Genomic DNA, 41,832 nt, shown 5'->3' with positions numbered 1-41,832 from the left:
GCCACCGCCGAGCCCTTCCACCGGGCACTCCCCCACGCCGACTACGTCGTCATCGACGGCGCCCCCCACGGCCTGCTGTGGACCCACGCCCAGGAGGTCACCGACGCCCTGCTCACCTTCCTCGCCAAGTGAGCAACGGCGGGCCGGACGTTCACCGCCGGTGACGGTTGCTGCGGGCCCGCCGCAACCGTCCGGCCACCGCGACCGCGGCACCGGACGACCGGCCTTCCGGCCGTGCCGGTCACCCGGCACGGCCGCCTTCGCGGATCCGGCCCGCGCCCTAGGCCCTCGCCGGAGTGCGGTCGCGCGCGGGAGCATCGCCCGGCGGCGCCGGGACGCGCCGGCCGCCCTCGGCACTCTCCGGCGTGACGGCCGTGCGGTCTGCTTCGGCGTCCAGGGCGCTGAGTCGCTCCCGGACCTCCTGGGCGCTGTGGGACAGCGCCTGCTGTTCGGCGTCGGCGAGGGCGCGGCCCCAGTCCGTCCGGGCGGCCTCCCGGTCGCCCATGGCCAGACGCGTGTCGCCCAGTCGCATCAGGGCGCCGACGGCGTTCCTCCGGTCGCCCAGCTCCTCGAACGCCGCCAGCGCCCGCCGGTAGGTGGCCACCGATTCCTCATAGCGGCCGAGCTGACGGAGCATGTGGCCCTGGACGTCCCAGCTCTGGGCCAGCTGCCAGGGGGCGTCCAGGCGCTGGTACAGGGCGAGGGCCTCCTCGCTGAGCGCGAGGGCCCTCTCGGCCTGCCCCAGGTTGGAGTGGAACCAGGCGAGTTCGACGAGGCATTCGGCCGTCCACAGCTCGTCCCCCGTCGCCCGGGACAGCGCGAGTCCTCGTTCGGAGGACGCCACGGCCTCCGGGGTGCGGCCGAACAGGTGCAGCGCGCACGCCGTGGCGTAGTGGGCGCGGGCCTGTTCGGCCGGCGCGCCGACCTCCTCGAGGATCGCGATGGCCTGCTCCAGATGGCGCAGGGACTCCTCCCGGTGGCCGAGGTAGCCGTGGATGCCGCCGATGTGGCGCAGACAGCGGCCTTCCTCGAGGCGGTCGCCCCGGCGCCGGGCCACTTCCAGGGCGGGGATCAGCGCGGTGATGGCTTCCGGCCAGTACTCCTGGCGGTTCAGGTACTCCTTCAGCGACCAGGCCAGCCCGGTGGTGTGGTGGTCCAGTCCCTGGCCGACGGCGGTGTGCAGGAGGGCGGCCAGTACCCGGTGCTCGGCGCTGAACCACCGGTTCGCCTGCTCCACGGTGGTGATGTCTTCCGGGCCGACGCCCGCGCTCGGGGAGCCGAGGTCGAGTTCGGGCAGCGAGTCCTGCTGGAACAGCCGGTTGGCTTCGTAGGCCGTGAACATGTAGTGGTCCAGGACCCGGAGGGTGGCGCGGTGACGTTCGCCGGCGTCGTCGTGGGCGTGGGTGAGTTCGGCGGCGTAGCCGCGCAGCAGGTCGTGCAGGGCGTACCGGCCGGGCAGGGGCTGTTCGACGAGGCAGGAGCGGGTCAGTACGGCGAGCAGACGACGGGTCGCGGGCAGGGGGAGCCCGGCGAGGCCGGCGGCGGCCGGGGCGGTGATGTCGGGGCCTGGGTGCAGGGCCAGGAGCCGGAAGAGCCGCGCGGCGGACCGGTCCAGGGACCGGTAGGACCAGGAGAACACGCTGCGGACGTCGGTGCCGGTGTCGAAGCCGGCGAACGCCTCCAGACCGCCGTGGGCGTCCCGCAGGTCGTCGGCGACGGCGCGCAGGGGGAAGGCCGGGTCGAGTTCCGCTCGGGCGGCCACCACGGCCAGGGCCAGCGGAAGCCGTCCGCACAGCCGGACGATGTCGGCCGCGGCGTCGGGCTCGGCGGCCAGGCGTTCCGGGCCCAGCCGCCGTGCCAGCGTCTCGTGGGCCTCGGCCCGCGAGGGCAGCGCGAGGGTCAAGGGCTTGGCCCCGTCGGCCGCGATCAGACCCGGGAGCCGGTTGCGGCTGGTGACCAGGGTCAGGCAGCCGTCGCCCGCGGGCAGCAGGGGACGGACCTGCTCCTCGTCGCGGGCGTTGTCCAGGACGAGCAGGACCCGCCGGCCGGCCAGGAGACTGCGGAACAGCGTGCTGCGCCCGTCGGTGTCCTCGGGGATGCGCTGGGCGGGGACCCCGAGAGCGGTGAGGAAACCGTGCAGGGCGTCGCCGGGCTCCACTGCGGGGGCGTGCGGATGGAACCCGCACAGATTGACGAAGAGCTGCCCGTCGGGGAACGAGGACGCGATCCGGTGGGCGTGGTGGACGGCGAAGGTGGTCTTGCCGACACCGGGAGCACCGCCGATGACCATGACGGGGGCGCCGGCGGGCCCCGGCCGGCCGGGCGCACCGCTCGCGGCGGACAGCCACGCGCTCTCCGCCGCGCGTCCCGCGAACACCGGCAGGTCACCGGGCAGTTGCGCCGGATGCGCCAAGGGCGGCGGCTCGCTTCCGCCGCCGTCCCCCGTCCGGTGGCCGTCGGCATGCGACGGGCCCGTCGGACCGGCGGACGCCCCGGTGTCCGGGCCGGACGGCGTCGCATCGGCGGCCGGCCCACAGGCCGTGGCGCCGTGGGCCGCGGCCTGGCCGGACGGGGCGTCCGGGGCCGCGGTCCCGGGACGGACCCCGCCCGGAGGCGTCCCGCCCCGGTCCACGGGAACCTCGGGCCGGTCTGCCGGTGCCGCGGCTGGTCGGCCCGGACCACGACCGCCCGCGGTGCCGGCCGTGGAACCCTCCGCGTCGGCCGCCCCGGGCAGGGACAGGGGCGGCAGGTCGTGGCGGAGGATGCCGTCGTGCAGGGCGCGCAGTCCGGGGCCGGGTTCGAGGCCGAGTTCGTCGGCGAGGTGCCGGCGCAGGTCCGCGTACCGCCGCAGTGCCTCGGGGTGCCGGCCGGCCAGGTACAGGGCACGCAGCAGCAGGGCCCAGCCGGTCTCCCGCAGCGGGTGCGTCCGGGTCAGCTCCTGTGCCGCCTCCACGGCCTCGGGGATCCGCCCGCTCAGCAGCAGAGCGGTGGTACGGATCTCCCGCACCGTCTGCCGCAGTTCCTCCAGACGCGCGCTCTCGTGGGCGGCGAACAGGTGGTGCGCGGCGTCGGCGAGCGCGGCACCGCGCCACATGCCCAGGGCCCGCCCGGCCTCCCGCAGGACGTCGTCCGGCCGCCTCTGGTCCAGCAGCCTGCGCGCCTGGTCGGCGGCCCGCTCGAAACGCACGGTGTCCCGGCTCTCGGGCGGGACGCGCAGGGCGTAGCCGGCGGGCTCGGTGACCAGTACCTCGAACGTCCCCCGTCCGCGCAGGTGCTGGGGTTCCAGGACCGCGCGGACCTTGCTGACGTGGGCGTGCAGGGAGGCCGTCGCCCCGCCCGGTGCCCGTCCCGGCCGCTCCGACCACAGCTCCTCGCACAGCGTCTCGGGAGCGACCGCGCAGCCGTCCGCGAGCAGCAGCCGCACCAGCAGCAGCCGCTGCTTGCGCCGCCCCGGATCGAGCACCGTGCCCGCACGCCGCACCACCAGCGGGCCCAGCAGCCCGAAGTCGAATTCCTGCCCCACGGTCGTCATCGTTTCCCCTCAGGCACCCCGCTCGACGGTGTCACCACTTGCGCACGCACGTCCTGCCGGTACGTGAGCGGCCTCTTCCGGCCGCCGGCCCGCCCGGGAGGGACCGGTCGCGTCATGGGTGCGACGGCGAGCGTCACGGGTGCCGCGCCGGGGGCGTCCGCGTGATCCTGGAGGATCCCTGTCGCGATGGTCCGAGCGCCCGGGCGGGGAGAGTGGTGCACAGGGACGGAAGTGGTGAGGACCTCGTCGTCCGCCTACCGCATATGGGGACATTAGCAGGGAACCGCCCGGCGCGAGCTTCGGCGTGTGGTGCTCCACTGCCCGCTGAAGGGACGCCCGGACGGCGTGGAACAACCCTGTGAACTGCCACGACGGTGAACCGGGGCGCCGATCGCCGCGTTGAGGAGGCGAGCGAACGCCGTCCACAGTGAGGAAAACCATGGTCACCGTCGAAGGAACGAGTACCGCCCGGTTCGAACCGGTCCGGGCAGCACTGGCAGCGCATCTCGAATCGGGCGAGGAGCTGGGGGCGTCGATCGCCGTCGACGTCGACGGCGTCATGGAGGTCGACCTGTGGGGCGGGCACGCCGACGCGGCACGAACCGTCCCGTGGCGACGGGACACGGTGGTCGGCCTGTGGTCGACCACCAAGACCCTCACCAGCCTGGCGGCTCTCGTCCTCGTCGACCGGGGAGCGCTGGACCTGCACCGGCCGGTCGCGCACTACTGGCCCGAGTTCGCCGCCCGGGGCAAGCAGGACATCGAGGTGCGGCACGTCCTGGGCCACACCTCGGGGCTCTCCGGCTGGGAGCAGCCCTTCACCATGGACGACCTGTACGACCGGCCGACGGCGAGCGCCCGGCTGGCGGCACAGGCGCCCTGGTGGGAGCCGGGGACCGCCTCGGGCTACCACATGCAGACCCAGGGACAGCTCGTGGGAGAGCTGGTCCGACGGGTCGACGGCTGCACCCTGACCGAGTTCGTGGAGACCGAGATAGCCGGGCCGCTGGCAGCCGACGTCCAGATCGGCGCGCGGGAGGCCGACTGGCCGCGGATCTCCGCGCTGGTGCCGTCGTCGCAGACCCCCGCGGTGCCGGAGGGCCTCGATCCCGAAGCGGTCCTCACCAGGACGATGCTCGGCAGCCCCGCCCGGGACGAGCACGTCGACACCCCGCGCTGGCGCCGGGCCGAACTCGGGGCCGTCAACGGACACGGCAACGCACGGGGCCTGGCGCGTGCCCTCTCCGTGATCTCCCGGCACGGCGAGGCGAACGGCCTGCGGCTGCTCTCACCGGAGACCGTGGACAGGATCTTCGACGTACAGGCCGACGGGACCGACCTGTTCCTGGGCATTCCCGTGCGCTGGGGCATCGGCTACGCGCTCGCCGGCCCCAGGACGATCCCGGGCATGCCCACCGGAACGGTCTGCTTCTGGGCCGGCTGGGGCGGTTCGATCGTCGTGATGGACCTCGACCGGCGCGTCACGTTCGCGTACGCGATGAACCGGCTGGGTACCGGGATCCTCGGCTCGGAGCGCACGCACGACTACCTCGGGCGCGTCTACGAAGCTCTCGGCGCAGCGGACTGAGACCCGGAGGCCCGCCCCCGGGAGGGGCGGGCGGTGAGAACCCGCGCGGACCTCGTCCGTCCGCGGGTCAGGGACGTCCCCGCTGGCCGCGCAGGTGCTCGGCGACGGGCCTGAGCGCCTTGTCGAGCTCCGCCAGGGCCTCGGGGGACAGCAGGTCGATGAAGTGCCTGCGCACGGACGCCACGTGGTGCGGCGCGACCTTCCGCATCGTCTCCAGGCCGTGCTCGGTGAGGACGGCGTAGAGCCCGCGGCGGTCGGACTCGCAGTTCTCCCGCCGGACCAGGTTCGCGTTCTCCATGCGGGTGATCTGGTGGGAGAGGCGGCTCTTGGACTGCATCGTGGCGGAGGCGAGATCACTCATCCGCATCCTGTCGTCCTCGGACTCGGAGAGGTTCACCAGGATCTCGTAGTCGTTCATCGTCAGGCCGAACGGCTGCAGGTCCTTCTCGAGCTGGTGCGTCAACAGCCTGTTGACCTCCAGGTGGGTGCGCCAAGCACACTGCTCCGTTTCGGTCAGCCAGCGGGTGGCCGTCTCGGTCTCCATGAATGAAGTCTACCTAAGAAGTTGAAAGGCGAACTAGTGAGGGGTTCCGTGTGACGGTGACGGGTGCGCACGCGTTCGACGTCACACTCCGCAGATTACCGTTCACAGCCCGAAGCGGCGCTGGAGGTCTCCCAGCTGTCCGGGAAGCCCCGGTACCCCCGACCGGCCTCCCGGCGCGCCCTGGGCGCCGCCGCCGGGCACGCCCGCCTGCTGCGGAGCGACCCCCGTGTCCTGCTCCGCCATCAACACCTCGCTCGACTGCAGCAGCACCGTCCCCGCCCCCACGAACTCGAACTGGTGCTCCTCCCCGGAAGCGCCGCCCAGGCCCGTCATCGCACGTAGACCGCCCAATAGGCCGGTCATGTACCCGTGGTCGTAGTGATGGCAGGGCGAGGGGCAGTCGGCCCAGCCGACCAGGGCCTGCGGGTCCACCCGGATCGGGGGTTCCATGAACACCACCGGACCGTTCGACGCGGCCACGAACTTCCCGGTTCCGATCAGGGTCAGGAAACCCGGCACGATCGACTGCTTGAGAGCGAGACTTGGCTGAAAAGCGAGCAAGTTGCCCGAGCGAATGGTCAGATTGCCGTCCTCCAGGTCGTACGAGTTCACGTCGAAGGCCCGGTCGGCGAGGAGCATCTTGCCCGAGCCCTCGGCGACGACCCAGTCGCTCGCGTGCAGAGGTGAATGGAAGGACGTGCGCACCAGCCGGTCCAGCCGGCCGTGCCCGATCCCGTTGAACTCGATCGTCCCGTAGTAGGCGATCATCTTCCCCTTCTGCAGGAACCACCGGCTCCCCTTCAGCTCCACGCAGAAGGTGTACGCGTTGACGTTGTCGTCGGCCGGCAGCGTCGCCGGGTCGTGGTGGACGGTGCTCAAAGCTTCTCCTCGGACGCCTGGACGTACACCGTGCCGTTGCCGCTCAGCTCCAGCTGGAACGCCTCGCCGGAGCCACGGCCCACCATGTCCCGCCAGCCCAGCGCCGTGGACAGCCGGTTGCGGAGGTCACCGTGGTGGGCGACGTAGGCCTGCGGGTCGACGTGCACCGTCCGGTGCGGGGTGACGGGCACCTCGAAGACGCCCCCGTGGGCCATCACCGCCACCGCGCCGTGCCCTCTGAGGGAGGTCGTGAACAGCCCCTGACCGCTGACCTGCCCGCGCACCATGCCCATGACCCCGCCCTGCGCGCCCAGGAACACCGTGCCCTGCTCCAGGGTGCCCTCGAAGGCGAGGAGGCGGTCCGCCTCGACGTACAGCGTGTCGCCGGAGAGGTGGATGACCTGCACGTGGTGGCCGCCGTGCCCGAAGAACACCGTGCCGCTGCCCTCGACGGTCATCAGCGGGGTGTCCTCGTTCGCCACCCGGCGGCCGATCATCGACATGACCCCGCCCTGGCCGCCGCGCAGGTTCGGGGTGAAGGACACCTCGCCCTGGTAGGCGAGCATCGCGCCGCGCTGACTGAACAGCCGCTGTCCCGGGGCGACGGTCGCCCGGATCATCTTCGCGTTGATCTCCTGGAAGGCCATGTCAGACATCCCCCGCGATCGTGTTCCGCTCGCTCGGCTGCACGTACACCAGCCCGTCGCCCTCGAAGCGGATCTGGAAGGCCTCCCCGCCGCCCTCGCCGAGCACTGTGCGGAAGGTCACGCCCGACTGGAAGGACTGCCGCAGGTTCCCCTGGTGCGCGACGTACGCCCCCGGGTCGACGGTCAGCGGGTACTGGGCGCTGACCCGCAGCGCCACCGCCGGACCGTCCGACATGATCGCGGCCTGCCCGTGCCCCTCGACGGTCGTGGTGAACAGCCCGTTGCCCTGCGAGGCGCCGCGGACCCCCGTGAAGCTGGTGCCCGTGCGCAGCCCGGCGTCGGCCGCCAGGAAGTTGCCGGCCTCGACGTACAGCTTGTCACCCTGCAGGGTCACCAGGTTGATCTCCGAGGCCCGGTCCGCGAACCAGCAGGTCCCCCGCCCCCTCACCTCCATCACCGTCATCTGCTCGCCGGTGAGCCGCCGGGTCACCATGCCCCGGATGCCCTCACCGCCGCCGCTCAGCTTCTTGAAGGCCATCTCCCCGTCGTACGCGACCATCGAGCCGTTCTTCGCCTTCACAGCGTCCCCGGTCATGTCGACGGCGAGCACCTTGCTGCCCTGGAGTCGGAACATCGCCACAAATGGGAAGGTAGCGGCCGGACGGGCCCGCCGACAGGGCCCACGGGCGGAGACGCTCCCCGATTCCGTCCCCAGGGGCCCCGGCCCCGACCCCCTCACCCGGGCGCGCCGGGGGTTTGTCACAATGGACGAGCGCTTGTGAGTGTGTTCACAAACCGCCAGCTCACCCATCGATCCCTCAGCCATCCCCTCTCCCACCGAAGGTGACCCGTGGATCTCAAGACCGCCACCGCTCTCCGCCGCCTCCGCCTGGTCTCGGGCCCCGAGGCGATCTCGTTCCTCCTGCTGCTCGTCTGCTCCATCCTGAAGCGGACCACGGACTTCAACGCGGTGCCGGTGATGGGCATGATCCACGGCGTCCTCTTCGTCCTCTACGTGGTCTTCTGGGCGGACGCCTGGAACCGCACCAAGTGGCCACTGAAGACCGCCGCCCTCTACTTCGTCCTCTCGGTCCTGCCGACCGGCGGCTTCTTCGCCGAGCGCAAGCTCAAGCGTGAGGCCGAGAACGCGGTCATCGCCTCGCGCGCCCGTCAGGAAGGGATCGTCAACGCATGATCGTCGCCTTTTCCGTGACGCCGCTGGGCGTCGGCGAGGACGTCGGGGAGTACGTGGCCGACGCGGTCCGGGTGGTCCGCGAGTCGGGGCTGCCGAACCGCACCGACGCGATGTTCACGTCCGTCGAGGGTGAGTGGGACGAGGTCATGGACGTCGTCCGGCGGGCCGTCGCCGCCGTCGAGGCGCGGGCGCCGCGGGTGTCCCTGGTCCTCAAGGCGGACATCCGCCCCGGCGTGACGGACGGCCTCACGTCCAAGGTCGAGACGGTGGAACGGCACCTCGCCGAGTAGCCGTACGCGGCAGACGGCACCCACCGAAGGCCCGGCGCCCCCGAAACGACCAGGGGCGCCGGGCCTCTTCGCATGCACGCCGCCCGCCTGCCCGGGCAGGCGTCAGAGGTCCTGCCCGTTCGGCGGCTCCGAGCTGTCCAGCCCCAGCCGCTCGCCACGCAGGGTCGCGACCAGGGCCGCGTCGTCGAGGGAGTGCGCGACGAAGCGCAGGGCGGTCCTCAGTTCCGGCATTGTCGCCCTCGTGTCGTCGGCCAGGCTCCGCGCACGGATGGCGTCGGCCTGTGCTGTCTCGATCAGCTCCGCCTCCAGAACGTCGGCCAGCCGGTTGACGATCCCGTCGCCCGGCGGGACGAACGCGGGTCGGCCATCCTCTTGCCAGGGCAGTCGTCGAAGCTGAGTAGTGTCGTGCATGTCGTCGCTCCTTCATAGCGTCGGCCACTCCCCGGGGCCGTTCGCGCGGTCGCCGGGGTCCTTGCGACACAGACCTTACGCGGTTACGCGGTTACGCGGTAGCACACGTCCGCATTCCCGCGGACGCTAGGAGCATGGACCTTGATCGCGCTGTTCCCGTCTGGCCCCAGGTGGCCGCCGACCTTCGTCGACGCCTGGACGCCGGCGAGTGGAAGCCGGGTGAGCGCTTCCCCGGCACGGTCACCCTGGCAGGGGAGTACGGCGTGACTCAGTCGACGGTCCAGAAGGCTGTCGTCGCCCTGCGCGAGGAGGGCCGCCTTCGCACGGTCCTGGGGGCCGGAAGCTACGTCCTGCGCTGACGTCCATGCCCTCCGTGAGGAAACGGCACGAGCCGCTCGGGCGGTACGCATTCACCTCGCCACCGACGCCGGCCTACGGCACCTGAGCGAGCCCGATGCAGCAGGTGGACGGCCTTGCCCGTGTGGCCACGACGCGGTTCTCCCGAGGAGAGTCAAGGCCGACAGCGGATGGATGTGTCGAGGGCGCTGCTCATCCTTTCTGCGCGGCGTCGGTCTCGTGCCGTCGGTCGTTCGAGCCCGGCTCAGCGGGACTGCGCCGATGCCGAGCGCGAGCCGTGACCACCAGCAGCAGGGCCGTTGACAGGCCGAGCGTGCCTGCCGTGAGGAGCTGCACCCGGTAGTCGAAAGCGGCGACCATGGCTGTACCCGCGAGGAGCGCGAGACCGGTCGGGGCGAAGACCAGGGTGTTCGCGGTGGCCGCGACCCGGCCGAGGAGCTCGTCCGGCGTTTCCCTCTGGACCGCGGTCAGCGCGCTGATGAGAGGCCAGGGCAGTCCCAGGCCGATGAGCAGGCTGCCGCCTACGACGACGGGGACGAATCCGGTGAGCCGGGCCAGGGCTCCGAGGGCGAAGAGGGCGAGCCCGATGGCTGACAGAGCGTGTGTCGGAGTCCGGCGCAGGAGCGCGCCGACTGCCAGGCCGCTGACGACCGACCCGAGTCCCTGAGTGGAGGTGAGGACGCCGGCGAATGCTGCGGGCTGATGGAGTCCGATGTCGAGGAGCGCGTACGTGGCAGTGCTGCTGAGGCTCGACGCCGCCATGGCGCAGCCGCCCGCTACGACCAGGGATCGCAGCATCGGATGTCTCCACAGATAGCGGATTCCTTCCGCGGTTTCGGCGCTCCAGCTCTTCCGTGGCCGGTGCGCGGGTATCGGTTCGCGCACGCGGATCATGCTGAACGCGGCTGCGCCCAGGAGGAAGGACAGTGCGTTCAGCAGAGCGACGGTGGGGCCACCGAGGACGGTGAAAAGGGCCGCACCGACCAGGGGGCCGATCAGTTTGTTGCTTTCGATCGCGGTCCGGACCAGGCCGTTGAAGTCCCCGCGAAGTCCGCTCGGAATAGCTGAAGCGATCAACGCGGTTTCGGCGGCGTCCATGAGCACGGTGCCCACTCCGACCATGGTCAGCACGGCGAAGAGCAGCCAGACGTCCTGCGAAGAACGCACAGCGACCGGTGTTGCCATGATCACGGCCAGGACCAGGCTGGTGGTGATCAAGAGTGTGCGGCGGCGCATTCGGTCGGCCAGGGTGCCGATGAACGGTCCGGCCAAGGCGGGTGCCCAGGAACAGAATCCCACCAAGGCGGCGAGGCTATTGGAACCGGTGAGTTCCTTCACCCAGATCCCGGCGGCCAGGAGCATGGCCGAGTCCCCGAAGCCTGAGACGGTCACTCCCGCCATGTAGAGACGGGCGTTGCGATCCCGTAACACCGCGAACAGGCCCATGGTCATGCCCAGCCCCCATCAGCGCACCGTTTCAGGCTTCGGTACCCTACCCCCAACCATTCCGTTGGGGGTAGTCCCTCGGTCATGGCTCCATGCGCTTTACTTGCTGCGTGACCGAGGTGGATCCCGTTCTGAGAGCACTTGCACATCCCGTGCGGCTGCGGATGCTCACGCTCATGTGGCCCGGACCCATGTCGGCCGCTGAGCTCTCCCGTGAGCTGGACATTTCCCATGCCTTGGCCAGCCGGCACCTCCGGAACCTGGATGCCGCAGGCCTGGTCGAACTGGCCGAGGAGCGCATCCGCCGCGGCGGCCGGGAACGCCGCTATCGCACCGTCCACGGATCACCGCTGTCCGACCGGAACGACGGGTCTCCGCTGCTGGGAGCCACGTTGGCTCATATGCTCAAGGAGCGCGCCGTACACCGACACCCGGAAGGCGGGGGGGTGACGGTCGATGCGGAACTGTGGGTGGACCCGGGCGTGTGGGAAGGGGTCCGGCAGAAGCTCGCCGACGTCGCGGCGGAACTCCACGACGCCGCCCGCCCGCCGCGCTCACCCGGGACGATTCCCGTGGGTATGACCCTGATGGCCTTCCCCATGCGGGAGACACCGCACGCCGGCACCCAGGGGGAGTCGTCACGGCCACCGATCCCCACCGCGCGTCCCGTTCATGAACCGACCGACTCCTGAACGGGGCCGGAGAGCGGCGGCTCACGTCCTGCCTGCGCCCCACCGCCACCGTGGCAGGAGCCGGCCGTGACTCACCGAGTCCGCCGCGTCGGGCGACTCGCGAAGGCGCGACACCTTCACCTGCGAGCCCGCCGGTCCCAAGGGGCCGATGACGCGGCCGGCGGCGGGCGGAGGTATCGAAAGGCGAGACGGTGCTGATCGGCATATGACCGGCCGGTAAGGTCTGATGCCGTGCCGAAGCCCCTCAGCCTCTCCTTCGATCCCATCGCCCGCGCCGACGAACTCTGGAAGCAGCGCTGGGGCGGCGTCCCCTCCATGGCCGCGATCACGTCGATCATGCGCGCGCACCAGATCCTGCTGGCCGAGGTCGACGCGGTGGTCAAGCCGTACGGGCTGACGTTCGCGCGCTACGAGGCGCTGGTGCTGCTCACCTTCTCCAAGTCGGGCGAGCTGCCGATGTCCAAGATCGGCGAACGGCTCATGGTGCACCCCACCTCCGTGACCAACACCGTCGACCGCCTGGTCCGCTCCGGCCTGGTCGACAAGCGCCCCAACCCCAACGACGGCCGCGGCACGCTCGCCAGCATCACCGACAAGGGCCGCGAGGTCGTCGAGTCGGCCACCCGCGACCTCATGGCCATGGACTTCGGCCTGGGCGTGTACGACGCGGAGGAGTGCGCCGAGATCTTCGCGATGCTCAGGCCCCTGCGGGTGGCGGCGGGGGACTTCGAGGGGGAGTGAGCGTGTCGGCGGGCCCGCTGGAAGATCACCCGAAACGGGTGGTTACGCTCGTAGGCATGAAAAAGAGCGTGCTGACCCGCTACCGCGTCATGGCGTACGTCACCGGTGTCCTGCTGATCGCCCTGTGCCTGGGCATGATCGCCAAGTACGCCCTGGAGCTGGACGGCGCCGCCGACTTCACCCGGGTCGTCAGCATCGCCCACGGCTGGCTGTACGTGATCTACCTCGTCTTCGCCTTCGACCTGGGCTCCAAGGCGAAGTGGCCGGTCAAGAAGCAGCTCTGGGTGCTGCTCGCGGGGACCGTCCCGACGGCGGCCTTCTTCGTGGAGCGGAAGATCAGCCGGGAGCTGGACGCCAAGGTCGCCGAGGCCGCGCCGGCGGCCGTCAAGGTCTGACCCCACCGCCGTACGGACGCCCGTTCGGCGGTACCCCATCGACATTTACTTGGACGTCCTAGTAAATTCGAGGGTATGGACGCTGACGCCATGGAGGAAGGCCGCCGTCGGTGGCAGGCCCGGTACGACGCCGCGCGCAAGCGTGAGGCGGACTTCACCACGCTCTCCGGGGATCCCGTGGAGCCGGTGTACGGGCCCCGGGACGGGGACAGGTACGAGGGGTTCGAGCGGATCGGGTGGCCGGGGGAGTTCCCCTTCACCCGGGGGCTGTATCCCACCGGCTACCGGGGGCGGACGTGGACCATCCGGCAGTTCGCCGGGTTCGGGAACGCCGAGCAGACCAACGAGCGGTACAAGATGATCCTCCGCAACGGCGGAGGGGGGCTCTCCGTCGCCTTCGACATGCCGACGCTGATGGGCCGCGACTCCGACGACCCGCGCTCGCTGGGCGAGGTCGGGCACTGCGGGGTGGCCATCGACTCGGCCGCCGACATGGAGGTGCTGTTCAAGGACATCCCGCTCGGGGACGTGACGACCTCCATGACGATCAGCGGGCCCGCCGTGCCCGTCTTCTGCATGTACCTCGTCGCCGCCGAGCGGCAGGGCGTCGACGCGTCCGTGCTCAACGGCACGCTCCAGACGGACATCTTCAAGGAGTACATCGCCCAGAAGGAGTGGCTCTTCCAGCCCGAGCCGCACCTGCGCCTGATCGGCGACCTCATGGAGTACTGCGCGGCCGGTATCCCCGCCTACAAGCCGCTCTCCGTCTCCGGGTACCACATCCGCGAGGCCGGGGCGACGGCCGCGCAGGAGCTGGCGTACACGCTGGCGGACGGGTTCGGGTACGTCGAGCTGGGGCTCAGCCGCGGGCTGGACGTCGACGTCTTCGCGCCGGGGCTGTCCTTCTTCTTCGACGCGCACGTCGACTTCTTCGAGGAGATCGCCAAGTTCCGCGCGGCGCGCAGGATCTGGGCGCGGTGGATGCGGGACGTCTACGGCGCGAAGAGCGAGAAGGCGCAGTGGCTGCGGTTCCACACCCAGACCGCCGGAGTCTCGCTGACCGCGCAGCAGCCGTACAACAACGTGGTGCGTACGGCCGTGGAGGCGCTGGCCGCCGTGCTCGGCGGGACCAACTCCCTGCACACCAACGCCCTGGACGAGACCCTCGCCCTGCCCAGCGAGCAGGCCGCCGAGATCGCCCTGCGGACCCAGCAGGTGCTGATGGAGGAGACCGGCGTCGCCAACGTCGCCGACCCGCTGGGCGGTTCCTGGTTCGTCGAGCAGCTGACCGACCGGATCGAGGCGGACGCGGAGAAGATCTTCGAGCGGATCAAGGAGCGGGGGCTGCGGGCCCACCCCGACGGTCAGCACCCGATCGGGCCGATGACGTCCGGGATCCTGCGCGGGATCGAGGACGGGTGGTTCACCGGCGAGATCGCCGAGTCGGCCTTCCGGTACCAGCAGGCGCTGGAGAAGGGCGACAAGAAGGTCGTCGGGGTCAACGTCCACACCGGCTCCGTCACGGGCGACCTGGAGATCCTGCGGGTCAGCCACGAGGTCGAGCGCGAGCAGGTGCGGGTGCTGGGCGAGCGCAGGGCGGCCCGGGACGACGCGGCGGTGCGCTCCGCGCTGGACGCGATGCTCGCCGCGGCGCGGTCCGGCGGGAACATGATCGAGCCGATGCTGGACGCGGTGCGGGCCGAGGCGACGCTCGGGGAGATCTGCGGGGTGCTGCGGGAGGAGTGGGGCGTCTATACGGAGCCGGCTGGGTTCTAGGCGCACGGTGCCGGTGCGGGCGCCGCCAGGGGGCTCCGCCCCCTGGACCCCCGGCCTATGCCCACCCACCACCCGACTCGGTCGGCCAGGAAGCGGGGTCAAGCGGCTCGGCCGGCTGGGCCGTCAGGCCCCACAGCAGTATCCGCGTCAGGCCCCGCACCCACTCCCCGTCGGCCGGTTCCGCGCTGACCAGGGTCCGGTGGACCACCGCGCCCGCCACCACGTCGAAGATGAGGTCCGCGGTGCGGGCGGCCTCCGCCGGGTCGGGCTCGGCGGACAGCTCGCCGCGGGCCTGGGCGCGGGCGCGGCCTTCCAGGACCAGGCGCTTCTGGCGGTCGACGATCGACGTGCGGATGCGTTCGCGCAGCGCGTCGTCCCGCGTGGACTCGGCCACCACCGCCATCAGCCCGCTCCTGGCCTCCGGCCGGGCCAGGATCGCCGCGAACTGCAGCACCACGCCCTCGATGTCGGCGGCCAGACAGCCGCGGTCGGGCAGTTCGAGTTCGTCGAACAGCTCCGCCACCGCGTCCACGACCAGCTCGTTCTTGCCCGCCCAGCGACGATAGAGGGTCGTCTTCGCAACCCCGGCCCGCATCGCGACGTCTCCCAGGGTGAGCTTCGACCAGCCGAGGTCCACCAGGGCCGCCCGGGTCGCGGCCAGGATCGCGGTGTCCGCCGCGGCACTGCGCGGACGCCCGGGACGCCCGGCGGGGGTACTGCTCTGCATGCCCCGACCATAACCGGCGCGTTTCCGGCGGCCGGCCGTGAGGCAGATCACCGGAGCGGGGTGTTCCGACGGCCCGTCATGGCATTACGCTACGACTCGTAGCGAAAGCGCGGGTGTTCCCGTGTCCGAGCGACGACCACAGGCGCAGGGTGGGGACCCGGCGCCGGCAGACCGTGCCGACGGCACACATCGGGGCGTGCCTTCACGCCGCTTTTCACACACGCGCGCAGGACAGGGGAGGATAGACCCATGCAGCCACGGAACATGTCCATGAGCGGGGTCGTCGACCTCGCCGCGGTGAAGGCGGCCCAGGAGGCCAAGGCCAAGGCGGAGCAGGCGCGCGCCGAGGCCGCCCGGCACGGCGGAGCGGGGGGTGTCTCCCCGGCCGACCTCGTCATCGACGTCGACGAGGCCCGCTTCGAGAGCGACGTCCTGCAGCGGTCCACCGAGGTCCCGGTCGTCATCGACTTCTGGGCCGAATGGTGCGAGCCCTGCAAGCAGTTGAGCCCCGTCCTGGAGCGGCTCGCCGTCGAGTACAACGGGCGCTTCCTCCTCGCCAAGATCGACGTCGACGCCAACCAGATGCTGATGCAGCAGTTCGGTGTCCAGGGCATCCCGGCCGTGTTCGCGGTCGTGGCCGGACAGGCGCTGCCGCTGTTCCAGGGCGCCGCGGGCGAGGCGCAGATCCGCCAGACCCTGGACCAGCTGGTGCAGGTCGCCGAGCAGCGCTTCGGCCTGACCGGTCTCGTCGTCGACCCGGAGGCGGAGCCGGGCGCGGACCGGGCCGCCGCTCCCGAGCGCCCGGCCGGGCCGCACGACGCGGCCCTGGAGGCTGCCGTGCAGGCGCTGGACGCCGGTGACCTGGCCGGTGCCGTCCGCGCGTACCAGAACGTGCTCAGCGACGACCCGGGCAACACGGAGGCCAAACTCGGCCTGGCCCAGGCCGAGTTGCTCCAGCGCGTGCAGAGCGCCGACCCGCAGCGGGTCCGGCAGGACGCGGCCGACAGGCCGGACGACGCGCAGGCGCAGATCGCCGCCGCCGACCTGGATCTGGTGGGCGGGCACGTGGAGGACGCCTTCGGCAGGCTCATCGACACGGTGCGCCGCACGGCCGGGGACGACCGGGACGCCGTACGGGTGCGCCTGCTGGAACTGTTCGAGGTGGTCGGCGCCGACGATCCGCGGGTGACCGCGGCGCGCAGGGCGCTCGCCCGCGCCCTGTTCTAGAGGGCGTTTCCGGGCTCCTTCCGCCGGGCGGTGGTCGACCGCCCGGCCGGGTGATGCCCGAGTGAGGGAACTGTCGACATGACGTCAGTGCGGCCGCGCTTTACCAAATCTTGGTAATCGCGGCCGCTGTTACTGCTAGTAAGTCGCACGCGTCGTTCTGTCGGTGTCTGTCCGGCGATCAATGGTTTTGTTCTCCCCTGATGACGCACCCAGCGTCGCCGTCCGGGGCCGGTGCGTCGTCCCGCGGTTATCCAGCCGTTACTAGTGAGTAACGAGCCCCTTGTGCCGACGGCGAGAATGCACCACGATCGGCGACGCTCGGTCCATTCCCGTACCCCGAAAGCCAGTCGGGTCACGGGGGTTCCTGGGTCCCCACCGAGCAGAGCCGGCGGCAGTGGCGCCGGCTCTTGGGCAGGGGGGTCTTCACCCAGCCGGTGAAGCCTGTCCAGCAGGGTTGTGCGTGATGTGTGTCAGGCGCGACCAGTGGTTGTCGCTCGGGGGTGATCGCCGGTGATTCGGGCGCGTTGCACGCGCCGCCGAGCGCGGGCGCTCTCCTTCCCGAGGACGTAGCACTTCTCCCATCCCTGCCAGGCCGAGCCGCCGATCCGGGGGCCGGCCGAGGTCAGGAGATGTACGTCCGAGAAGGAGGAAATATGGAGTCCCAGGTGCGTGGCGGGACCAGATGGAAGCGGTTCGCCGTCGTCATGGTGCCCAGCGTGGCCGCGACGGCCGCGATAGGCGTGGCGCTGGCGCAGGGTGCCCTGGCCGCGTCGTTCAGCGTCTCCGGCCAGTCGTTCAAGGTGACGGCGGACCAGCTCGACGGCACGGGCTTCGTCCAGTACGGGGCGATCGACTCGGGCTACACGCTCGACGGACAGAAGACGGCTCACCCCGTCGCCGTCTCGGCGTTCAAGTCCGCGCAGATCAAGGGCATGTGCCAGTCCGTGGTCACCCCGGACATCCCGCTCATCGGCTCGGTCAGCCTCATGCTGAAGGCCGGTGGCGGCGGCAAGGCGGTCGAGGCCGAGAACCTGTACATCGACGTCGAGCAGCTCGAGGCCGATGCCACGTTCCGCGGCATCGACATCGGCGTCGCGGCCAAGGACGCCGCCAAGGGTCCCGGCATCAAGAAGGGCGACACGACGAACCCGTACGGGTTCTCGCAGCAGGCCGACTCGGTCACGCTGACCGGCGTGAAGCAGACGGCGTGGGCGACCACCGCCGGAACCTTCAAGCTCAGCGGCCTGAAGATGTCGCTGTCCAAGGGTGTCAAGGAGTGCTACTAAGCACTCGCTGACGGGCGGGGGAGCCGGTGGCGCCCCCGCCCGTCCACTCTCCGGCCGTGCCTTCGCGCACGGCCCGCATCTCCACCACAGCAAAGCCGTACCAGGGAGCTGTTTTCCATGAGCGCCGAGACTCCTGCCGCAACCGGTCAGTTCACCCGCCGGAGGCTGCAGTTCCGTGCCTGGCGAGGCGCGCGGCCGTTCTGGGCCGGTCTGTTCGTCGCCCTCGGCGGACTCCCCATCGCCTACTTCCCGTACGCGAACCTCCAGATCGGTCACCTGACGCTGGCGATGGCCACCACCGCGGGCGCCGGGTCCCTGATCATCGGTGTGCTGCTGGTCGTCCTGGGCGTCAGCCTGTGGTTCCAGAAGCACGTCCGGGTCTTCGCGGGCGTCGCGTCGATCCTGCTGGCGCTGGTGTCCATCCCCGTGTCCAACCTCGGCGGCTTCCTCATCGGCTTCCTGCTCGCGCTGATCGGCGGAGCGATGGCCGTGTCCTGGGTGCCGGGTGAACCGCCGCGGACCGAGCCGCCGCTGGAGTCCGAGGGAACGGGCGGCGCGCCCGAGGGCGTGGTCCCCGGCGCTCCGGTGCCCGACACCACCGGGCCCGACGCCACCGGACCCGACACCACCGGGCCCGACGCCACGGTGCCGCAGCCGCGGGACGGTGTGGAAGAGCCGAAGGATCTGTCAGGAACGAGCCCGGCCAACGGGGCGAACGGGAGGCACAGTGCCGGCTGACGAGGTGACCCGCGGGACTGACGTGGAGGCGTCCCGTGTGAGAACCGGGCCGCGTCACGCGGCACCCAAGAAGCCGTTGTTCACCAGGTTCCACATGCCGGCCGGGAAGGCGATAGCTCTGGCGGCGATGCCCACGGCGGTCCTCATGGGGATGGGGTTCACGCCGACGCTGGCCCTCGCCGACGGCAACGACGCGGCGCCTCCGTCGAACAGCCTGACGGTCGACGAGTACAAGGACTGCGTGGCGGCCCTGGAGGGCGCCGGGAAGGGCTCGTCACAGTCTCCCACGCCATCGCCCTCGGCGACCGACGGGGCGGACGACGGCGAACCCGGTGACAAGCCCGGCGACAGGGGCGACGTGCCGGAGCCGGACCCCTCGGCCTCCGCGGACGCGGACAAGGGCAACGGCAAGGGCGCCGACCAGGGCGCCGGTTCGGCCTCTTCGCCGGATTCAGGTTCCGACGACAAGGCCGGGCCCGCCCCCTCGGCGTCCTCCGAGGCGCAGAGCCAGGAGAAGGCGTCCGGCGCCGTCACCCCGACGCCCTCGTCGTCCGAGAGCGGGAGCGGCGGTCTGCTGAAGGATCTCGGCGACACCGTCGGGGGCATCCTCACCGGCGGCGGGGCGGCGGAGACTCCGAGCCCCACGCCCACCCCCACGGCGTCCGGGAGCACCGCCGAGGACGTCTCCGGCACCGTGAAGGACACGGTCGGGAAGGTCACCGGCGAGGTGGAGGCCACCGCGAAGGGCACCGCCGATGCGGTGTCCGGAGCGGCCGAGGAGCCCGGGAAGACGGCGGACGAGACCGCCGAGGAGGCGGCCGGCGCGACGGAGACGGCCGGCGCCGCGGAGGCCGGGGAGGCCACCGCCTCGCCCACCCCCGACGCCTCGCAGAGCGCCGGCACGGACGTGGACGACTGCCCGGTCGCCACGGACGCGCAGGGCGGCGTCGACAACAAGGTGCCGCTGCCCGACGACCCCTGGTACCTGAACGCCAGCTCGCTGCTGCTCAAGGGCGCCTCGTACAAGGGCATCGTCGAGGTCAGGACGGCCAACGGCACCACCAAGAAGGTGCTCAAGTACGTCGTCTCGAACGGCACCGACATCGGCGACCTGCACCAGACGGTGAAGGACGAGCAGTCCGGCAAGACCTACCACGTGCAGGCGGCCAAGGGCTCGACGTCCACGATCCGCGACGGCGAGACGATCATGTACACCGAGAGCATCTCGGGCAACCTGCTCGGTCTCATCCCGATCACCTTCGACCCGAAGCACCCGCCGCCGCTGGACATCCCGCTGATCTACTTCACGAACGTGACGGTCGTCCAGGCCGGCCAGTTCGGCGGCACCCTGCACGTTCCCGGGCTGCACCAGTTCACGACCTGAGCGACCTGAGCGACCTGAGCCCGCCCACGAGCCACTCCGGGAGCCGCACAGAGACGAGGGCGCCCCCCCGAACCACAGGGGGGCGCCCTCGTCGTGTCCCGCGGTGGGCGTCAGGCGCGGCGCGTCTCGCCGAGGTGGTGCACGCGGACCATGTTGGTGGTGCCGGGCACGCCGGGGGGCGAGCCGGCGGTGATCACGACGACGTCGCCGTCGTTGAAGCGGCTCAGCTTCACCATCTCCTGGTCCACCAGCTCGACCATCTCGTCCGTGGTGTTGACGAACGGCACCACGTACGGTTCCACGCCCCAGCTGAGCGCCAGCTGGTTGCGGGTGGACTCGTCGGTGGTGAAGGCGAGGATCGGCTGGGCCGCGCGGTAGCGGGACAGGCGGCGCGCGGTGTCGCCGGACTGGGTGAAGGCCACCAGGCCCTTGCCGCCGAGGAAGTCGGCGATCTCGGCGGCGGCACGGGCCACCGAACCGCCCTGGGTGCGCGGCTTCTTGCCCGGCACCAGCGGCTGGAGGCCCTTGGAGAGCAGCTCCTGCTCGGCCGCGGTGACGATCTTCGACATCGTCTTCACGGTCTCGATCGGGTACGCGCCCACGGACGACTCCGCCGACAGCATGACCGCGTCCGCGCCGTCCAGGATCGCGTTGGCGACGTCGGAGGCCTCGGCGCGGGTCGGCCGGGAGTTGGTGATCATCGACTCCATCATCTGGGTCGCCACGATCACCGGCTTGGCGTTGCGCCGGCACAGCTCGATCAGGCGCTTCTGCACCATGGGGACCTTCTCGAGCGGGTACTCGACGGCCAGGTCGCCACGGGCCACCATGACGGCGTCGAACGCCAGCACGACGTCCTCCATGTTGTCCACCGCCTGCGGCTTCTCCACCTTGGCGATGACGGGGACCCGGCGGCCCTCCTCGTCCATCACGCGGTGCACGTCGGCCACGTCCTTGGCGTCCCGGACGAAGGACAGCGCGACCATGTCGCAGCCCATGCGCAGCGCGAAGCGGAGGTCCTCGACGTCCTTCTCGCTCAGCGCCGGCACGTTCACGGCCGCGCCGGGCAGGTTGATGCCCTTGTGGTCGGAGATGACGCCGCCCTCGATGACGATCGTCCGGACCCGGGGGCCCTCGACCTCGGTGACCTTCAGCTCGACGTTGCCGTCGTTGATGAGGATCTGGTCGCCCTTGGCCACGTCGCCGGGCAGGCCCTTGTACGTCGTGCCGCAGATCGTCCGGTCGCCCGGCACGTCCTCGGTGGTGATGGTGAACTCGTCACCGCGCACCAGCTCGACGGGACCCTCGGCGAAGGTCTCCAGGCGGATCTTGGGGCCCTGCAGGTCGGCGAGGACACCGATGGCCCTGCCGGTCTCCTTGGCGGCGGCCCGGACGCGGTCGTAACGCCCCTGGTGCTCGGCGTGCGTGCCGTGGCTGAAGTTGAAGCGGGCCACGTTCATGCCGGCTTCGATCAGGGCGACGAGCTGCTCGTGGGAGTCGACCGCGGGGCCGAGAGTACAGACGATTTTCGAACGGCGCATGGGGCGATCCTATCGGTTTGTTTCGCTGCGGAATATTCCGTCTGGCGGAAAATACAAAAGGGCGGGATGCCGCTCAGGTGAGATTCCCTGATTCATTTACCAGCGCGTAGGTCTGTGTCGCGATCTCCATTTCCTCGTCGGTCGGCACCACGGCCACCGCCACCCGCGCGGACGCGGGCGAGATCAGCCGCGCCCCGTCGCCGCGCGCGGCGTTCAGGTCCGCGTCGACCGCCAGGCCCAGTCCCTCCAGGCCCGCCACGGCGGCCTCCCGCACCGGCGCCGCGTTCTCCCCGACCCCGGCCGTGAAGGCGACCGCGTCCACCCGTCCGAGAACGGCGTAATAGGCGCCGATGTACTTCTTCAACCGGTGAATGTAGATGTCGAAGGCGAGCCGCGCCTCTTCGTCCCCCGCGTCGATCCGGCGCCGGATCTCCCGCATGTCGTTGTCGCCGCACAGCCCGAACAGGCCGCTCCTCTTGTTGAGGAGAGTGTCGATCTCGTCCGTGGACATTCCGCCAACGCGCTCCAAATGGAAGATGACCGCCGGGTCCAGGTCTCCCGACCGCGTACCCATCACCAGTCCCTCCAAAGGCGTCATCCCCATGGACGTGTCCACGCACCGGCCGCCCTCGACCGCCGAGGCCGAGGCCCCGTTGCCGAGGTGGAGCACGATGACGTTGACCTCCGACGGGTCCTTGCCCAGCAGGCGCGCCGTCTCCCGGGAGACGTACGCGTGCGAGGTGCCGTGGAAGCCGTAGCGGCGGACGCGGTGCCGGTCGGCGATCTTCGGGTCGATCGCGTAACGCGCCGCGGACTCCGGGATCGTCGTGTGGAACGCCGTGTCGAAGACCGCCACCTGGGGCAGGTCGGGACGGAGCGCCCGGGCGGTGCGGATGCCGGTGAGGTTGGCCGGGTTGTGCAGCGGCGCCACCGGGACCAGCCGCTCGATCTCCGTGAGCACGGAGTCGTCGACGAGGGTGGGCTCGGTGAAGAAGACGCCGCCGTGCACCACCCGGTGCCCGATCGCGGTCAGCTCCGGGGAGTCCAGGCCCAGACCGTCCCGGGCCAGTTCCGCGGCGACCGCCTTCAGGGCGGCCTCGTGGTCGGCGATCGGCCCGTTCTGCTCACGGGTGTCACCGTCGGCCACACGGGTGTGCTTCAGCCGGGAGGTCCGCTCGCCGATCCGCTCGACCAGTCCCACCGCCAGCCGGCTGCGGTCGCGCATGTCCAGCAGCTGGTACTTCACCGACGAGGAGCCGGAGTTGAGGACGAGGACTCGAGTCGCGCTCACAGGTCGGACACCTTCTCGCTCGGGGACTGCTGGGCCTGGATCGCCGTGATGGCGACGGTGTTGACGATGTCCTGGACGAGCGCGCCCCGGGACAGGTCGTTGACCGGCTTGCGCAGGCCCTGCAGGACCGGGCCGACGGCGACGGCGCCGGCCGAGCGCTGCACGGCCTTGTACGTGTTGTTGCCGGTGTTCAGGTCGGGGAAGATCAGCACGGTGGCCTGCCCGGCGACCTCGGAGCCGGGCAGCTTGGTCGCGGCGACCGACGGCTCGACGGCGGCGTCGTACTGGATCGGTCCCTCGATCCTCAGGTCGGGGCGGCGCGAGCGGACCAGCTCGGTCGCCGCGCGCACCTTGTCGACGTCCGCGCCGGAACCGGAGGTGCCGGTCGAGTACGACAGCATGGCGATCCGCGGATCCACCCCGAACCGCGCCGCCGTGGCCGCCGACTGGGTCGCGATGTCGGCGAGCTGCTCGGCGTCCGGGTCCGGGTTGACCGCGCAGTCGCCGTAGACGAGGACCTTGTCGGCCAGGCACATGAAGAAGACGGAGGAGACGATCGACGCCTCCGGCTTCGTCTTGATGATCTCGAAGGCCGGCCGGATGGTCGCCGCCGTCGAGTGCACCGACCCCGACACCATGCCGTCGGCCAGCCCCTCCTGCACCATCAGCGTGCCGAAGTAGTTCACGTCGGAGACGACGTCGTACGCCAGCTCCACGGTGACGCCCTTGTGGGCGCGCAGGGCCGCGTACTTCTCGGCGAAGGAGTCCCGGAGCTCGGACACCGCCGGGTCGATCAGCCGGGCGGCGCCGAGGTCGATGCCGAGGTCGGCGGCCTTCTTGCGGATCTGCTCCACGTCGCCGAGCAGCGTCAGCTCGCACACGCCCCGGCGCAGCAGCACCTCCGCCGCGTGCAGCACCCGCTCCTCGGTGCCCTCCGGGAGGACGACCCGGCGCAGGTCCGAGCGGGCCTGCTCCAGCAGCTTGTGCTCGAACATCATCGGGGTGACGCGGTCGCTGCTCGGCGCGGAGACCCGCTTGCTGAGGCCGTCGGTGTCGACGTACCGCTCGAACAGGCCGAGGGCGGTCTCCGCCTTGCGCGGGGTGGCCGCGTTCAGCTTGCCCTCCAGGGAGAACAGCCGCTCGGCGGTGGGGAAGCTGTTGCCGGTCACCGAGAGCACCGGCGTGCCCGGGGCGAGACGGGCGGCGAGGGTGAGGATGCCCTCGCCCGGCACCTCGTCCAGGGTCAGCAGCAGGCCGGCTATCGGCGGGGTGCCGGCGCTGTGCGCGGCCAGCGTGCCGACCACCAGGTCGGCCCGGTCGCCGGGGGTGATGACCAGGCAGCCCGGCGTCAGGGCGCTCAGCAGGTTGGGCAGCATGGCCCCGCCGAACACGAAGTCCAGCGCGTCGCGGGCGAGCCCCGAGTCGTCCCCGAGGATCACCTTCGCGCCGAGGGCGTGCGCGATCTGGGAGACGGTCGGCGCCGACAGCGCGGGCTCGTCGGGCACCACCCAGCAGGGCACCGGCAGCCGGTTCGCGAGCCGCTCGGCGATCCCGTCCCGGTCCTCGCGGGCCACCCGGTTGGTCACCATGGCCAGGACGTCGCAGCCCAGCCCGTCGTAGGCGCGGAAGGCGTTGACCGTCTCGGCGAGCACCGACTCGGCCGTCTGCTTGCGGCCGCCCACGACCGGGAGGACCGAGGCACCGAACTCGTTGGCGAGCCGCGCGTTCAGCGACAGCTCGTCCGGGAGCTGGGTGCCGGCGAAGTCGGTGCCGAGGACGAGGACGACGTCGTAGTCCCGGGCGACCAGGTGGAACCGTTCGACCAGCGCGGACACCAGCTCGTCCGTGCCCTGTTCGGCCTGGAGCGCGGACGCCTCCCGGTAGTCCAGGCCGTAGACCGTCGCGGGGTCCTGGGAGAGCCGGTAGCGGGCGCGCAGCAGCTCGAAGAGCCGGTCGGGCCCGTCGTGGACCAGGGGACGGAAGACGCCGACCCGGTCGACCTGCCGGGTCAGCAGCTCCATGACCCCCAGCTCGACGACCTGGCGGCCGTCGCCGCGGTCGATACCGGTCACGTACACGCTGCGCGTCACGCGTGCTCTCCGTTTCGTCTCGGTGCGGTTGTCCGGCGGCGGCTGTCCCCGTGCACAAAGATCACCCACCGGGGTGAGCAGAACCCTCTTGACAGTACCCCTCCCCACGGATAAGGCGCCCGTCAGTGAGTCCTGCCGGAGGGCGTTCGGGGCGCCACCCGTACGGGAGCGACGTCCCCCTGAGGACGTGAAAGAATCGGAATGGCTCACCGGTGTCCACAGCGAGCAGGAGACACAGCACGATGCGTATCGGAGTCCTCACCGCAGGCGGCGACTGCCCCGGGCTGAACGCAGTGATCCGGTCGGTCGTGCACCGAGCGGTCGACAACTACGACGACGAGGTCATCGGTTTCGAGGACGGCTACGCGGGCCTCCTGGACGGCCGCTACCGCACCCTCGACCTGAACGCGGTCAGCGGCATCCTGGCGCGCGGCGGCACCATCCTCGGCTCGTCCCGGCTGGAGCGCGACCGGCTCCGCGAGGCCTGCGAGAACGCGGGCGACATGATCCAGAGCTTCGGCATCGACGCGCTGATCCCGATAGGCGGCGAGGGCACGCTGACGGCGGCCCGGATGCTGTCCGACGCGGGTCTGCCGGTGGTCGGCGTGCCCAAGACGATCGACAACGACATCTCCTCCACCGACCGCACCTTCGGCTTCGACACGGCGGTCGGCGTGGCGACGGAGGCGATGGACCGCCTCAAGACCACCGCCGAGTCCCACCAGCGCGTGATGGTCGTCGAGGTCATGGGCCGGCACGCCGGCTGGATCGCCCTCGAGTCCGGCATGGCCGCCGGCGCCCACGGCATCTGTCTGCCCGAGCGGCCCTTCGACCCCGCCGACCTGGTCAAGATGGTCGAGGAACGGTTCGCCCGCGGCAAGAAGTTCGCCGTCGTCTGCGTCGCCGAGGGCGCCCACCCCGTCGAGGGCACCATGGACTACGAGAAGGGCGCGATCGACAAGTTCGGCCACGAGCGCTTCCAGGGCATCGGCACGGCACTGGCGTACGAGCTGGAGCGCAGGCTCGGCAAGGAGGCCAAGCCGGTCATCCTCGGTCACGTCCAGCGCGGCGGCACGCCGACCGCGTACGACCGGGTGCTCGCCACCCGCTTCGGCTGGCACGCGGTCGAGGCCGCGCACCGGGGCGAGTTCGGCCGGATGACCGCGCTGCGCGGCACGGACGTCGTCATGGTGCCGCTGGCCGAGGCCGTCACCGAGCTGAAGACGGTGCCGAAGGACCGGATGGACGAGGCCGAGTCGGTCTTCTAGCCGGGGCGGGACGACCGGCCGGCCCCCGGCCGGTCGCCGGCGCGGTCAGGACGGCCGCGCCTCACCCGGTGTGCCTGCGGACCACCGCCCAGAAGTGCTCCACGATCCGGTCGAGGTAGTCGCGGCCGGCCGCGCTGGAGCCGCCGCTGCCGCCGCCCCAGCTGAGCGTGGCGACCATGTGCCCCTGGTAGTCCTGGTGCAGTTCCCGGAGCACGCGCTCCAGGACCCGCCGGTCCAGCGGGGCGATCTTGGCGACCGGGCGGACGTACCCCTGCCAGCGGGTGTTCACCGCGCTGCGCAGCAGGTCGGCGAGCTTTCCGTCGCGGCCCGTGACGGTCACGAGGTCGGGCAGCTCCAGGCCGAGCACGTCGGCGAGCGCGGACGACTGGCGGTCGGTGCCGCGCCAGTCGTCCTTCTCCTCCATCCTCAGATAGGCGTCGAGACCGAGCCCGACGCCCCGCGCCACGTCCTCCGGGGCGAGCCCCCGGGCGACGCGGTGCTCGCGCAGGGTCCGCGGGCGCCCGATCAGCTCACCGGGCGAGCACCACAGCACGCCCGCGAGGGCCGTGAGCTCGGGGTTGCCGGGGGAGGCGAGCCCCCGTTCCCAGGCGACGACGAGGTCCGGGGTGACGTACGGCAGCCCGTACGACACCCGCATGCCGTGGGCGACGTGCTCGGGCCCCATACCGAGGGCGGCCCGGAGACGGCGGGCGGCGAGGGCGTTGAACGGGAGACCCGACTGGTTCGGGTGGGGTGAGGGTCGGCGCACGCGCCACACCGTAGGGGGCCCCGGCCGCCTTGACTACGGGCTGTTCAGCCAGCGATACGGATCGTACGAACCTACGGGGGCGTGCGGCGCCGTACCGTTCCCCCCGAACCAGGGTGTGGGCGGCTCGGTCCGGTCCCCGCACGGGCCGGGTGAGCGGCCGGCAAGGCGCAGCGGAATGCCTTCGGCCCTCACAGTCCCGGAGATCCGCTCCGACCTCCAGGCCCCACCTGGAGCGAACGCCCGCCGCCGCCGACGCGAGCACGGGGACTGGCACGACACCGCCCGGCGCCACCTGCTCAACCGCTTCCTCGGACGCCGCCACCCCTGCCTTCAGCCCCAGCAGCCCTTCGGTGAACAACGGTTCTCCCGCGCGACACCCGGCCGCACCCACGACCTGGCCTCCGCCCGCGCCCATGGCGTCATCCGCTGCTTCCTCGCGAGACGGACGCCGAACCGGTGCGCGGGCCAAGGTCCGGCCGGGGCCGGCGGAGGGCCTCGGTCAGCCAGGGCTGGAAGGGAAGGTGTCCGGGAACCACCTGCCAGTCGTTGACGGTCCAGACCAGGCGCCAGTACCGCTCGACGAGCGGATCGTGTCCCGCGTCGAACTGCCGGGCCATCCACTCCCGCAGTTCGGGGCCGGCAGGACGGCCGAGCGCGGTGGCGAAGCGCTCCACGACGGCGTCGACGATCGGGACGGCATCATCGCCGGCCGGGTCGATGCCCGCCGCCCTGGCGGCGGCGACGGTCTGCCGGACGAAGGGGATGAGCTTCGCCACCGTCTCGGGAGCCACGCCCGGCAGGGCGTCCTCGTCGGAGGGCGGGAGCGCCGCATGCGCCATGCGCGCGCGGAAGCCGTCGTCGGTGATGAGTTCGGCGAGCTCCGTCCATGCGGCGAGCCGGGCGCCGGAGGGGTCGTCGGGGAGATCGGGCAGGGCGGCGCGCAGGGCGGCGTTCGCGCTGCGGGTGCCGGGCGTGTCGGCAGTGAGGCGATCGACGAAGTCGGCCACCATGCGCCGTCGTTCGTCGGAGGTGAGCCGGGCGAGGCGGTGCATGAGAACTGTCTCCTCAGGACTGGTTCCGCGCCGGGCGACGAGGTGCAGAATGCTCTGCCGCAGGCGCAGCTCGCGGATCTGGAGGGCGGTGGCGGCGGCGTGCGCGGCGGCAGCCTCGGCGACGGAGAGGTCACCGTCCAGGACGCGGTGGACCGTGGTGAGATCGACGTCCAGCTCCCGCAGGACGCAGATGAGGTGCAGCCGGCCGAGGGCCGCGTCGCTGTAACGGCGGTAGCCGGCCGGGGTGCGGTGAGCGGGGGGCAGCAGTCCGGTGTCCGAGTAGTACCGGATCGTCCGCACCGGCACGCCGGTACGGGCCGACAGTTCACCGATGGAGTGGAGGGGCGTCGCGCCGTTCATGACGTCCACTCTCCGGTCTCCAGTCACTGGAGAGTCAAGCCGCGGTGTACGACGCGACGCCCGGGCGCCGGCGGTCGCCAGGCTGTCGGGCGTCCCGAGTCAACGAACCCGAACCCACCGGTACACCAGCTCCGGCCGCCCCACCTGCCCGTACAGCGGGCTCCGCCGGGCCCGGCCGGTGTCCACCAGGTGTTCCAGGTAGCGGCGGGCCGTGATCCGCGAGATGCCCACCGCCTCGGCCGCTCCGGCCGCCGTGAGGCCCTCCTCCGTGCCCCGCAGGGTGCCTGTCACCCGTTCCAGGGTGGGCGCGCTGAGGCCCTTGGGCAGTGCCGTCGGACCGGGGGCCCGCAGGGTGGCCAGGGCCCGGTCCACCTCCTCCTGGCCGCTCGCCTCCCCGGCGGTGCCCCGGAACTCGGCGTAGCGCACCAGGCGGTCCCGCAGGGTGGCGAAGGTGAACGGCTTCAGCACGTACTGGACGACGCCCAGCGACACCCCCTCCCGCACGACCGTCAGGTCCCGGGCCGACGTCACCGCTATCACGTCGGCCTGGTGCCCGGCCGCCCGCAGCGATCGGGCCAGCTGGAGCCCGTGCACGTCCGGCAGGTGCAGGTCGAGCAGGAGCAGGTCGACCGGCGTGCGGTCCAGCAGGCGTCGCGCCTCCGCGCCGGAGTGCGCGGTGCCGACGGCCGTGAACCCCGGCACCCGCCCGACGTACATCACGTGCGCGTCGGCGGCGACGGGGTCGTCCTCGACGACGAGGACCCGGATGGGCTGCTGGTCGGTCATATACGGCCCCCGGGCTCGCGTCCGCGGGCGGGGACGCCGTCGGCCGAGACCCGGGCGGGGCTCACGCGCCGCCTCCCGGTGCCGGGGCCGGGCCGCTCGCCAGGGGCGTCGGAGGTGCCGTGCCCGCGCCGACAGCGTCCAGGGGCAGCCGTGCCTCGAAGCGGGCGCCGCCCCCCTCGGCCTCCGTCACCGACAGCGTGCCCCCGTGCCGGTGCACCGCCTGGTGGACCAGCGCGAGACCCAGGCCCCGCCCGCCGGGCCCGGCCGGCTTGGTCGTGAAGCCCCGCCGGAAGAGCAGGCCGGCGTGGGCCGGGTCGACGCCCGCGCCGGTGTCCGACACCCGCAGCACCAGCTCCGAGCCGGCCCCGCCCCCGGCCGTCTCGGCGTCCGTGTCCGTGTACGCAGCCACCGTCACCCGCGAGGGCACCCGGCCCTGGGCCGCGTCCACCGCGTTGTCGATCAGATTGCCCAGGATCGTCACCAGGTCCCGGGCGGGCAGGGACGGCGGCAGCAGCCCGTCGTCCAGCCGGCTGTCCTGCGACACCACCAGTTCCACTCCCCGCTCGTTCGCCTGTGCCGTCTTGCCCAGCAGCAGCGCGGCCAGCACCGGCTCGCCCACCGCCGCCACCACCTGGTCGGTGAGCGCCTGCGCCAGCTCCAGTTCGGCCGTCGCGAAGTCCACCGCCTCCTCGGCGCGCCCCAGTTCGATCAGCGAGACGACCGTGTGCAGCCGGTTGGCGGCCTCGTGCGCCTGCGAGCGCAGCGCCTGCGTGAAGCCGCGCTCCGAGTCCAGCTCGCCCATCAGCGACTGGAGCTCGGTGACGTCCCGCAGGGTCACCACCGTGCCCCGGCGCTCACCGCCCGAGACCGGCGAGGTGTTCACCACCAGCACCCGCTCGGCCGTCAGGTGCACCTCGTCCACCCGCGGCTCCGACGCGAGCAGCGCCCCCGTCAGCGGCGCCGGCAGGCCCAGGTCGGCGACCGATGTGCCGACCACGTCGCCGCCCACGCCGAGCAGCTCCCGCCCGCCGTCGTTGATCAGCGCGACACGGTACCGCCAGTCCAGCATCAGCAGCCCCTCCCGTACCGCGTGCAGCGCCGCCTGATGGTAGTCGTGCATCCGGCTCAGCTCGGCCGCGTTCATGCCGTGGGTGTGCCGGCGCAGCCGTGCGTTGATCACGTACGTGCCGACCGCGCCGAGCAGCAGGGCACCGGCCGCGACGCCGAGCAGGGCCGTCAGCTGCTCCTGGGCCCGCTTGCTGATCTCCTCGACCCTGATCCCGGCGCTGACCAGGCCGACGACCCGCCCGCGGTCGTCCCGCACGGGTGCGACCGCCCGGACCGACGGGCCCAGCGTCCCCGTGTAGGTCTCGGTGAAGGTCTCGCCGCGCCGCGCGCGCTCGATGTGGCCCTGGAAGCGGTGGCCGATCTGTCGCGGGTCGGGATGGGTCCAGCGGATCCCCTGCGGGGTCATGATCGTGACGAAGTCGACGTCGGTGTCCCGCATGACGCGCACCGCGTACGGCTGGAGCCGTGCCGTCGGGTCCGCGGTGCCGACGGCCTCCACCACGGACGGCGAGTCGGCGATCGACAGCGCCACCGACCTGGCCTGACGGCCCGCGGCCTCCTCGGCCTGCCCCCGGTCGCCGAGGTAGGTGAACAGCGCGTACCCGGCGACGACGACCGCGATGAGCACGGCCTGCATCGCGAAGAGCTGGCCGGCCAGGCTGCGGGGTCTCGGGACGCTGAGGCGCATGCGGCCAGTCTCTCTCCTGGCTGATTGTGAACTAAATGAACGCAAGGGTGACCGCGCTCACAGGGTGGGAGATAGTCACCGCATCCCCAGCCGAACCGCCCGGACGTGAGCCGCACGCCGGTGATGCCGACGACGTCGTCAAGGAGGGCCGCCGTGAGCAGCGCAGCCGATACGGCACCTGCCGCACCCAAGGTCAAGCGGGACCGCACGCACTACCTCTACATCGCGGTGATCGTGGCGGTCGCCCTCGGTATCGCCGTCGGTCTGATCGCGCCCGACTTCGCGGTGGAGCTGAAGCCGATCGGCACCGGCTTCGTGAACCTGATCAAGATGATGATCTCGCCGATCATCTTCTGCACGATCGTGCTGGGCATCGGCTCGGTGCGCAAGGCCGCGAAGGTCGGCGCGGTGGGCGGCATCGCGCTCGCCTACTTCATGGTGATGTCGCTGGTGGCGCTCGCCATCGGCCTGCTCGTCGGCAACATCCTCGACCCGGGCACGGGGCTGGCGGTCACCGACGCCGTCAAGGAGACCGGCCACGCGCAGGTCGACGCCGAGGCCAAGGACACCACCGAGTTCCTGCTCGGCATCATCCCGACCACGATCGTCTCCGCGTTCACCGAGGGCGAGGTCCTCCAGACCCTGCTGATCGCGCTGCTGTGCGGCTTCGCCCTGCAGGCCATGGGCGACGCCGGCCGGCCGGTCCTGCGCGGCGTCGAGCACATCCAGCGCCTGGTCTTCCGCGTCCTGGCGATGATCATGTGGGCCGCCCCGGTCGGTGCCTTCGGCGCCATGGCCGCGGTCACCGGCTCGGCGGGCGTCGACGCCCTCAAGAGCCTGGCCGTGCTGATGCTCGGCTTCTACGTCACCTGCGTCCTGTTCGTTGTCGTGGTGCTGGGCGCCCTGCTGCGCGTCGTCGCCGGCGTCAACGTCTTCTCGCTCTTCAAGTACCTGGGCCGCGAGTTCCTGCTGATCCTGTCCACGTCCTCCTCCGAGTCCGCGCTGCCGCGGCTCATCGCGAAGATGGAGCACCTGGGCGTCAGCAAGCCGGTGGTCGGCATCACCGTCCCGACCGGCTACTCCTTCAACCTCGACGGCACCATGATCTACATGACCATGGCCTCGCTGTTCATCGCCGACGCCATGGGGACGCCGATGTCGATCGGCGAGCAGATCCCGCTGCTGCTCTTCCTGTTCGTCGCCTCCAAGGGCGCCGCCGGTGTCACCGGTGCCGGTCTCGCGACCCTGGCCGGCGGCCTCCAGTCGCACAAGCCCGCCCTGGTGGACGGCATCGGCCTGATCGTCGGCATCGACCGCTTCATGAGCGAGGCCCGCGCCCTGACCAACTTCGCGGGCAACGCCATCGCCACGGTGCTGGTCGGCACCTGGACGAAGGAGATCGACAAGGCCCGCGTGGACGAGGTGCTCGCCGGGCGGGTGCCGTTCGACGAGACGACGCTCCTGGACGACGGCCACGGCGGCGGCGAGGCCCCGGCGCACCTGCCCGAGCAGGGCGGCGACAAGGAACTGGCGAAGGCCTGACGCCGGTCCCCCAAGACCCCGGGCGGCTGAGGGCTCCCCCCGTTGCTCAGCCGCCCGGCCCTTTCCTTCCCTTTCTTCTCCCCCTTTTCCTCCCCTGCCTCCTTGCCTTGACGTCCGCGTCAAGGCTTACGTTCGTCCGCATGCGAATCGGTGAGCTGGCCGCACGCGCCGGGACCACGACGCGGACGCTGCGGTACTACGAGTCACGCGGGCTGCTGCCCGCGCGGCGGGACGCCCACGGGTACCGGACCTACGACGAGCGCGACGTGAAGCTGCTGGAGCAGATCAGGACGCTGCGCGACGTCGGGTTCGACCTGGAGGAGACCCGGCCCTTCGTGGAGTGTCTGCGGGCCGGTCACGCGGAGGGCGACTCGTGCCCGGCGTCGCTCGCGGTCTACCGCCGCAAGCTGGCGGAGCTGGACGCCCTGATCGGCGAGCTGCGGGGCGTGCGGGCGACGGTCGCGGACCAGCTGGCGCGCGCGGAGGCGGCGCGGGACGGGCTGGCCACCGAGGCGCTGGTTCCGGGGGGCCCGGAACCGGAGTGCGAACTGGGAGGGCGAGGACTGTGAGCGCAGCGAGTGGTGTGCCGGAGGTGACCGACGCGAATTTCGCGGAGGAGGTCATCGGGGCGGGGCTGCCGGTACTGGTGGAGTTCACCGCGGACTGGTGCCCGCCGTGCCGGCAGATGGCCCCGGTGCTCGCCGCCCTGGCCGAGGAGGAGGCCGGCCGGCTCCGGGTGGTCCAGCTGAACGTCGACGCGAATCCGGAGACGACCAACGCCTACAAGGTGCTGTCGATGCCGACGTTCATGGTGTTCCGGGACGGTGAGCCGGTGAAGGCGATGGTGGGCGCCCGGCCCAAGCGGCGGCTGCTGCAGGAGCTGGCGGACGTGCTGTAGCCGCCGTCGGCCGGTCGCCGCCGACAAAAAGAAATCCCCCGAGCGATTGCGCTCGGGGGATTTCTTTGCGTATATTCGATGATTCGTGACTTCAGAAAAAGGGCGTCACGAAGAAGTTCACTGAGCACAGTATATGCGGGCGGGAGTGACATTGTCAAACACCGAATTTCCGGACGATGAATTGCGGCAGGAACAGGAATTCATCGACGGGCTGTACGCACGCGTGGACGCGCTGCGCGGCGACACCGAGGTCTCGGTCACGGACGCGCTCGCGCAGGGCAACACCCCCATGCAGGCCAGACTGGAGCGGGACATCCTGGTCGCCGAGCGCTCCGGGCTGCTCGCCGCGCTCAACGCGGTGGACGGCTCCCTGTGCTTCGGCCGGATCGACCTCGCCTCCGGGGAGAGCCACCACATCGGCCGCATCGGCCTGCGCGCCGACGACGCCGAACGCACCCCGGTCCTGATCGACTGGCGGGCCGACGTCGCCCGCCCCTTCTACCTGGCGACCGGCCACACCCCGATGGGCCTGCGCCGCCGCCGGCACATCGCGAGCGAGGGCCGCCGCGTCACCGCCCTGCACGACGAGATCCTCGACCTCGGCGACGAGACGCGCACCGGCCACGAGGACCCGTCGGGCGACGCCGTGCTGCTCGCCGCGCTGAACTCCGCGCGCACCGGCCGCATGGGCGACATCGTGCAGACCATCCAGGCCGACCAGGACCGCATCATCCGCGCCCCGCACCGCGGCGTGCTGGTCGTCGAGGGCGGCCCCGGCACCGGCAAGACCGCCGTCGCCCTGCACCGCGCCGCCTACCTGCTCTACGAGCACCGCGAACTGCTCGCCAAGCGCGCCGTCCTCATCGTCGGCCCCAACCCGGCGTTCCTCGGCTACATCGGCGAGGTACTGCCCTCCCTGGGCGAGACCGGGGTGCTTCTCGCCACCGTCGGCGAGCTGTTCCCCGGCGTGAAGGCCACCGCGACGGACACCCCCGAGGCGGCCGCGGTGAAGGGCCGGGCCGACATGGCCGACGTCCTCGCCGAGGCGGTCCGCGCCCGGCAGGCGCTGCCCGACCCGGTCATCGCGATCGAGCACGACCGCGAGGTCCTCATGCTCGACGACGACCTGGTCAGCGTCGCCCGCGAACGCACCCGCGCCACCGGGCTGCCCCACAACGTGGCCCGCGAGCACTTCGAGGGCCACATCCTCAACACCCTCACCGACATGGTCGCCGAACGCATCGGCACCGACCCCTACGACGGCTCCAACCTCCTCGACCCCAGCGACATCACCCAGATCCGCGACGAACTCGCCGAGAACCCCGAGGTCTGGGCCGCCGTGGACCAGCTGTGGCCCCGGCTCACCCCGCAGCGCCTGGTCGCCGACCTCCTCGCCGCGCCGGAGGACTTCCTGCCCGCCGAGGACGCCGCCGCCGTGCGCCGCCCGGTGACCCGGCACTGGACCGTGGCGGACGTGCCCCTGCTGGACGAGGCGGCCGAACTGCTCGGCGTGGACGACCGGATCGCCCGTACCCGCGCCGAACGCGAGCGGGCGGAGCAGATCGCCTACGCGCAGGGCGTGCTCGACGTGTCGTACGCCTCCCGGACGTACGAGTTCGAGGACAAGGACGAGGAGGAGGCCGAGGTCCTGCTCGCGCACGACATCATCGACGCCGAGCGCTTCGCCGAGCGCCAGGAGGAGGAGGACCACCGCAGCGCCGCCGAGCGCGCCGCCGCCGACCGCACCTGGGCGTTCGGGCACATCATCGTCGACGAGGCGCAGGAGCTGTCCCCGATGGCGTGGCGGCTGCTGATGCGCCGCTGCCCGACCCGCTCCATGACCCTGGTCGGCGACCCGGCGCAGACCGCCGAGGCGGCCGGCGTCGGCTCCTGGTCGAAGATCCTCGCCCCCTACGTGGAGGACCGCTGGGAGCACACCCGCCTCGGCGTCAACTACCGCACCCCGGCCGAGATCATGGAGCTGGCGGCGGCCGTCGTCCGCGCCGAGGACCCGGAGTTCGCCCCGCCCAGCTCGGTGCGCTCCACGGGCGTACGCCCCTGGATCCGCGCCGCCGACGACCTCCCGGCCGCCGTCGCCGAGGCCGCCCGGGAGCTGACCCCCGAGGAGGGCCGCCTCGCCGTCATCGCCCCGCGCGCCCTGCACGAGCGGCTCGCCGCCCGGCTGGACGGCGTCACGGCGGGCGCCGAGCCGGACCTGACCCGGTCCGTCGTCCTCCTCGACCCCCGCCAGTCCAAGGGCCTGGAGTTCGACTCCGTCCTGGTCGTCGAGCCCGGCCGCTACGGCACGAGCGACCTCTACGTGGCCCTCACCCGCGCCACCCAGCGGCTCGGCGTCCTGCACACCGAGCCGCTGCCGAAGGGCCTGGCGGACGCGGCCTGAGCGTCAGGCCGGGCGCAGCCACACCGTCGCCAGGGGCGGCAGGGTCAGCCGGATGCTCGCCGGGCGGCCGTGCCACCCCTGCGGCTCCGGCTTGACCGGGCCGGGGTTGCCCACGTCGCTCCCGCCGTAGCGGGCGGCGTCGGTGTTGAGCACCTCGTGCCAGGCGGGCACCTCGTCGGGGACGCCGAGGCGGTAGTCGGGGCGGACGACCGGCGCGAAGTTCGACACCGCCAGCAGCGGGGCGCCGTCCGCGTCGCACCGCAGGAACGCCAGGACGTTGTCCTCGGCGGCGTCCCCGACGATCCACGAGAAACCGGCGGGGTGGGTGTCCCGCTGCCACAGCGCCGGAGTGTCCCGGTACACGGTGTTGAGATCGCGCACCAGGTCCAGCACGCCCCGGTGGTCGGCCGCCGCCCCGTACCGCGGATCGAGCAGCCACCAGTCGGGGCCGCGCTCCTCGGACCACTCGGCGCCCTGCGCGAACTCCTGCCCCATGAACAGCAGCTGCTTGCCGGGGTGCGCCCACATGAAGCCCAGGTACGCCCGCTCGTTCGCCCGTTGCTGCCACCAGTCGCCCGGCATCTTCGACACCAGCGACCTCTTGCCGTGCACCACCTCGTCGTGCGATATCGGCAGCACGTAGTTCTCGCTGTACGCGTACACCATGGAGAAGGTCATCTCGCCGTGGTGGTACTTGCGGTGCACCGGGTCGTGGCTCATGTACTCCAGCGAGTCGTGCATCCAGCCCATGTTCCACTTCAGCCCGAACCCGAGCCCGCCGAAGCCGCTGGGCCCCTTGTGGTGCGTGGCCCGCGTGACCCCGTCCCAGGCCGTGGACTCCTCGGCGATCGTCACGACACCCGGCACCCGCCGGTACACCGTCGCGTTCATCTCCTGCAGGAACGCCACCGCGTCCAGGTTCTCCCGGCCGCCGTGCTCGTTGGGCGTCCACTGCCCCGGCTCGCGCGAGTAGTCCAGGTACAGCATCGAGGCGACCGCGTCCACGCGCAGCCCGTCGATGTGGAACTCCTCGCACCAGTACACGGCGTTGGCGACCAGGAAGTTGCGCACCTCGCGGCGCCCGAAGTCGAACTCCAGCGTTCCCCAGTCCGGGTGCGCGGCCCGCAGCGGATCGGAGTGCTCGTACAGCGGACGCCCGTCGAACTCGGCCAGCGCCCAGTCGTCACGCGGGAAGTGCGCCGGCACCCAGTCCATCAGCACGCCGATGCCGGCCTGGTGCAGCCGGTCGACCAGGTACTTGAAGTCGTCGGGCTCGCCGAGGCGGGCCGTGGGCGCGTAGAAGCCGGTGACCTGGTAGCCCCACGAGCCGCCGAAGGGGTGCTCGGCGACCGGCATCAGCTCGACGTGCGTGAAGCCCAGGTCCTTGACGTACGCGGGCAGTTGGTCCGCCAGCTCGCGGTACGTCAGTCCCGGCCGCCAGGACGGCAGGTGGACCTCGTACACCGACAGGGGCGCCTCGTGCGCGGGCGCCCCGGCGCGCGAGGCCAGCCACGCGTCGTCGCCCCAGGTGTAGTCCGAGGCGTACACGACGGAGGACGTCGCCGGTGGCACCTCGGTGCGGCGGGCCAGCGGGTCGGCGCGGAAGGTGCGCGAGCCGTCGGGCCGGGTGATCTCGAACTTGTACAGCTCGCCCGGGCCGATGCCGGGCAGGAACACCTCCCACACCCCGGTCCCGCCGAGCGACCGCATGGGGTGGCCGGTGCCGTCCCAGAAGTTGAAGCCGCCGGCCACCCGCACCCCGCGCGCGTTCGGCGCCCACACCGCGAAGCGGGTGCCGGACACCCCCTGGTGGGTCGTCGGGTGCGCGCCGAGCGCCTGCCACAGCTGCTCGTGCCGGCCCTCGCCGATCAGGTGCAGGTCCAGGTCGCCCAGCGTGGGCAGGAAGCGGTACGGGTCCTCGGTCTCCTGGACCGTCCCCTCGTAGGCGACGAGGAGCCGGTAGGCGGGGACCTCGTCGAGCGGCAGCAGACCCGAGAAGAAGCCGTCCCCGTCGTGGTGCAGCTCGGCGCGCAACTCCCCGGCCAGGACGGTCACGGCGAGGGCGTACGGCCGGAACACCCGGACGGCGATTCCGCCGGGCACCGGGTGGGCGCCGAGCACGGAGTGCGGGTCGTGGTGCGTACCGGCCAGCAGCCGTTCCCGGTCGCCGGCGGCCGGCGCGAGGGGGGCGGGCACCTCGACGGGAGCGGCGGGGGCGGGAGCCGCCCCGGCGGGAGCCCTCCTGGGCGCGGGCGTCTTCTTCGCGACGGTCTTCTTCACCGCCGGCGCTTTCCTGGCCGCGGCCGTCTTCCTGGTCACGGATTTCCCGGTGGCCGTCGTCTTCGCGACCCCCTTCCTGGCAGGCGCCTTCTCCGCGGCCGTCTTCTCGGCCACCGCCTTCCTCGTCGCCGTCTTCTTCGCCGCCGCCTTCTTGGCAGGCGTCTTCGCCGTCTTCTTCACCGCCTTCTGCGCGGGCGTCCTCTCGGCGGCCGCCTTCTTCGCGCTCTTCTCCTCGGCCGTCTTCTTCGGATCCGGACCGCTGGACGGGGGGCGGGGGGTCACGGGTGGAGCCTCCTAGGCGAAGAGCGGGCGGGAAACGGGGTCAGGAGGTGACGCCGGGCCGGTCGGGCACGGCCAGGCGGCGCACCGCGGACAGGGGCACCGGGAGCCAGTCGGGGCGGTGCCGGGCCTCGTACACCACCTCGTAGACGGCCTTGTCCGTCTCGTAGGCGCGCAGCAGCACGGGGTCGGTGCGCGGGTCGAAGCCACCGGCCTCCGCGTACCCGGTGCAGTACGCGGCGCGGCAGGTCTCGGCCCAGCCGGGCGCCGGGACGCCGACGGAGTGCGCCGCGTAGTCGAAGGAGCGCAGCATCCCCGCGACGTCCCGCACCGCCGGCTGCGGCATGCGCCGCTCGGCCAGCGGTTTCGCGGGCTCGCCCTCGAAGTCGATCAGCGACCACCGTCCGGAGGGGGACCGCAGGCACTGTCCGAGGTGCAGGTCGCCGTGGACGCGCTGCGCGGTCCAGGTGCGGCCCTCGTCGGCCAGATCGGCCAGGGCCGTGAACGCCGTGCGCAGCCCGGGCGCGTACGGCAGCAGGGCCGGCACCGTGTGGACGGCCTCCTCCAGCCGCGCGATCATGCCGTCGACCAGGGGCCGCAGCCGACTGTGACCCAGCGTGACCGTCGGCAGTGCGCGGGCCAGCGCGGTGTGCACCTCGGCGGTGGCCCGGCCCAGCGCCCGCGCCTCGGCGGCGAAGTCCTCGCCCTTGGCCAGTTCGCGCAGGGCCAGCTCCCAGCCGTCGGTCGCGCCCTGCACATACGGCTGGAGCACGCCCAGCACCCAGGTCTGCCCGGCCAGGTCCGCCACCATCCAGCCCGTGGGCGCCGGCACCCGGGGGCAGCCCGCGCGGGCCAGCGCCAGCGGCAGCTCCAGATCGGGGTTGGTCCCGGGCACGATCCGGCGCAGCACCTTGAGAATGAACGTATCCCCGTACACGACCGACGAGTTCGACTGCTCGGCGGTCATCAGGCGCGGCACGAGTCCGGTGCGTATCTCCTGGTCCGGGTCGCGCTCGAAGCGGAGCCCGCCCACGCGGGCCCGGGTGCGCAGCGCCTCCAGGAGCACCTCGGCGGGCCGGGTGTCGTGGAGGGCGTCGTAGACGGTGCGTCCGGCCAGCGGGCCCTCGGTGACGTGGCCGATCAGGGCGGGCGCCAGCCGGGGCGGCAGCGCCTCGCGCGCCCCTATCAGGAGTTGGTAGCAGTCGCCCGGCCGCTCGGGGGTGCCGAGGGCCGGCACGAGCGGCTGGTGGGCGCGCACCAGCACGTGGTAGAGGCCGAGACGGGCGTCGGCCGGCAGCAGCTCGGTGGCCGCGACCAGCGAGAACCCGGTGACCGGGCGCCCCTTGCCCGCGAACCAGCGCTGCCGCGGCAACCATTCCCGCAGCAGCGGGTCCAGGGACGCAAGGAGTCCGGGCGGGCTCGTGACGGTGCGTATGACGGCTTCCGACATGGCGTCGCGTCCTTTCCCCGGGTCGACGGGGTGTGAGTGATGCGTGCCCAGGGCGGGGCGGTGGAAACCGACCCGCCCTGGGTCTGGGCTAGGCGGCGTCCTTGCGGAGCCGGAACCAGTAGAAGCCGTGCCCCGCGAGGGTCAGCAGGTACGGCAGCTCCCCGACCGCCGGGAAACGGACCCCGCCGAACAGCTCGACGGGGTGGCGTCCCTCGAAGGCGCTCAGATCGAGCTCGGTGGGCTGTGCGAACCGGGAGAAGTTGTGCACGCACAGCACCAGGTCGTCCTCGTGCTCGCGCAGAAAGGCCAGCACGGCGGGGTTGGACGAGGGCAGCTCGGTGTAGGAGCCCAGGCCGAACGCCACGTTCTGCTTTCGGATCTCGATCATGCGGCGGGTCCAGTGCAGCAGCGAGGACGGCGAGGCCATCGACGCCTCGACGTTCGTCACCTGGTAGCCGTAGACCGGGTCCATGATCGTCGGCAGGAACAGCCGGCCCGGGTCCGACGACGAGAAGCCCGCGTTGCGGTCCGGGGTCCACTGCATCGGCGTGCGCACCGCGTCGCGGTCGCCGAGCCAGATGTTGTCGCCCATGCCGATCTCGTCGCCGTAGTACAGGATCGGCGAGCCGGGCAGGGACAGCAGCAGGGCCGTGAACAACTCGATCTGGTTGCGGTCGTTGTCGAGGAGCGGGGCCAGGCGCCGCCGGATGCCGATGTTGGCGCGCATCCGCGGGTCCTTGGCGTACTCGGCCCACATGTAGTCGCGTTCCTCGTCGGTGACCATCTCCAGGGTCAGCTCGTCGTGGTTGCGCAGGAAGATGCCCCACTGGCAGCCCGACGGGATCGCCGGGGTCTTCGCCAGGATCTCCGAGACCGGGTAGCGCGACTCCCTCCTGACCGCCATGAAGATCCGCGGCATCACCGGGAAGTGGAACGCCATGTGGCACTCGTCGCCGCCGCTCGGATAATCGCCGAAGTAGTCGACGACGTCCTCCGGCCACTGGTTGGCCTCGGCCAGCAGCACCGTGTCCGGGTACTGCGCGTCGATCTCCTTGCGCACCCGCTTCAGGAAGGCGTGCGTGGCCGGGAGGTTCTCGCAGTTGGTGCCCTCCTGCTGGTACAGGTACGGCACGGCGTCCAGCCGGAACCCGTCGATGCCCAGGTCCAGCCAGAACTTCAGGGCCGAGATCATCTCCTCCTGCACGGCCGGGTTCTCGTAGTTCAGGTCCGGCTGGTGGGAGAAGAAGCGGTGCCAGAAGTACTGCTTGCGGACCGGGTCGTACGTCCAGTTCGACGCCTCCGTGTCCACGAAGATGATCCGCGCGTCCTGGAACTGCTTGTCGTCGTCGGCCCAGACGTAGTAGTCGCCGTACGGGCCGTCGGGGTTCTTGCGCGACTCCTGGAACCACGGGTGCTGGTCGCTGGTGTGGTTCATGACGAAGTCGATGATCACGCGCATGCCGCGCTGGTGGGCGGCGTCGACGAACTCCACGAAGTCGGCCAGGTCGCCGAACTCGGGCAGCACGGCCGTGTAGTCGGAGACGTCGTACCCGCCGTCCCTGAGCGGTGACTTGAAGAAGGGCGGCAGCCACAGGCAGTCCACGCCCAGCCATTGCAGGTAGTCCAGTTTGGCGGTGAGGCCCTTGAGGTCGCCGACGCCGTCGCCGTTGCTGTCCTGGAAGGAGCGGACGAGGACCTCGTAGAAGACGGCTCGCTTGAACCAGTCCGGGTCGCGGTCCTTGGCCGGGGTGTCCTCGAAGGTGTCCGGTACGGGCTCGTTGACGATCATGTTGTGGGGGACCCTCCGATCTGCGGGGTGGACGGTCGCAGAACCGTGCAGACATGCGCGGGCGTACGGCCCGGCTCGAGGCGCACATAATTGGCCCTGCCCCAGTGGTAGGTCTCACCGGTGAGCTCGTCGCGCACCGGCACCGACTCGTGCCAGTCCAGGCCGAGTTGCGGCATGTCCAACGAGACCGTGGCCTCCTGGGTGTGGTGGGGATCGAGGTTGACGACGACCAGAACCGTGTTCGATCCCTGCCGCTTCGAGTACACGATCACCTCCTCCTTGTCCGCGTGGTGGAAGTGCAGATCGCGCAGCTGCCGCAGGGCCGGGTTCTCTCGCCGGATGGTGTTGAGGCGGGTGATGAGGGGGGCGATGGTGCGTCCCTCGCGCTGGGCGGCGTCCCAGTCGCGGGGGGTGAGCTGGTACTT

At 71.7% G+C, this 41,832-nt stretch carries 37 protein-coding genes and 1 pseudogene; 19 read left to right on the top strand and 19 right to left on the bottom strand.

Features of this window, described 5'->3' with window-relative positions:
• Nucleotides 1-132: alpha/beta fold hydrolase (locus ACIRFH_RS33515; protein WP_403529350.1), on the top strand; the 132-nt coding region annotated here is incomplete at its 5' end.
• A 148-nt stretch (nt 133-280) separates the two neighbouring features.
• Here the strand turns inward: ACIRFH_RS33515 and ACIRFH_RS33510 are convergent.
• The gene (locus ACIRFH_RS33510; RefSeq protein WP_403529338.1) at nt 281-3,523 is read right to left on the bottom strand and encodes an AfsR/SARP family transcriptional regulator; all 3,243 of its coding nucleotides are present in this window, start codon (nt 3,521-3,523) and stop codon (nt 281-283) included.
• A 448-nt stretch (nt 3,524-3,971) separates the two neighbouring features.
• Here ACIRFH_RS33510 and ACIRFH_RS33505 point away from each other — a divergent pair, with 448 nt between their 5' ends.
• Entirely contained in the window at nt 3,972-5,120 is a 1,149-nt protein-coding gene (locus ACIRFH_RS33505) for a serine hydrolase domain-containing protein (RefSeq protein ID WP_403529335.1), read from the top strand.
• 67 nt (nt 5,121-5,187) lie between these two features.
• Here ACIRFH_RS33505 and ACIRFH_RS33500 read toward each other — a convergent pair whose 3' ends face one another.
• The 4 genes from ACIRFH_RS33500 to ACIRFH_RS33485 form a co-directional block, all read right to left on the bottom strand.
• Nucleotides 5,188-5,664, bottom strand: a complete 477-nt coding sequence (locus tag ACIRFH_RS33500) for a MarR family winged helix-turn-helix transcriptional regulator (RefSeq protein WP_403529332.1) — start codon at nt 5,662-5,664, stop codon at nt 5,188-5,190.
• 102 nt (nt 5,665-5,766) lie between these two features.
• Nucleotides 5,767-6,543 (bottom strand): AIM24 family protein, encoded by a 777-nt coding sequence (locus ACIRFH_RS33495; RefSeq protein ID WP_403529328.1) that lies wholly within the window; start codon nt 6,541-6,543, stop codon nt 5,767-5,769.
• Nucleotides 6,540-7,190, bottom strand: a complete 651-nt coding sequence (locus ACIRFH_RS33490; protein ID WP_403529347.1) for an AIM24 family protein — start codon at nt 7,188-7,190, stop codon at nt 6,540-6,542. Before ACIRFH_RS33490 ends, ACIRFH_RS33495 begins: the two co-directional genes overlap by 4 nt.
• Before the next feature lies 1 nt (nt 7,191).
• Nucleotides 7,192-7,824 carry an AIM24 family protein gene (locus ACIRFH_RS33485; RefSeq protein ID WP_403529344.1) on the bottom strand — a complete coding sequence of 211 codons (633 nt, stop codon included), beginning with the start codon at nt 7,822-7,824 and terminating at the stop codon, nt 7,192-7,194.
• 216 nt (nt 7,825-8,040) lie between these two features.
• Here ACIRFH_RS33485 and ACIRFH_RS33480 point away from each other — a divergent pair, with 216 nt between their 5' ends.
• Together ACIRFH_RS33480 and ACIRFH_RS33475 are read left to right on the top strand one after the other, a co-directional pair.
• Entirely contained in the window at nt 8,041-8,385 is a 345-nt protein-coding gene (locus ACIRFH_RS33480; protein ID WP_403529325.1) for a DUF3817 domain-containing protein, read from the top strand.
• A complete protein-coding gene (locus ACIRFH_RS33475; protein WP_043383196.1) occupies nt 8,382-8,675 on the top strand; it encodes an MTH1187 family thiamine-binding protein in 294 nt (97 codons plus the stop codon). Before ACIRFH_RS33480 ends, ACIRFH_RS33475 begins: the two co-directional genes overlap by 4 nt.
• Nucleotides 8,676-8,777: 102 nt before the next feature.
• On the opposite strand, the gene ACIRFH_RS33470 is transcribed toward ACIRFH_RS33475, so the two are convergent.
• Complete coding sequence (locus ACIRFH_RS33470) at nt 8,778-9,086, bottom strand: sulfatase (RefSeq protein WP_403529321.1); 309 nt, start codon at nt 9,084-9,086, stop codon at nt 8,778-8,780.
• Between the two features lie 134 nt (nt 9,087-9,220).
• Here ACIRFH_RS33470 and ACIRFH_RS33465 point away from each other — a divergent pair, with 134 nt between their 5' ends.
• Nucleotides 9,221-9,445, top strand: a complete 225-nt coding sequence (locus ACIRFH_RS33465) for a GntR family transcriptional regulator (RefSeq protein WP_403529318.1) — start codon at nt 9,221-9,223, stop codon at nt 9,443-9,445.
• A gap of 190 nt (nt 9,446-9,635) precedes the next feature.
• On the opposite strand, the gene ACIRFH_RS33460 is transcribed toward ACIRFH_RS33465, so the two are convergent.
• Nucleotides 9,636-10,895: an MFS transporter gene (locus ACIRFH_RS33460; RefSeq protein WP_403529315.1), complete on the bottom strand. Its 1,260-nt coding sequence runs from the start codon at nt 10,893-10,895 to the stop codon at nt 9,636-9,638.
• 104 nt (nt 10,896-10,999) lie between these two features.
• Between ACIRFH_RS33460 and ACIRFH_RS33455 the strand changes: the two genes are divergently transcribed.
• From ACIRFH_RS33455 to ACIRFH_RS33440, 4 genes are all read left to right on the top strand, one after another.
• Nucleotides 11,000-11,581, top strand: coding sequence for an ArsR/SmtB family transcription factor (locus ACIRFH_RS33455; protein WP_403529312.1), 582 nt, complete (start codon nt 11,000-11,002; stop codon nt 11,579-11,581).
• A gap of 231 nt (nt 11,582-11,812) precedes the next feature.
• A complete protein-coding gene (locus ACIRFH_RS33450; RefSeq protein ID WP_403529309.1) occupies nt 11,813-12,322 on the top strand; it encodes a MarR family winged helix-turn-helix transcriptional regulator in 510 nt (169 codons plus the stop codon).
• Between the two features lie 56 nt (nt 12,323-12,378).
• Nucleotides 12,379-12,717 (top strand): DUF3817 domain-containing protein, encoded by a 339-nt coding sequence (locus tag ACIRFH_RS33445; protein ID WP_403529306.1) that lies wholly within the window; start codon nt 12,379-12,381, stop codon nt 12,715-12,717.
• A gap of 75 nt (nt 12,718-12,792) precedes the next feature.
• The gene (locus ACIRFH_RS33440) at nt 12,793-14,493 is read left to right on the top strand and encodes a methylmalonyl-CoA mutase (protein WP_403529303.1); all 1,701 of its coding nucleotides are present in this window, start codon (nt 12,793-12,795) and stop codon (nt 14,491-14,493) included.
• A 55-nt stretch (nt 14,494-14,548) separates the two neighbouring features.
• Here ACIRFH_RS33440 and ACIRFH_RS33435 read toward each other — a convergent pair whose 3' ends face one another.
• Nucleotides 14,549-15,220 carry a TetR/AcrR family transcriptional regulator gene (locus tag ACIRFH_RS33435; RefSeq protein WP_403529300.1) on the bottom strand — a complete coding sequence of 224 codons (672 nt, stop codon included), beginning with the start codon at nt 15,218-15,220 and terminating at the stop codon, nt 14,549-14,551.
• Nucleotides 15,221-15,469: 249 nt separating this feature from the next.
• Here ACIRFH_RS33435 and ACIRFH_RS33430 point away from each other — a divergent pair, with 249 nt between their 5' ends.
• The 4 genes from ACIRFH_RS33430 (at nt 15,470) to ACIRFH_RS33415 (ending at nt 19,855) form a co-directional block, all read left to right on the top strand.
• Nucleotides 15,470-16,447, top strand: a complete 978-nt coding sequence (locus tag ACIRFH_RS33430) for a tetratricopeptide repeat protein (RefSeq protein WP_403529297.1) — start codon at nt 15,470-15,472, stop codon at nt 16,445-16,447.
• A gap of 653 nt (nt 16,448-17,100) precedes the next feature.
• Nucleotides 17,101-17,733 (top strand): DUF6230 family protein, encoded by a 633-nt coding sequence (locus tag ACIRFH_RS33425; protein WP_403529294.1) that lies wholly within the window; start codon nt 17,101-17,103, stop codon nt 17,731-17,733.
• A 117-nt stretch (nt 17,734-17,850) separates the two neighbouring features.
• On the top strand, nt 17,851-18,471 hold the full coding sequence (locus ACIRFH_RS33420; protein WP_403529291.1) for a DUF6114 domain-containing protein: 621 nt from the start codon (nt 17,851-17,853) through the stop codon (nt 18,469-18,471).
• A complete protein-coding gene (locus ACIRFH_RS33415) occupies nt 18,461-19,855 on the top strand; it encodes a hypothetical protein (protein ID WP_403529288.1) in 1,395 nt (464 codons plus the stop codon). The genes ACIRFH_RS33420 and ACIRFH_RS33415 overlap by 11 nt, the downstream gene beginning before the upstream one ends.
• 110 nt (nt 19,856-19,965) lie before the next feature.
• On the opposite strand, the gene pyk is transcribed toward ACIRFH_RS33415, so the two are convergent.
• The 3 genes from pyk to pta all read right to left on the bottom strand — a co-directional run bounded on the left by pyk (nt 19,966) and on the right by pta (nt 24,777).
• On the bottom strand, nt 19,966-21,396 hold the full coding sequence (gene pyk, locus ACIRFH_RS33410) for a pyruvate kinase (RefSeq protein WP_403529285.1): 1,431 nt from the start codon (nt 21,394-21,396) through the stop codon (nt 19,966-19,968).
• 73 nt (nt 21,397-21,469) lie between these two features.
• On the bottom strand, nt 21,470-22,687 hold the full coding sequence (locus ACIRFH_RS33405) for an acetate kinase (RefSeq protein ID WP_403529282.1): 1,218 nt from the start codon (nt 22,685-22,687) through the stop codon (nt 21,470-21,472).
• Nucleotides 22,684-24,777, bottom strand: coding sequence for a phosphate acetyltransferase (gene pta, locus ACIRFH_RS33400; protein ID WP_403529279.1), 2,094 nt, complete (start codon nt 24,775-24,777; stop codon nt 22,684-22,686). The genes ACIRFH_RS33405 and pta overlap by 4 nt, the downstream gene beginning before the upstream one ends.
• Nucleotides 24,778-25,019: 242 nt before the next feature.
• Between pta and ACIRFH_RS33395 the strand changes: the two genes are divergently transcribed.
• Complete coding sequence (locus tag ACIRFH_RS33395) at nt 25,020-26,045, top strand: ATP-dependent 6-phosphofructokinase (RefSeq protein WP_403529277.1); 1,026 nt, start codon at nt 25,020-25,022, stop codon at nt 26,043-26,045.
• 61 nt (nt 26,046-26,106) lie between these two features.
• Here ACIRFH_RS33395 and ACIRFH_RS33390 read toward each other — a convergent pair whose 3' ends face one another.
• Entirely contained in the window at nt 26,107-26,823 is a 717-nt protein-coding gene (locus tag ACIRFH_RS33390; RefSeq protein WP_403529274.1) for a helix-turn-helix domain-containing protein, read from the bottom strand.
• A 205-nt stretch (nt 26,824-27,028) separates the two neighbouring features.
• Between ACIRFH_RS33390 and ACIRFH_RS33385 the strand changes: the two are divergent.
• Nucleotides 27,029-27,175: pseudogene (locus tag ACIRFH_RS33385) on the top strand (IS110 family transposase); the annotation flags it as partial.
• Nucleotides 27,176-27,233: 58 nt separating this feature from the next.
• Here ACIRFH_RS33385 and ACIRFH_RS33380 read toward each other — a convergent pair.
• The 3 genes from ACIRFH_RS33380 to ACIRFH_RS33370 all read right to left on the bottom strand — a co-directional run bounded on the left by ACIRFH_RS33380 (nt 27,234) and on the right by ACIRFH_RS33370 (nt 30,768).
• Entirely contained in the window at nt 27,234-28,226 is a 993-nt protein-coding gene (locus ACIRFH_RS33380; RefSeq protein WP_403529271.1) for a MerR family transcriptional regulator, read from the bottom strand.
• A gap of 99 nt (nt 28,227-28,325) precedes the next feature.
• Nucleotides 28,326-29,012, bottom strand: a complete 687-nt coding sequence (locus ACIRFH_RS33375) for a response regulator (protein ID WP_403529268.1) — start codon at nt 29,010-29,012, stop codon at nt 28,326-28,328.
• Between the two features lie 61 nt (nt 29,013-29,073).
• Nucleotides 29,074-30,768 (bottom strand): ATP-binding protein, encoded by a 1,695-nt coding sequence (locus ACIRFH_RS33370; protein ID WP_403529265.1) that lies wholly within the window; start codon nt 30,766-30,768, stop codon nt 29,074-29,076.
• Between the two features lie 153 nt (nt 30,769-30,921).
• Between ACIRFH_RS33370 and ACIRFH_RS33365 the strand changes: the two genes are divergently transcribed.
• From ACIRFH_RS33365 to ACIRFH_RS33350, 4 genes are all read left to right on the top strand, one after another.
• The gene (locus ACIRFH_RS33365; RefSeq protein WP_403529263.1) at nt 30,922-32,310 is read left to right on the top strand and encodes a cation:dicarboxylate symporter family transporter; all 1,389 of its coding nucleotides are present in this window, start codon (nt 30,922-30,924) and stop codon (nt 32,308-32,310) included.
• Nucleotides 32,311-32,450: 140 nt separating this feature from the next.
• Nucleotides 32,451-32,879, top strand: coding sequence for a MerR family transcriptional regulator (locus ACIRFH_RS33360; protein WP_403529260.1), 429 nt, complete (start codon nt 32,451-32,453; stop codon nt 32,877-32,879).
• A 14-nt stretch (nt 32,880-32,893) separates the two neighbouring features.
• The gene (gene trxA, locus ACIRFH_RS33355) at nt 32,894-33,208 is read left to right on the top strand and encodes a thioredoxin (protein ID WP_403529341.1); all 315 of its coding nucleotides are present in this window, start codon (nt 32,894-32,896) and stop codon (nt 33,206-33,208) included.
• A gap of 133 nt (nt 33,209-33,341) precedes the next feature.
• Nucleotides 33,342-35,609 (top strand): HelD family protein, encoded by a 2,268-nt coding sequence (locus tag ACIRFH_RS33350; RefSeq protein ID WP_403529258.1) that lies wholly within the window; start codon nt 33,342-33,344, stop codon nt 35,607-35,609.
• 3 nt (nt 35,610-35,612) lie between these two features.
• On the opposite strand, the gene glgB is transcribed toward ACIRFH_RS33350, so the two are convergent.
• The 4 genes from glgB to ACIRFH_RS33330 all read right to left on the bottom strand — a co-directional run.
• Entirely contained in the window at nt 35,613-38,171 is a 2,559-nt protein-coding gene (glgB, locus tag ACIRFH_RS33345; protein WP_403529255.1) for a 1,4-alpha-glucan branching enzyme, read from the bottom strand.
• Between the two features lie 40 nt (nt 38,172-38,211).
• Nucleotides 38,212-39,618 carry a phosphotransferase gene (locus tag ACIRFH_RS33340; RefSeq protein ID WP_403529252.1) on the bottom strand — a complete coding sequence of 469 codons (1,407 nt, stop codon included), beginning with the start codon at nt 39,616-39,618 and terminating at the stop codon, nt 38,212-38,214.
• Nucleotides 39,619-39,706: 88 nt separating this feature from the next.
• Nucleotides 39,707-41,407 (bottom strand): maltose alpha-D-glucosyltransferase, encoded by a 1,701-nt coding sequence (gene treS, locus ACIRFH_RS33335; protein ID WP_403529249.1) that lies wholly within the window; start codon nt 41,405-41,407, stop codon nt 39,707-39,709.
• Nucleotides 41,404-41,832, bottom strand: a 429-nt coding sequence (locus tag ACIRFH_RS33330; RefSeq protein ID WP_403529246.1) for a DUF3459 domain-containing protein, incomplete at its 5' end; no start/stop codon positions are given. The genes treS and ACIRFH_RS33330, both read right to left, overlap by 4 nt.

The organism is Streptomyces sp. NPDC093586 (genome assembly GCF_044764905.1).
GTDB lineage: Bacteria > Actinomycetota > Actinomycetes > Streptomycetales > Streptomycetaceae > Streptomyces.
Note: the sequence above shows the minus strand (reverse complement) of the source record. Positions and strands in the feature narration are given on the sequence as shown.

Coding starts and splice junctions, on each gene's coding strand:
- ACIRFH_RS33505 (WP_403529335.1), top strand. CDS start 3,972: ATGGTCACCGTCGAAGGAACGAGTACCGCCCGGTTCGAACCGGTCCGG.
- ACIRFH_RS33500 (WP_403529332.1), bottom strand. CDS start 5,664: ATGGAGACCGAGACGGCCACCCGCTGGCTGACCGAAACGGAGCAGTGT.
- ACIRFH_RS33490 (WP_403529347.1), bottom strand. CDS start 7,190: ATGGCCTTCCAGGAGATCAACGCGAAGATGATCCGGGCGACCGTCGCC.
- ACIRFH_RS33485 (WP_403529344.1), bottom strand. CDS start 7,824: ATGTTCCGACTCCAGGGCAGCAAGGTGCTCGCCGTCGACATGACCGGG.
- ACIRFH_RS33475 (WP_043383196.1), top strand. CDS start 8,382: ATGATCGTCGCCTTTTCCGTGACGCCGCTGGGCGTCGGCGAGGACGTC.
- ACIRFH_RS33470 (WP_403529321.1), bottom strand. CDS start 9,086: ATGCACGACACTACTCAGCTTCGACGACTGCCCTGGCAAGAGGATGGC.
- ACIRFH_RS33465 (WP_403529318.1), top strand. CDS start 9,221: ATGGACCTTGATCGCGCTGTTCCCGTCTGGCCCCAGGTGGCCGCCGAC.
- ACIRFH_RS33460 (WP_403529315.1), bottom strand. CDS start 10,895: ATGACCATGGGCCTGTTCGCGGTGTTACGGGATCGCAACGCCCGTCTC.
- ACIRFH_RS33445 (WP_403529306.1), top strand. CDS start 12,379: ATGAAAAAGAGCGTGCTGACCCGCTACCGCGTCATGGCGTACGTCACC.
- ACIRFH_RS33440 (WP_403529303.1), top strand. CDS start 12,793: ATGGACGCTGACGCCATGGAGGAAGGCCGCCGTCGGTGGCAGGCCCGG.
- ACIRFH_RS33435 (WP_403529300.1), bottom strand. CDS start 15,220: ATGCAGAGCAGTACCCCCGCCGGGCGTCCCGGGCGTCCGCGCAGTGCC.
- ACIRFH_RS33430 (WP_403529297.1), top strand. CDS start 15,470: ATGCAGCCACGGAACATGTCCATGAGCGGGGTCGTCGACCTCGCCGCG.
- ACIRFH_RS33425 (WP_403529294.1), top strand. CDS start 17,101: ATGGAGTCCCAGGTGCGTGGCGGGACCAGATGGAAGCGGTTCGCCGTC.
- ACIRFH_RS33420 (WP_403529291.1), top strand. CDS start 17,851: ATGAGCGCCGAGACTCCTGCCGCAACCGGTCAGTTCACCCGCCGGAGG.
- pyk (WP_403529285.1), bottom strand. CDS start 21,396: ATGCGCCGTTCGAAAATCGTCTGTACTCTCGGCCCCGCGGTCGACTCC.
- ACIRFH_RS33395 (WP_403529277.1), top strand. CDS start 25,020: ATGCGTATCGGAGTCCTCACCGCAGGCGGCGACTGCCCCGGGCTGAAC.
- ACIRFH_RS33380 (WP_403529271.1), bottom strand. CDS start 28,226: ATGAACGGCGCGACGCCCCTCCACTCCATCGGTGAACTGTCGGCCCGT.
- ACIRFH_RS33375 (WP_403529268.1), bottom strand. CDS start 29,012: ATGACCGACCAGCAGCCCATCCGGGTCCTCGTCGTCGAGGACGACCCC.
- ACIRFH_RS33370 (WP_403529265.1), bottom strand. CDS start 30,768: ATGCGCCTCAGCGTCCCGAGACCCCGCAGCCTGGCCGGCCAGCTCTTC.
- ACIRFH_RS33360 (WP_403529260.1), top strand. CDS start 32,451: ATGCGAATCGGTGAGCTGGCCGCACGCGCCGGGACCACGACGCGGACG.
- ACIRFH_RS33350 (WP_403529258.1), top strand. CDS start 33,342: ATGCGGGCGGGAGTGACATTGTCAAACACCGAATTTCCGGACGATGAA.
- ACIRFH_RS33340 (WP_403529252.1), bottom strand. CDS start 39,618: ATGTCGGAAGCCGTCATACGCACCGTCACGAGCCCGCCCGGACTCCTT.
- treS (WP_403529249.1), bottom strand. CDS start 41,407: ATGATCGTCAACGAGCCCGTACCGGACACCTTCGAGGACACCCCGGCC.